Annotated in this window: 82 protein-coding genes and 1 tRNA gene (2 of these 83 only partly in view); 49 read left to right on the forward strand and 34 right to left on the reverse strand. The window is 62.6% G+C overall.

Annotation, left to right across the window (positions count from 1 at the left end):
* From SKP52_RS02230 to SKP52_RS02250, 5 genes are all read left to right on the forward strand, one after another.
* Positions 1 to 86 carry the 3' portion of a phytoene desaturase gene (locus SKP52_RS02230; RefSeq protein ID WP_039571255.1) on the forward strand. Its footprint begins 1,387 nt before the window's first position, so 86 of the gene's 1,473 nt are visible here — the last part of the coding sequence; its start codon lies off the left edge, out of view; it ends in the stop codon at positions 84 to 86.
* A 116-nt stretch (positions 87 to 202) separates the two neighbouring features.
* On the forward strand, positions 203 to 784 hold the full coding sequence (locus SKP52_RS02235; protein ID WP_039571258.1) for an LOG family protein: 582 nt from the start codon (positions 203 to 205) through the stop codon (positions 782 to 784).
* Positions 784 to 1,743 carry a phytoene/squalene synthase family protein gene (locus SKP52_RS02240; protein ID WP_081997173.1) on the forward strand — a complete coding sequence of 320 codons (960 nt, stop codon included), beginning with the start codon at positions 784 to 786 and terminating at the stop codon, positions 1,741 to 1,743. Before SKP52_RS02235 ends, SKP52_RS02240 begins: the two co-directional genes overlap by 1 nt.
* Positions 1,740 to 2,309, forward strand: a complete 570-nt coding sequence (gene pnuC, locus SKP52_RS02245) for a nicotinamide riboside transporter PnuC (RefSeq protein WP_039571261.1) — start codon at positions 1,740 to 1,742, stop codon at positions 2,307 to 2,309. Before SKP52_RS02240 ends, pnuC begins: the two co-directional genes overlap by 4 nt.
* On the forward strand, positions 2,306 to 2,824 hold the full coding sequence (locus SKP52_RS02250; RefSeq protein WP_039579448.1) for an AAA family ATPase: 519 nt from the start codon (positions 2,306 to 2,308) through the stop codon (positions 2,822 to 2,824). Before pnuC ends, SKP52_RS02250 begins: the two co-directional genes overlap by 4 nt.
* 62 nt (positions 2,825 to 2,886) lie before the next feature.
* Here the strand turns inward: SKP52_RS02250 and SKP52_RS25885 are convergent, their stop codons facing one another.
* Both SKP52_RS25885 and SKP52_RS02255 read right to left on the reverse strand, forming a co-directional pair.
* On the reverse strand, positions 2,887 to 3,225 hold the full coding sequence (locus SKP52_RS25885; protein ID WP_148308989.1) for a hypothetical protein: 339 nt from the start codon (positions 3,223 to 3,225) through the stop codon (positions 2,887 to 2,889).
* A 613-nt stretch (positions 3,226 to 3,838) separates the two neighbouring features.
* Positions 3,839 to 5,371: a class I adenylate-forming enzyme family protein gene (locus SKP52_RS02255; protein WP_039579450.1), complete on the reverse strand. Its 1,533-nt coding sequence runs from the start codon at positions 5,369 to 5,371 to the stop codon at positions 3,839 to 3,841.
* A gap of 77 nt (positions 5,372 to 5,448) precedes the next feature.
* On the opposite strand from SKP52_RS02255, the gene SKP52_RS24435 reads away from it, so the two are divergent.
* Genes SKP52_RS24435 through SKP52_RS02275 form a run of 4 tightly spaced genes read left to right on the forward strand, consistent with a single transcriptional unit; the run spans position 5,449 to position 9,218 of the window.
* On the forward strand, positions 5,449 to 6,249 hold the full coding sequence (locus SKP52_RS24435; RefSeq protein WP_228383796.1) for a response regulator transcription factor: 801 nt from the start codon (positions 5,449 to 5,451) through the stop codon (positions 6,247 to 6,249).
* A gap of 6 nt (positions 6,250 to 6,255) precedes the next feature.
* Positions 6,256 to 7,788 carry an acyl-CoA synthetase gene (locus tag SKP52_RS02265; protein ID WP_039571266.1) on the forward strand — a complete coding sequence of 511 codons (1,533 nt, stop codon included), beginning with the start codon at positions 6,256 to 6,258 and terminating at the stop codon, positions 7,786 to 7,788.
* Between the two features lie 4 nt (positions 7,789 to 7,792).
* Positions 7,793 to 8,401, forward strand: coding sequence for a 2-hydroxychromene-2-carboxylate isomerase (locus tag SKP52_RS02270; RefSeq protein ID WP_039571269.1), 609 nt, complete (start codon positions 7,793 to 7,795; stop codon positions 8,399 to 8,401).
* A 13-nt stretch (positions 8,402 to 8,414) separates the two neighbouring features.
* Positions 8,415 to 9,218 carry a crotonase/enoyl-CoA hydratase family protein gene (locus tag SKP52_RS02275; protein WP_039571272.1) on the forward strand — a complete coding sequence of 268 codons (804 nt, stop codon included), beginning with the start codon at positions 8,415 to 8,417 and terminating at the stop codon, positions 9,216 to 9,218.
* A gap of 106 nt (positions 9,219 to 9,324) precedes the next feature.
* On the opposite strand, the gene SKP52_RS02280 is transcribed toward SKP52_RS02275, so the two are convergent.
* Genes SKP52_RS02280 through SKP52_RS02305 form a run of 6 tightly spaced genes read right to left on the reverse strand, consistent with a single transcriptional unit; the run spans position 9,325 to position 13,111 of the window.
* A complete protein-coding gene (locus tag SKP52_RS02280; protein WP_039571275.1) occupies positions 9,325 to 10,014 on the reverse strand; it encodes an ATP12 family chaperone protein in 690 nt (229 codons plus the stop codon).
* A 7-nt stretch (positions 10,015 to 10,021) separates the two neighbouring features.
* Entirely contained in the window at positions 10,022 to 10,258 is a 237-nt protein-coding gene (locus tag SKP52_RS02285; RefSeq protein ID WP_039571276.1) for a hypothetical protein, read from the reverse strand.
* On the reverse strand, positions 10,255 to 10,875 hold the full coding sequence (locus SKP52_RS02290; protein WP_039571278.1) for an FMN-binding negative transcriptional regulator: 621 nt from the start codon (positions 10,873 to 10,875) through the stop codon (positions 10,255 to 10,257). The genes SKP52_RS02285 and SKP52_RS02290 overlap by 4 nt, the downstream gene beginning before the upstream one ends.
* Positions 10,875 to 12,107: an RluA family pseudouridine synthase gene (locus SKP52_RS02295; protein WP_039571280.1), complete on the reverse strand. Its 1,233-nt coding sequence runs from the start codon at positions 12,105 to 12,107 to the stop codon at positions 10,875 to 10,877. The genes SKP52_RS02290 and SKP52_RS02295 overlap by 1 nt, the downstream gene beginning before the upstream one ends.
* Positions 12,104 to 12,484 carry a fluoride efflux transporter CrcB gene (crcB, locus tag SKP52_RS02300; protein ID WP_039571282.1) on the reverse strand — a complete coding sequence of 127 codons (381 nt, stop codon included), beginning with the start codon at positions 12,482 to 12,484 and terminating at the stop codon, positions 12,104 to 12,106. The genes SKP52_RS02295 and crcB overlap by 4 nt, the downstream gene beginning before the upstream one ends.
* A gap of 48 nt (positions 12,485 to 12,532) precedes the next feature.
* Positions 12,533 to 13,111 carry a thermonuclease family protein gene (locus SKP52_RS02305; RefSeq protein ID WP_052207734.1) on the reverse strand — a complete coding sequence of 193 codons (579 nt, stop codon included), beginning with the start codon at positions 13,109 to 13,111 and terminating at the stop codon, positions 12,533 to 12,535.
* 231 nt (positions 13,112 to 13,342) lie between these two features.
* On the opposite strand from SKP52_RS02305, the gene SKP52_RS02310 reads away from it, so the two are divergent.
* From SKP52_RS02310 to SKP52_RS02325, 4 genes are all read left to right on the forward strand, one after another.
* Entirely contained in the window at positions 13,343 to 14,389 is a 1,047-nt protein-coding gene (locus tag SKP52_RS02310) for a MarR family winged helix-turn-helix transcriptional regulator (protein WP_039571285.1), read from the forward strand.
* Between the two features lie 39 nt (positions 14,390 to 14,428).
* A complete protein-coding gene (locus tag SKP52_RS02315) occupies positions 14,429 to 14,941 on the forward strand; it encodes a hypothetical protein (RefSeq protein WP_052207735.1) in 513 nt (170 codons plus the stop codon).
* 72 nt (positions 14,942 to 15,013) lie between these two features.
* On the forward strand, positions 15,014 to 15,985 hold the full coding sequence (locus SKP52_RS02320) for a magnesium and cobalt transport protein CorA (protein WP_039571287.1): 972 nt from the start codon (positions 15,014 to 15,016) through the stop codon (positions 15,983 to 15,985).
* Between the two features lie 71 nt (positions 15,986 to 16,056).
* Positions 16,057 to 16,132: transfer RNA gene (locus SKP52_RS02325), tRNA-Val, on the forward strand.
* Here SKP52_RS02325 and SKP52_RS25130 read toward each other — a convergent pair.
* The 19 genes from SKP52_RS25130 to SKP52_RS02425 all read right to left on the reverse strand — a co-directional run bounded on the left by SKP52_RS25130 (position 16,120) and on the right by SKP52_RS02425 (position 26,149).
* Positions 16,120 to 17,346 (reverse strand): tyrosine-type recombinase/integrase, encoded by a 1,227-nt coding sequence (locus SKP52_RS25130; protein WP_081997175.1) that lies wholly within the window; start codon positions 17,344 to 17,346, stop codon positions 16,120 to 16,122. The two genes, SKP52_RS02325 and SKP52_RS25130, sit on opposite strands and share 13 nt — an antisense overlap.
* 139 nt (positions 17,347 to 17,485) lie before the next feature.
* Positions 17,486 to 17,857 (reverse strand): hypothetical protein, encoded by a 372-nt coding sequence (locus tag SKP52_RS25890; protein ID WP_148308990.1) that lies wholly within the window; start codon positions 17,855 to 17,857, stop codon positions 17,486 to 17,488.
* A gap of 162 nt (positions 17,858 to 18,019) precedes the next feature.
* On the reverse strand, positions 18,020 to 18,376 hold the full coding sequence (locus SKP52_RS02345) for a hypothetical protein (RefSeq protein WP_039571297.1): 357 nt from the start codon (positions 18,374 to 18,376) through the stop codon (positions 18,020 to 18,022).
* The gene (locus tag SKP52_RS02350; RefSeq protein WP_039571300.1) at positions 18,369 to 18,866 is read right to left on the reverse strand and encodes a hypothetical protein; all 498 of its coding nucleotides are present in this window, start codon (positions 18,864 to 18,866) and stop codon (positions 18,369 to 18,371) included. The genes SKP52_RS02345 and SKP52_RS02350 overlap by 8 nt, the downstream gene beginning before the upstream one ends.
* On the reverse strand, positions 18,863 to 19,084 hold the full coding sequence (locus SKP52_RS02355; protein ID WP_039571303.1) for a hypothetical protein: 222 nt from the start codon (positions 19,082 to 19,084) through the stop codon (positions 18,863 to 18,865). The genes SKP52_RS02350 and SKP52_RS02355 overlap by 4 nt, the downstream gene beginning before the upstream one ends.
* Before the next feature lie 107 nt (positions 19,085 to 19,191).
* Entirely contained in the window at positions 19,192 to 19,602 is a 411-nt protein-coding gene (locus SKP52_RS02360; protein ID WP_039571306.1) for a DUF1367 family protein, read from the reverse strand.
* Positions 19,599 to 19,943, reverse strand: coding sequence for a DUF968 domain-containing protein (locus SKP52_RS02365; protein ID WP_039571308.1), 345 nt, complete (start codon positions 19,941 to 19,943; stop codon positions 19,599 to 19,601). Before SKP52_RS02365 ends, SKP52_RS02360 begins: the two co-directional genes overlap by 4 nt.
* Position 19,944: 1 nt before the next feature.
* Positions 19,945 to 20,868: a recombinase RecT gene (locus tag SKP52_RS27415; RefSeq protein WP_052207736.1), complete on the reverse strand. Its 924-nt coding sequence runs from the start codon at positions 20,866 to 20,868 to the stop codon at positions 19,945 to 19,947.
* A gap of 11 nt (positions 20,869 to 20,879) precedes the next feature.
* Positions 20,880 to 21,173, reverse strand: coding sequence for a hypothetical protein (locus SKP52_RS02375; RefSeq protein ID WP_039571311.1), 294 nt, complete (start codon positions 21,171 to 21,173; stop codon positions 20,880 to 20,882).
* A 7-nt stretch (positions 21,174 to 21,180) separates the two neighbouring features.
* A complete protein-coding gene (locus SKP52_RS02380; protein ID WP_039571314.1) occupies positions 21,181 to 21,540 on the reverse strand; it encodes a hypothetical protein in 360 nt (119 codons plus the stop codon).
* On the reverse strand, positions 21,537 to 22,370 hold the full coding sequence (locus tag SKP52_RS02385; RefSeq protein ID WP_148308991.1) for a hypothetical protein: 834 nt from the start codon (positions 22,368 to 22,370) through the stop codon (positions 21,537 to 21,539). The genes SKP52_RS02380 and SKP52_RS02385 overlap by 4 nt, the downstream gene beginning before the upstream one ends.
* Positions 22,371 to 22,383: 13 nt before the next feature.
* The gene (locus tag SKP52_RS02390; protein WP_039571321.1) at positions 22,384 to 22,773 is read right to left on the reverse strand and encodes a hypothetical protein; all 390 of its coding nucleotides are present in this window, start codon (positions 22,771 to 22,773) and stop codon (positions 22,384 to 22,386) included.
* On the reverse strand, positions 22,770 to 23,231 hold the full coding sequence (locus tag SKP52_RS02395; protein ID WP_039571325.1) for an HNH endonuclease: 462 nt from the start codon (positions 23,229 to 23,231) through the stop codon (positions 22,770 to 22,772). The genes SKP52_RS02390 and SKP52_RS02395 overlap by 4 nt, the downstream gene beginning before the upstream one ends.
* On the reverse strand, positions 23,228 to 23,422 hold the full coding sequence (locus SKP52_RS02400; RefSeq protein ID WP_039571326.1) for a hypothetical protein: 195 nt from the start codon (positions 23,420 to 23,422) through the stop codon (positions 23,228 to 23,230). The genes SKP52_RS02395 and SKP52_RS02400 overlap by 4 nt, the downstream gene beginning before the upstream one ends.
* Entirely contained in the window at positions 23,419 to 24,075 is a 657-nt protein-coding gene (locus SKP52_RS02405) for a hypothetical protein (protein ID WP_148308992.1), read from the reverse strand. The genes SKP52_RS02400 and SKP52_RS02405 overlap by 4 nt, the downstream gene beginning before the upstream one ends.
* Positions 24,072 to 24,263, reverse strand: a complete 192-nt coding sequence (locus tag SKP52_RS02410) for a hypothetical protein (RefSeq protein WP_039571330.1) — start codon at positions 24,261 to 24,263, stop codon at positions 24,072 to 24,074. The genes SKP52_RS02405 and SKP52_RS02410 overlap by 4 nt, the downstream gene beginning before the upstream one ends.
* The gene (locus SKP52_RS02415; protein WP_148308993.1) at positions 24,260 to 24,475 is read right to left on the reverse strand and encodes a hypothetical protein; all 216 of its coding nucleotides are present in this window, start codon (positions 24,473 to 24,475) and stop codon (positions 24,260 to 24,262) included. Before SKP52_RS02415 ends, SKP52_RS02410 begins: the two co-directional genes overlap by 4 nt.
* 94 nt (positions 24,476 to 24,569) lie before the next feature.
* A complete protein-coding gene (locus SKP52_RS27420) occupies positions 24,570 to 25,448 on the reverse strand; it encodes an energy transducer TonB (protein WP_081997176.1) in 879 nt (292 codons plus the stop codon).
* Entirely contained in the window at positions 25,427 to 26,149 is a 723-nt protein-coding gene (locus SKP52_RS02425) for a S24 family peptidase (RefSeq protein ID WP_039571334.1), read from the reverse strand. The genes SKP52_RS27420 and SKP52_RS02425 overlap by 22 nt, the downstream gene beginning before the upstream one ends.
* 48 nt (positions 26,150 to 26,197) lie before the next feature.
* Here SKP52_RS02425 and SKP52_RS02430 point away from each other — a divergent pair, with 48 nt between their 5' ends.
* From SKP52_RS02430 to SKP52_RS02460, 8 genes are all read left to right on the forward strand, one after another.
* Positions 26,198 to 26,416 (forward strand): hypothetical protein, encoded by a 219-nt coding sequence (locus SKP52_RS02430; protein ID WP_039571336.1) that lies wholly within the window; start codon positions 26,198 to 26,200, stop codon positions 26,414 to 26,416.
* Positions 26,413 to 26,703, forward strand: coding sequence for a hypothetical protein (locus tag SKP52_RS02435; RefSeq protein WP_039571338.1), 291 nt, complete (start codon positions 26,413 to 26,415; stop codon positions 26,701 to 26,703). The genes SKP52_RS02430 and SKP52_RS02435 overlap by 4 nt, the downstream gene beginning before the upstream one ends.
* The gene (locus SKP52_RS02440) at positions 26,696 to 27,178 is read left to right on the forward strand and encodes a hypothetical protein (protein ID WP_039571339.1); all 483 of its coding nucleotides are present in this window, start codon (positions 26,696 to 26,698) and stop codon (positions 27,176 to 27,178) included. Before SKP52_RS02435 ends, SKP52_RS02440 begins: the two co-directional genes overlap by 8 nt.
* The gene (locus SKP52_RS02445; RefSeq protein WP_039571347.1) at positions 27,175 to 28,566 is read left to right on the forward strand and encodes a DEAD/DEAH box helicase; all 1,392 of its coding nucleotides are present in this window, start codon (positions 27,175 to 27,177) and stop codon (positions 28,564 to 28,566) included. The genes SKP52_RS02440 and SKP52_RS02445 overlap by 4 nt, the downstream gene beginning before the upstream one ends.
* A complete protein-coding gene (locus tag SKP52_RS02450) occupies positions 28,563 to 29,516 on the forward strand; it encodes a DNA-methyltransferase (protein ID WP_039571349.1) in 954 nt (317 codons plus the stop codon). The genes SKP52_RS02445 and SKP52_RS02450 overlap by 4 nt, the downstream gene beginning before the upstream one ends.
* Positions 29,513 to 29,689, forward strand: coding sequence for a hypothetical protein (locus SKP52_RS26425; protein WP_160292349.1), 177 nt, complete (start codon positions 29,513 to 29,515; stop codon positions 29,687 to 29,689). The genes SKP52_RS02450 and SKP52_RS26425 overlap by 4 nt, the downstream gene beginning before the upstream one ends.
* Before the next feature lies 1 nt (position 29,690).
* Positions 29,691 to 29,954, forward strand: coding sequence for a DUF2312 domain-containing protein (locus SKP52_RS02455; RefSeq protein WP_039571351.1), 264 nt, complete (start codon positions 29,691 to 29,693; stop codon positions 29,952 to 29,954).
* Positions 29,955 to 30,165: 211 nt separating this feature from the next.
* On the forward strand, positions 30,166 to 30,507 hold the full coding sequence (locus SKP52_RS02460) for a hypothetical protein (RefSeq protein WP_052207739.1): 342 nt from the start codon (positions 30,166 to 30,168) through the stop codon (positions 30,505 to 30,507).
* 17 nt (positions 30,508 to 30,524) lie between these two features.
* Here SKP52_RS02460 and SKP52_RS26850 read toward each other — a convergent pair whose 3' ends face one another.
* Positions 30,525 to 30,731 (reverse strand): hypothetical protein, encoded by a 207-nt coding sequence (locus SKP52_RS26850; RefSeq protein WP_148308995.1) that lies wholly within the window; start codon positions 30,729 to 30,731, stop codon positions 30,525 to 30,527.
* Positions 30,732 to 30,973: 242 nt separating this feature from the next.
* On the opposite strand from SKP52_RS26850, the gene SKP52_RS25900 reads away from it, so the two are divergent.
* From SKP52_RS25900 to SKP52_RS02530, 14 genes are all read left to right on the forward strand, one after another.
* Positions 30,974 to 31,837, forward strand: a complete 864-nt coding sequence (locus tag SKP52_RS25900; RefSeq protein WP_148308996.1) for a hypothetical protein — start codon at positions 30,974 to 30,976, stop codon at positions 31,835 to 31,837.
* Complete coding sequence (locus SKP52_RS02475; RefSeq protein ID WP_039571361.1) at positions 31,824 to 32,156, forward strand: hypothetical protein; 333 nt, start codon at positions 31,824 to 31,826, stop codon at positions 32,154 to 32,156. Before SKP52_RS25900 ends, SKP52_RS02475 begins: the two co-directional genes overlap by 14 nt.
* Positions 32,143 to 32,313 carry a hypothetical protein gene (locus SKP52_RS26435; RefSeq protein ID WP_160292350.1) on the forward strand — a complete coding sequence of 57 codons (171 nt, stop codon included), beginning with the start codon at positions 32,143 to 32,145 and terminating at the stop codon, positions 32,311 to 32,313. Before SKP52_RS02475 ends, SKP52_RS26435 begins: the two co-directional genes overlap by 14 nt.
* Positions 32,310 to 32,612: a hypothetical protein gene (locus tag SKP52_RS02480; protein ID WP_039571364.1), complete on the forward strand. Its 303-nt coding sequence runs from the start codon at positions 32,310 to 32,312 to the stop codon at positions 32,610 to 32,612. Before SKP52_RS26435 ends, SKP52_RS02480 begins: the two co-directional genes overlap by 4 nt.
* Positions 32,605 to 32,853, forward strand: a complete 249-nt coding sequence (locus SKP52_RS02485) for a hypothetical protein (RefSeq protein ID WP_039571367.1) — start codon at positions 32,605 to 32,607, stop codon at positions 32,851 to 32,853. The genes SKP52_RS02480 and SKP52_RS02485 overlap by 8 nt, the downstream gene beginning before the upstream one ends.
* The gene (locus SKP52_RS02490) at positions 32,850 to 33,152 is read left to right on the forward strand and encodes a hypothetical protein (RefSeq protein ID WP_039571375.1); all 303 of its coding nucleotides are present in this window, start codon (positions 32,850 to 32,852) and stop codon (positions 33,150 to 33,152) included. The genes SKP52_RS02485 and SKP52_RS02490 overlap by 4 nt, the downstream gene beginning before the upstream one ends.
* The gene (locus SKP52_RS02495) at positions 33,149 to 33,520 is read left to right on the forward strand and encodes a DUF4031 domain-containing protein (RefSeq protein ID WP_039571378.1); all 372 of its coding nucleotides are present in this window, start codon (positions 33,149 to 33,151) and stop codon (positions 33,518 to 33,520) included. The genes SKP52_RS02490 and SKP52_RS02495 overlap by 4 nt, the downstream gene beginning before the upstream one ends.
* Positions 33,517 to 34,143: a putative metallopeptidase gene (locus SKP52_RS02500; RefSeq protein WP_052207742.1), complete on the forward strand. Its 627-nt coding sequence runs from the start codon at positions 33,517 to 33,519 to the stop codon at positions 34,141 to 34,143. Before SKP52_RS02495 ends, SKP52_RS02500 begins: the two co-directional genes overlap by 4 nt.
* Before the next feature lie 14 nt (positions 34,144 to 34,157).
* On the forward strand, positions 34,158 to 34,655 hold the full coding sequence (locus SKP52_RS02505; protein ID WP_039571381.1) for a DUF2280 domain-containing protein: 498 nt from the start codon (positions 34,158 to 34,160) through the stop codon (positions 34,653 to 34,655).
* Positions 34,621 to 36,132: a phage terminase large subunit gene (gene terL / locus SKP52_RS02510; RefSeq protein ID WP_228383797.1), complete on the forward strand. Its 1,512-nt coding sequence runs from the start codon at positions 34,621 to 34,623 to the stop codon at positions 36,130 to 36,132. Before SKP52_RS02505 ends, terL begins: the two co-directional genes overlap by 35 nt.
* 40 nt (positions 36,133 to 36,172) lie before the next feature.
* A complete protein-coding gene (locus SKP52_RS02515; protein ID WP_052207743.1) occupies positions 36,173 to 37,576 on the forward strand; it encodes an anti-CBASS protein Acb1 family protein in 1,404 nt (467 codons plus the stop codon).
* A 298-nt stretch (positions 37,577 to 37,874) separates the two neighbouring features.
* On the forward strand, positions 37,875 to 38,921 hold the full coding sequence (locus SKP52_RS02520) for a hypothetical protein (RefSeq protein WP_148308997.1): 1,047 nt from the start codon (positions 37,875 to 37,877) through the stop codon (positions 38,919 to 38,921).
* 2 nt (positions 38,922 to 38,923) lie between these two features.
* Positions 38,924 to 39,382 carry a hypothetical protein gene (locus tag SKP52_RS02525; RefSeq protein ID WP_039571386.1) on the forward strand — a complete coding sequence of 153 codons (459 nt, stop codon included), beginning with the start codon at positions 38,924 to 38,926 and terminating at the stop codon, positions 39,380 to 39,382.
* A gap of 13 nt (positions 39,383 to 39,395) precedes the next feature.
* Positions 39,396 to 40,457 carry a major capsid protein gene (locus tag SKP52_RS02530; protein ID WP_039571389.1) on the forward strand — a complete coding sequence of 354 codons (1,062 nt, stop codon included), beginning with the start codon at positions 39,396 to 39,398 and terminating at the stop codon, positions 40,455 to 40,457.
* Positions 40,458 to 40,505: 48 nt separating this feature from the next.
* Here SKP52_RS02530 and SKP52_RS26855 read toward each other — a convergent pair whose 3' ends face one another.
* The gene (locus SKP52_RS26855) at positions 40,506 to 40,703 is read right to left on the reverse strand and encodes a hypothetical protein (protein WP_052207744.1); all 198 of its coding nucleotides are present in this window, start codon (positions 40,701 to 40,703) and stop codon (positions 40,506 to 40,508) included.
* 529 nt (positions 40,704 to 41,232) lie between these two features.
* On the opposite strand from SKP52_RS26855, the gene SKP52_RS02540 reads away from it, so the two are divergent.
* The 7 genes from SKP52_RS02540 to SKP52_RS02570 all read left to right on the forward strand — a co-directional run bounded on the left by SKP52_RS02540 (position 41,233) and on the right by SKP52_RS02570 (position 44,534).
* On the forward strand, positions 41,233 to 41,556 hold the full coding sequence (locus SKP52_RS02540) for a hypothetical protein (RefSeq protein ID WP_148308998.1): 324 nt from the start codon (positions 41,233 to 41,235) through the stop codon (positions 41,554 to 41,556).
* Between the two features lie 73 nt (positions 41,557 to 41,629).
* The gene (locus SKP52_RS02545) at positions 41,630 to 41,809 is read left to right on the forward strand and encodes a hypothetical protein (protein WP_039571394.1); all 180 of its coding nucleotides are present in this window, start codon (positions 41,630 to 41,632) and stop codon (positions 41,807 to 41,809) included.
* Complete coding sequence (locus SKP52_RS02550; RefSeq protein ID WP_039571397.1) at positions 41,809 to 42,309, forward strand: DnaT-like ssDNA-binding protein; 501 nt, start codon at positions 41,809 to 41,811, stop codon at positions 42,307 to 42,309. The genes SKP52_RS02545 and SKP52_RS02550 overlap by 1 nt, the downstream gene beginning before the upstream one ends.
* On the forward strand, positions 42,309 to 42,701 hold the full coding sequence (locus SKP52_RS02555; RefSeq protein WP_039571400.1) for a hypothetical protein: 393 nt from the start codon (positions 42,309 to 42,311) through the stop codon (positions 42,699 to 42,701). Before SKP52_RS02550 ends, SKP52_RS02555 begins: the two co-directional genes overlap by 1 nt.
* A complete protein-coding gene (locus tag SKP52_RS02560) occupies positions 42,698 to 43,873 on the forward strand; it encodes a structural protein (protein ID WP_148308999.1) in 1,176 nt (391 codons plus the stop codon). Before SKP52_RS02555 ends, SKP52_RS02560 begins: the two co-directional genes overlap by 4 nt.
* A 64-nt stretch (positions 43,874 to 43,937) precedes the next feature.
* A complete protein-coding gene (locus tag SKP52_RS26445; RefSeq protein ID WP_228383798.1) occupies positions 43,938 to 44,102 on the forward strand; it encodes a hypothetical protein in 165 nt (54 codons plus the stop codon).
* Positions 44,103 to 44,534, forward strand: a complete 432-nt coding sequence (locus SKP52_RS02570) for a hypothetical protein (RefSeq protein WP_052207746.1) — start codon at positions 44,103 to 44,105, stop codon at positions 44,532 to 44,534.
* 63 nt (positions 44,535 to 44,597) lie between these two features.
* Here SKP52_RS02570 and SKP52_RS02575 read toward each other — a convergent pair whose 3' ends face one another.
* Both SKP52_RS02575 and SKP52_RS02580 read right to left on the reverse strand, forming a co-directional pair.
* Complete coding sequence (locus SKP52_RS02575; protein WP_148309000.1) at positions 44,598 to 45,653, reverse strand: hypothetical protein; 1,056 nt, start codon at positions 45,651 to 45,653, stop codon at positions 44,598 to 44,600.
* A complete protein-coding gene (locus tag SKP52_RS02580) occupies positions 45,646 to 46,155 on the reverse strand; it encodes a hypothetical protein (protein ID WP_039571410.1) in 510 nt (169 codons plus the stop codon). Before SKP52_RS02580 ends, SKP52_RS02575 begins: the two co-directional genes overlap by 8 nt.
* A 142-nt stretch (positions 46,156 to 46,297) precedes the next feature.
* Between SKP52_RS02580 and SKP52_RS26450 the strand changes: the two genes are divergently transcribed.
* Genes SKP52_RS26450 through SKP52_RS02590 form a run of 3 tightly spaced genes read left to right on the forward strand, consistent with a single transcriptional unit; the run spans position 46,298 to position 47,084 of the window.
* Positions 46,298 to 46,441, forward strand: a complete 144-nt coding sequence (locus SKP52_RS26450) for a ribbon-helix-helix domain-containing protein (RefSeq protein ID WP_160292353.1) — start codon at positions 46,298 to 46,300, stop codon at positions 46,439 to 46,441.
* Positions 46,441 to 46,656, forward strand: a complete 216-nt coding sequence (locus tag SKP52_RS02585) for a hypothetical protein (RefSeq protein WP_039571413.1) — start codon at positions 46,441 to 46,443, stop codon at positions 46,654 to 46,656. The genes SKP52_RS26450 and SKP52_RS02585 overlap by 1 nt, the downstream gene beginning before the upstream one ends.
* Positions 46,656 to 47,084 (forward strand): phage tail terminator-like protein, encoded by a 429-nt coding sequence (locus SKP52_RS02590; RefSeq protein WP_039571416.1) that lies wholly within the window; start codon positions 46,656 to 46,658, stop codon positions 47,082 to 47,084. The genes SKP52_RS02585 and SKP52_RS02590 overlap by 1 nt, the downstream gene beginning before the upstream one ends.
* A gap of 3 nt (positions 47,085 to 47,087) precedes the next feature.
* Here the strand turns inward: SKP52_RS02590 and SKP52_RS02595 are convergent, their stop codons facing one another.
* From SKP52_RS02595 to SKP52_RS02600, 3 genes are read right to left on the reverse strand one after another with little or no spacing between them, the layout of a single operon-like run.
* Positions 47,088 to 47,273 carry a hypothetical protein gene (locus tag SKP52_RS02595; protein WP_039571419.1) on the reverse strand — a complete coding sequence of 62 codons (186 nt, stop codon included), beginning with the start codon at positions 47,271 to 47,273 and terminating at the stop codon, positions 47,088 to 47,090.
* Entirely contained in the window at positions 47,273 to 47,407 is a 135-nt protein-coding gene (locus SKP52_RS27190; RefSeq protein ID WP_267128034.1) for a hypothetical protein, read from the reverse strand. Before SKP52_RS27190 ends, SKP52_RS02595 begins: the two co-directional genes overlap by 1 nt.
* On the reverse strand, positions 47,407 to 47,613 hold the full coding sequence (locus tag SKP52_RS02600; RefSeq protein ID WP_039571421.1) for a hypothetical protein: 207 nt from the start codon (positions 47,611 to 47,613) through the stop codon (positions 47,407 to 47,409). Before SKP52_RS02600 ends, SKP52_RS27190 begins: the two co-directional genes overlap by 1 nt.
* A 129-nt stretch (positions 47,614 to 47,742) precedes the next feature.
* Between SKP52_RS02600 and SKP52_RS26620 the strand changes: the two genes are divergently transcribed.
* The 4 genes from SKP52_RS26620 to SKP52_RS02615 form a co-directional block, all read left to right on the forward strand.
* Positions 47,743 to 47,880 (forward strand): ribbon-helix-helix domain-containing protein, encoded by a 138-nt coding sequence (locus SKP52_RS26620; RefSeq protein ID WP_162483405.1) that lies wholly within the window; start codon positions 47,743 to 47,745, stop codon positions 47,878 to 47,880.
* 193 nt (positions 47,881 to 48,073) lie between these two features.
* Positions 48,074 to 48,370 carry a hypothetical protein gene (locus SKP52_RS02605; protein WP_039571423.1) on the forward strand — a complete coding sequence of 99 codons (297 nt, stop codon included), beginning with the start codon at positions 48,074 to 48,076 and terminating at the stop codon, positions 48,368 to 48,370.
* The gene (locus SKP52_RS02610; protein ID WP_039571424.1) at positions 48,367 to 48,576 is read left to right on the forward strand and encodes a hypothetical protein; all 210 of its coding nucleotides are present in this window, start codon (positions 48,367 to 48,369) and stop codon (positions 48,574 to 48,576) included. Before SKP52_RS02605 ends, SKP52_RS02610 begins: the two co-directional genes overlap by 4 nt.
* Positions 48,577 to 48,676: 100 nt before the next feature.
* On the forward strand, positions 48,677 to 49,309 hold the 5' portion of the coding sequence (locus SKP52_RS02615) for a hypothetical protein (RefSeq protein WP_039571428.1). 93 nt of this gene lie beyond the right edge of the window; only the first 633 of its 726 coding nucleotides appear in the window; it begins with the start codon at positions 48,677 to 48,679; its stop codon lies beyond the right edge, outside the window.

Below are 49,309 nucleotides of genomic sequence, written 5' to 3' on the forward strand. Positions count from 1 at the left end.
TCGTAGGCGCCGGCACGCATCCCGGAGCCGGGATTCCCGGCGTTGTCGGCAGTGCGAAGGCGACCGCTGCGCTGATGCTTGAATGAAAACAACCGCTCGCCCTGAGCTTGTCGAAGGGGCGTTCTTCCTTCAAAGGCGAGGATAGAAGGACGGGGCTTCGACAAGCTCAGCCCGAACGGAATTTTGTGAAAGCCATCGAGTAATGAAACGCCTTGCCGTCTATTGCGGGTCCGCGACCCCCGACGATCCGATCTATATCGAAACCGCGCGCCATGTCGGGCGAACACTGGCGACACGCGGCATCGGCGTCGTCTATGGCGGCGGCCGGCTCGGCCTCATGGGCGCGGTCGCCGACAGCGCGCTGGAAGCGGGCGGCGAAGTCATCGGCATTATCCCCGAAGCGCTCGTCGGTGCCGAGGTCGCGCACCGCGGCTGCACGCAGCTCCACGTCGTCAGCGGCATGCACGAACGCAAGAAGATGTTCACCGACCTTTCCGACGGTTTCCTTACCATCCCCGGCGGCGTCGGAACGATGGACGAGCTGTGGGAAGCGATCAGCTGGGCGCAGCTTGGCTATCATAGCAAGCCTGTCGGGCTGCTCAACGCCGCGGGCTTTTACAACGATCTCATCGCCTTCAACCGCAACATGGTCGAGGTCGGCTTCATTCGCCCTGCGCACGCCGGGATCATGATCGTCGATGCGGGACTCGACGATCTGCTCGACAAGATGGCGGCCTATGTGCCGCACCAGACGATCTTTGCGATGAAGGCCGAAAATCTGTAATGACCGAAGAGGGGGCCTATGATGCACATGCCCTCCATGGTTTCGCGCACGACAGCATCGCGCGCGGATCGAAAAGCTTTGCGCTGGCCAGCCAATTGTTCGACCGCGAAACGCGCGAACGCGTCTGGCTGCTCTATGCCTGGTGCCGCGCCGCCGACGACCTGACCGACGGGCAGGATCATGGCGGCGCGATGAAGCAGGGCCATGACCCGGTCGCCGCCGTCGCGCATATCCGGGCGCAGACCGATAGGGCCTTCGCTGGCGAGCCGACCGGCGAGATGGCGTTCGACGCGCTCGGCTTCCTGCTTACGGAGGTCGCAATCCCGCGCTGGGTTCTCGACGATATTATCTCGGGCTTCGAACTAGACGCAAAGGACTGGCGCCCGCGCAGCGAAGCCGATCTGCTGCGCTACTCCTATCATGTCGCCGGCGCCGTCGGGGTTGCGATGGCGCTCGTGATGGGAATCGCCCCCGCCGATGAAACGACCCTCGACCGTGCTTCCGATCTCGGCATTGCGTTCCAACTCGCCAATATCGCGCGCGATGTGGCTGAGGATGCCGCCGCCGACCGCTGCTATCTGCCGGTCGAATGGATGGTCGAACTTGATATTCCGCCCGGCCAGCATATGCATCCCGCCTTTCGCGGACGTCTTTCGGTGATGGCCAGATGGCTGTCCGAAATGGCCGAGGAATATGAGGCATCTGCGCGCTGGGGGGCGCGCAAGCTGCCACCGCGCAGCCGCTGGGCGGTGCTCGCGGCGGCGGGCATTTATGGCGACATCGCGCGCGAAGTGCGGTCGCGGGGCGACCATGCGTGGGACCACCGCGCGGGCTCATCGCTTCTCGCCAAGCTCGGCTGGGTCGCGCGCGCGGGCTGGTCGGTGCTGCGTCGTCCGCTACAGCGGCGGATTAGTCGCGACGGGTTGTGGACCCGGCCGCGCCATGAGGCGGCGGCATGAGCTATCTCGAATGGGCCGCCGCGGCGTTCGTACTGGTCAATGTCGCGCTCGTCGCGCTGCGCAGCGTGTGGAACTATCCCTTCGCGCTCGTCGCAGTGACGCTCTACGCCTTCGTCTTCTTCGAAGCGAAGCTCTACAGCGACATGCTGCTCCAGGGCTTTTTCTTCGTGCTCAATCTTTACGGCTGGGCCGCCTGGATGCGCGCGCGGGACGACAGCGGCATACCCGTCGGCTGGATGACTGAGCGTGCGCGGCTCGGCTGGGCGCTCGCGACGATCGTTGCATGGATCGCGTGGAGCTTCGCGATGGACCGCTACACCGACGCGATCGCGCCGTGGGTCGACGGCGCGATCGCGATGCTCAGCATCACTGCGCAATGGCTGCTCGCGCGGCGCCGGGTCGAAAGCTGGTTCCTCTGGATCGCGGTCGACCTGATCGCGGTGCCGCTGTTCGCATGGCGCGGCCTTTATGCGACCAGCGCGGTCTATGTCGTGCTGCTCGGCCTGTCGATCGACGGCCTGCTCCAGTGGCGACGCGCGGCGGCGACCGGCAGGGTGGCGATATGACCCGCCATATCTGCCTCCACGGCGCCGAAAGCACGGGCAAGTCGACCCTCGCGCCGCGCCTTGCGCTCCAGCTCGGCGGGCTCGTCGTGCCCGAATATGGCCGCACCTATGCCGAGGCGAACGGCACCGACCTCGACGAGGTTGACCTGCTCGCGATTTTCGACGGGCATCGCGCCGCGACCTGCGAAGCACTCGCGCAGCGGCCCGAGTGGCTGGTGTCCGACACTGATCCGCTGATGACCCAGGCATGGGCGATCATGCTGCTCGGCCGCCGCCTGCCCGAGATCGATCAATGGGACGCGGTCGCCGACCTCTACCTCGTTCCTGCGATGGATTTGCCGTGGGAGGAGGATGGTACGCGCCTGTTCGGAAGCGAGCTGGCGCGGGTGCAATTCATGGAGGTCGCGATCGGCGAACTCGACCGGCGGAAGCTTAAATGGGCGTGGGTCGAAGGCGAAGGCGATGCGCGGTTGGCGAATGCGCTGGCGGCGATTGAGGCGGCGGGACTGGCCTGACAAGCCACGCGGCGCGTGAGAGTCCGCTTTGGCGTGGGAAGCGGACGGCCTGCATCCGGAAATCATTGTAGAATTACGGATCCCGCAAGCTCCGCGCGTCCATTCAGGCTTGTCGAGATACAGTGGACCGAATCGTTGGTTTCCGTACGCGGCAGCCAAGCGGTCGGTTGGGAAATTGCATCAAGCGCTGCGCTTTTTTTAAGAGCGGGGCTCTCGACGCCAAGTTGACCGAAGAATATCTCAACCAGTCCGCGCTGCACGAGGTCAGACAAAAACGCCAGTCGGCTGGCGAACGACCATCCGGGGTGTACATTATTAAGCCACCAGTCGACTTCCCATAGGCCATACCAGTCATCAGCCACATAATCCAGAAACGCTTGTTCATCCGCCGCGAGGCTCACTCCGACTTCTCCAACGACATGGTAATCACCCCCAGTAAATCAGTTATTTTCGCTTTTAGCGCCGCGCGAGTAAATCGCCAACGGCGGCAGTTGGTTGATTCCGGTTATGCCGATCCGAGCCATAGCGAGCGGCCGAGATGGGGTGGGAGCCGCCCTTGTCGTTTTCGGTTATTCCGAGCCGGGGCCGCGATCCGCTCAGCGCACGCGCCGGGCCATCATGTCAAAGTTCAGGAAAGTTCAGCCTATTGCAGTGCCCCATTTGTCGCGCTCGACAGACAGATGGCAGCCGGACCCTGGCCGAATCCGGCATCCGGGCAGCGACCGCTTTTGCCTGCAATTTGAAAGAGCTGAAATGAAGGCTGTCACAGCCGAATAATGTAGGAAAGCACTTTTTTAGAGGCGGATTGCGGCGTTGGGGTGGGTTCCAGACGGTCCCCTCTATTTCCGTTCGTGTCGAGCGAAGTCGAGACACCCATCGACCTTGCGCCACGACGGGGGCATCTCGACTTCGGCCAAAGGCCGAAGTTTATCCTGAGCGCCTGCAAGGCAGTCGAGGCTCGATGCGAACGGGGTAGGTAGGGCAGCCTCCGGTCGTTAAACGACAGCTCGGCCGCTACGCCGCATACGCCTCCCGCAACTCGCGCTTCAACACCTTGCCGATCGGGCTGCGCGGCAGCTCTTCCACCACCGTAATCGCACTCAACCGCTGCGTCTTGCCGACCTTGGCGTTGCAGTCGGCGCGCACGCTTTCCGCATTGGCGCCCGATTTCAGCACGACGAACGCCACCGGCGTCTCGCCCCATTCCTCGCTCGGCATACCCACCACCGCCGCCTCGACGACGCGGTCGTCGGCGATCAAAATCGCCTCCAGATCGCTCGGGAAGATATTGAACCCGCCCGAAATGATCATGTCCTTGGCGCGGTCCATCAGCGTCAGGAAACCGTCCTCGTCGATCCGTCCGATATCGCCGTGGCGATAGAAGAGATTTCCCTCACCGTCATACCAGTGCATCGCCTTGGTCGCGTCGGGGCGGTTGTTATATCCCGTCATCATTGCGGGACTGCGGCCGACGACTTCGCCGACCGACCCCTGCGGCAATTCGTTGCCATCCTCGTCGATCACCTTCGCGATATGCCCCGGCGCGGGCCTGCCGACCGTGTGGAGCTTGTCGGGGAATTGATGCGCCTCGAGGATGAAGGCGGCGCCGCCCTCGGTCATGCCGTAAATCTCGATCAGCCCACCGGGCCAGCGTTGCAGCACATCGGCCTTCAGCGCCGCAGGGAAGGGCGCCGAGGTGCAATATTTGACGACGAAACTCGACAGGTCGAAGTCCCCGAAATCGTCGAGCGCCATGATCCGGCGATACTGCACCGGGACCAACATCGTGTTCGTCGCGCGCTCGCGCGCCGCGAGTTCCAGGAAACCGCGCGCGTCGAACTTCTTCATCAGCACGACCTGCCCGCCCGAGCCTACGGTGGGCATGAAGCTAGCCATCGTGGTGTTCGAATAGAGCGGGGTCGACAGGATCGTCACCGCATGGGGCCCATAAGCGGGCGCGCCGCGAATGATGTGCTGCCAGCGCATCGCATGGCTGTGGACGATGCCCTTCGGCGTGCCCGTGGTGCCCGACGAATAGATGATGTTGAAGCCGTCTTCGGGCAAAATCTCGACCGGCCTTGGCTTCGCGCCCGCCAGAGACAACCAGGCATCGAGCGGCGTTCCGGCATCGCTGCCGTCCATCGCGATCAGGTCGCTCGCGGTGATGACATGGCCTTCGAGGCTGGCCTTCGCCGCATTGTCGAGGAACAGATGGCGCGCCCCGGTGTCGGCGATCATCGCCGCCATCTGCTCGCCCGTCGCGCTGTTGGTGACGAGACCCGCAACCCCCCCGGCGCGCAGCGTGCCGAGGATCACCGCCATTTGCTCGACGCTGTTGAGGCCCGCGATCGCGGTGCGGTCGCCTTTCGCAAATCCGTCCTGCTGTAGCCGCGCCGCGATTCGGTCGGTCAATTGATCCAGTTCGGACCAGCTCAGCCGCCGCTGTGCATCGGCAGCCGCTACGGCATCGGGACGCTCCGCAGCATGGGCACGGACAAGGTCGGGCAGGGTGGCGAACTCGCCGTCAAGCATTTCGATACTGGTCATGACCATGGGTTAGCACAGCCGAAAGACGGTGCAATGGCGCGGGCGACAAGATGTTACGTCGACGATGGGGAGTGGGGATGGCATCATCGGACAGTGCCGGGAAATGCGACAGGAAGTTGCTCGTCGCCATTTACCACCCCGTGCCCGCGCGGGCCGATGTGCTGGCTGCGGCGGTTGAGGCGGCGGGTATGGGAGTGCGATTCCTGCCGCCGCATGTGAACGGTCTTCGCCCCTGGATGGACAGCTGTTTCGACCTGCTGATCGTCAACCCGTTCCTCGATTGGCAGGAGCCTTTCGAAATCGTCCGGCTGGCGCGATCGGCCGTCGGCCGCCGACCGTTGCTTGCGCTGTCGGACCGCGATTCGCTCGATGACCGGATGGTGGCGCTCGGTGCAGGCGCCGACGATGCGGTTGGCTGGACCGGAAACCTCCCCGAAGTGGTCGCGCGGATAGGCAGCCTGCTGCGCCGCAGCCGGATCGCCGCCGGGCAACTTGATGAGGGCGAGCTGCGGATCGACCTGATCGACCGGCGCGTCGAGCGCGCGGGTCAGGTCATCCGCATGCCGCTCCGCGAATTCGACCTGCTCGCTAATCTCGCGCGCGTGCCCGACCGGCCGCTGTCGCGCGACGCGCTGCTCCGCGCGGTGTGGCGGCTTGATTTCGATCCCGGCACCAATCGGGTCGAGGTCCATATGTCGCGGTTGCGCGCCAAGGTCGATCGCGGGTTCGACTGGCCGATGCTGCACACGGTGAAGGGCGTGGGCTACACGCTGCGCTCGCGGCGGGACGATGCTGTCGCCGCGCCCGCCCTGCTTGACCAAAAGTTTCAGGTTGCTACTCATCTTCGACATAAAGAAAGCAATGATTCCCGGAGATGATGCCCGATGCACCCCTCAGTCCACGCGCGTAACAATCCCGACAAAGCCGCGATCATCGTCGCCGAAACCGGCGAGGCGATCAGCTATGGCGAACTCGACGCCGCCTCGAACCGCGCGGCGCAGCTGTTCCGCTCGCACGGGCTGGGGCATGAGGATGTCGTTGCCTTCATGCTCGACAACACGCCGCATTATTATGGGCTGACCTGGGGCGCACAGCGCGCGGGGTTGCGTTATGTCTGCATTTCGTCGCGGCTGACGCGGGACGAAACCGACTATATTCTCGAAAATTCGGGCGCGCAGATCCTTGTCGTTTCGGCAAGCCTTGCCGGTGCCGCGCAACAACTGACCACCGGCATCAAGCGTTTCGCGATGGGCGGGACGATCGCCGGCTATGACTCATGGGAAGATGCGGTCGCCGCGATGCCCGCGACGCCGGTGGCCGACGAGCGCGCCGGGGTCGACATGCTTTATTCGTCGGGCACCACCGGGCGGCCGAAGGGCGTGCGCGTGCCGTTGCCCGAGGATCCCGCGATCGACGCGATGAACAGCCTGGTTATGCTCGCCTCGGCGGTGTTCCAGATCAATTCGGACAGCATCTATTTGTCGCCTGCGCCGCTTTATCATGCTGCGCCCTTGCGCTGGTCGATGACGATCCACCGCCTTGGCGGCACCGTCGTCTTGATGAAGAAATTCGACCCCGAAGCGGCGCTTTCGTACATCGAAACATATCGCGTTAACGCCAGCCAGTGGGTGCCGACGCATTTCGTGCGTATGCTCAAGCTGCCCGACGAGGTTCGCGCTCGTTACGATACCTCGTCGTTGAAGGTCGCGATCCACGCCGCCGCGCCGTGCCCGGTGCCGGTCAAGCAGGCGATGATCGACTGGTGGGGCCCGGTCTTGTTCGAATATTATGCCGGCTCCGAAGGCAATGGTATGACATTCATCTCCAGCGCCGACTGGCTGACGCACAGGGGCAGCGTCGGCCGCCCGATCCTTGGCGCCGTGCATATCATGGCCGAAGACAATGAAACCGAACTCGGCGCGGACGAAGAAGGTGCGGTTTTCTTCGAGAGCGAGAATGTCTTCGAATATCATGGCGATAACGAAAAAACGGCGTCGAGCCGCAATTCGAAGGGCTGGTCGACCCTCGGCGATGTGGGCAAAGTCGACGAGGATGGCTTCCTCTACCTCACCGACCGCAAGAGCTTCATGATCATCTCGGGCGGGGTGAACATCTACCCGCAGGAAATCGAGAACCACCTCGTCACGCACCCCAAGGTCGCCGACGTCGCGGTGGTCGGCGGACCGCACGATGAAATGGGCGAGGAGGTGATCGCCGTCGTCCAGCCCGCCGACATGGCCGAGGCCGGCGACGCGCTGCGCGACGAGCTGATTGCCTATGCGCGCGAAAAATTGTCGGGGGTGAAGATCCCGCGCCGCATCGACTTCCTCGAAGCCCTGCCGCGCCATGACACCGGCAAGCTCTACAAGCGCCTGCTTCGTGACCAATATTGGGAAAAGGCGAAGGCGGAGGCCTGATCCGATGACCGCAAGTGTCGAATTTTTCTTCGACCTCTCCTCACCGTGGACCTGCCTAGCGTTCCACAATCTTCCGGGCGTGCTCGAACGCACGGGCGCGACGGCTGTGTATCGGCCGATCCTTGTCGGCGGCGTGTTCAACGCGGTCAACCCGGCGGTTTATGGGGCGCGCGAGCAGGCCGACAACCGGCGGCTTCAGCATAGCTGGAAGGTGCTGAAGGACTGGGCGAGCCTCGCGGGCGTGCCGATGAATTTCCCGTCGCAGTGGCACCCCGCCAAGAGCATCACCGCGATGCGTTTCTGCTGCGCACTTGAGGACGATCAGGCGACGCTGGTCAATTTCGCGCGCGGTGCATTTGCCAGCTATTTTGATCGGCAGGAGAATCTCGACGACCCCGCCGTGCTCGCGGCGGTTGCGGATGCCGAGGGACTCGACGGCGCCACGCTGGCCGCCGCGGCCGGCAGCGATCCGGTGAAGGCGCGGCTGCGCACGAATACCGATGAAGTCATCGCGCGCGGCGGCTATGGTTCGCCGACGATTTTCGTCGATCACGACGACATGTATTTCGGCAACGACCAGCTTCCGCTCGTCGAGGCCGCCTTGAAACGCTGAAGAGGATTCGCCCGTGAAAGACCGTATTTCGATCACCATGCTCGACGGCGGGATCGCCGATGTTCGGCTGATCCGTAGCGACAAGATGAACGCGCTCGATCCCGCGATGTGGGAAGCGCTCGCTGAAGCGATCGATCAATTGAAGGCGACCGCTGGCCTCCGCGTCGTCGTGCTGTCGGGCGAAGGCCGCGCCTTCTGCGCCGGACTCGACCTTTCCAGCCTCAGCAATGATCGCGATCCGGGGGCGAGCAGCGCGGGGGGCAGCCTGTCCGACCGCACGCGGGGCATCGCCAACAACGCCCAATATGCCGCGTGGGGCTGGCGCGAACTGCCGGTGCCGGTGATCGCTGCAGTGCACGGCGTCGCCTTTGGTGCGGGTAGCCAGATCATGGCGGCCGCCGATATCCGCATCGTCCACCCCGACACGCGCATCGCGATCATGGAAATGCGCTGGGGTCTTGTTCCCGACGTCGCGGGCATGGCGCTGTGGCGCACGCAGGTCGCCGACGATGTGCTGCGCGAGATGATCTATACCAACCGCGAATTTAACGGATCGGAAGCCAAGCTGCTCGGCTTTGCGACGCATGTCTCCGATGACCCGCTGGAAAAGGCGATGGAACTGGCGGCGGTGATTGCCGACAAGAATCCGCACGCGATCCGCGGTGCCAAGCGGCTGTGCAACATGCTCGCAGATGCGAGCGACGCGGAAATCTTGCAGGGCGAGAGTGACGAGCAGGTCAAGGTGATCCGTACCCCGAACCAGATGGAAGCGGTGATGGCGGGGATGCAGAAGCGGAAGCCGAATTTCGTCGACTAAGCCGACTTGTAATTCCGTTCGTGTTGAGCGAAGTCGAGAAACTCATCGGGATTGCGCAATATCGGGGAGACATCTCGACTTCGCGCGATGCGAACGGGTTTGGGGTTCAAAGCAGGCGCAAGAACCGCGCCGCATTGTCCCAGTCGCGCTTGTGCGCGGCGCGCGTCTTTTGCGCTTCGCTGTCGGCGCCCCAGCGGCGTTCCTGATAGAGGTCGTCGAGGCTGACGGCCTCCCACAACGCGTCGGCATCGACCGCGTTTTCGAGCAGGGCGAGGCCCGCGACGAGCGATCCGCCGATCGTCACCAGCGGAGTCAGCGCCGTGATTCGCCAAGCGTCCTGCGCCAGCACGACGGCCTGCAGCGTCGCAACGGTCGCTTGGGGCTGGTCGACCGGCAATACCCCCTGCGTCAGGATAAATTCGATGCCGTAGCTTGTCTCGGCCCAGGCAAGCAGCGGGTTCCACGTCGCCGCCTGCTCGGCCTGCAACGCCGCATCGCGCGCGTCGCGATAGCAGAAGAGGTCGCTCTGCGCATAAGCGGCGACCGGCGCGGCGAAAGCGGCGGGGTTGGGTGTTGCCAAATCGATCGCGGCATTCGTCAGTCCGGTCATCGCCATGGCTGCGGGATCGATCGTCTCGCCCACATCGCTCCATTCGGCGGCGATCGCTTCGGCGAGTGTGGTGCTGGCGACGGCGAGCAGAGCGCGCTGCGGCGTGCGCACCGGTCGGCCATCGAGCGCGATGGCCCAGCCGCCATCCTCTGCGACGACGGCAACCTCTTTCCAGAACCGCTTCACAGGTCGGTCACAGGTCTTTGGGCGAGCGCCAGCGGCGGGCGAGGAGCAACGGCATGACCGCGAAATCGAACGCGCCGACCAGAACGATCGCGGCGCCGATCCAGCGGTCGGTCGGCTGGCCCGCCAGGTTGAAACCGCCGCTGATCAGGATGAAGCCGATCATAGCGAATGCGACGCCCATCAGCCGCATGATCGAGAGGGCAAAGAAACGTTTCTTGGCGAGCGCGTCGTCAGCTTGGGTCATGCGCCCGCCTTATCGCCGCCAAGGTGACGCATCAACTGCGCAAGCGCGCCATGGCCGGTCGCCTCGACCCCTTCAATCACGCGCGCGCGTTCCTCGGCGGACTTGTTCTGCGACAGCTTGATCGTCGGGCGCCACGCGGCGATCCGCATTTCGAAGCCGACGATGGCGCCGGTCATCTTGCTGAACAGTGCCGGGTTCATCTTGTCGCGCGTCCATGGCGGGTTGGCGCCGACGCGCGCCTCGTGCTGGTCGGACAATGTATCGAGCTGTGCGACCAATTCCGCTGCTTCGAGTTTGCGCACTACGCCTTCCATCTCGATCGCGACATAATTCCACGTCGGCACTTGATCGGCGTCGGCATACCAGCTCGCGCTGACATAGGCGTCGGGCCCCTGCACGACGGCGAGCGCATTCGCGCCCCGCAGGTGGCGGGTGAGCGCGTTGCCGCGCGCCAAGTGGAATTGCAGCGTCGTCCGGTCGTCGCTCAGGACCACGGGCGCGTGCGCGACGCGCGGCCCGTCGGGGGTGCTGGCAAAGATCGCGGCAAAGCCGATCTCGCGCACGAGCAATTCGGCAAGGTCGTCCTGCCGCGGGCGGAAGGCGGAGTTCGGGTGCATCAGCTCGCTTTTGGCGGGCGCGCCGGATGCTTCTTGGCGCTCGGTTTTTTGCCTGCGGGTTTCCCGGGCGCCGGCTTGCCGGGCTTGCCCGGTTTCGCTTTCGCCTTGGGTTTCGGCTTTCCGACGAAATCGGTCGGCTTGCTCTCGGCGGTGCGGCCGCGCCGTTCGCCGCGCCGCGCCTTGCGGATCTGCTTGCTATGCGCCTTCGCCTGCGCCTTCAGCGCCGATTTGGGCGGCGGGCCTTTTTCGGACGGGTCGATCCCGACCTCGCCGAGTAGCAGGTCGAAGCCGAGCGCGTCGAGGCTCGCGGCGAAATGGTCGGGCACCTCGGCGCTTATATCGATCGTGCCGCCGTCGGGATGGTCGATGCGCAGGCGGCGGCTGTGCAGGTGCATCTTGCGGCTGATCGTTCCGGTCAGGAAGGCGCCCTTGCCGCCATATTTGCCATCGCCGACGATCGGATGGCCGATTGCCGCCATATGGACGCGCAATTGGTGCGTGCGCCCCGTCAGCGGTTGCAGCTCGACCCATGCCGCGCTGTTCCCCGCGCGCTCGATGACGCGATAACGCGTTTTCGACGCGAGGCCGCTATCGTGGACGTGCATCTTCTCGCCACCCGATCCGGGCTGCTTGGCGAGCGGCAGGTCGATCTCGCCCTGCTGGATATCGGGAACGCCGACGATGATCGCCCAATAGGTCTTCTTCGCGCTGCGGTTCGAAAAGCTCTTGGCGAAATAGGCCGCGGCCTTCGGCGTCCGCGCGATCAGCAGCGCGCCGGACGTATCCTTGTCGAGTCGGTGGACGAGCTTGGGCCGCGTCGGGCCATCGAATTTCAGCGCGTCGAGCAGGCCGTCGACATGGCTCTCGGTCTTGGTACCGCCCTGCGTCGCAAGCCCCGGCAACTTGTTGAGCACGATCGCGCTGGCGTCGCGGTGGATCATCATGCCGGTCGCGAGTTCGACATCGGCGTTGGTCAGCGGACGGCCCTTGCGCGCGGGGCGCGCCACGGTTTCGACCGGCGGCGACGGCATCACGAGTTTCTGCCCGGTCGCGATCCGGTCCGACACGTCGGCTTTCTTGCCGTCGAGCGTCAGTTGGCCCGAGCGCGCCCAGCGCGCGAGCAGCGCGTGCGGCGTTCCCTCGCGGTGGCGCTTGAACCAGCGGTCGAGGCGGATGCCGTCATCCTCCTCGGTGATGATCGCGCCGTCGAGATTGGGCTTGGCGTCGCTCATGCCGGGAGCTGCCGCATGACGAAGAGGCCGAGGCCGCAGGCGGCAATCGCGCCGATCACCGACGCGAGGACATAAGCGGCTGCCTGAGCATTTTGACCGCGTTCGAAAAGCATCCAGAATTCCATGCTGAAAGAGGAAAATGTCGTGAAGCCCCCGAGGACGCCCACGCCGATGAAGAGGCGGGTAGTTTCGCCGCCGTCACTACCGCGAGCGAGCATGCCGATAAGCAGCCCCATTAGAAGGCCACCGGCGATATTGATCGACAGGGTCCACCAGGGGAAGCCGGGGCCGAGCCGCGCGAGCATCGCCTGGCCAACCAGATGGCGGGCGCCGGCGCCGATCGCGCCGCCGATCATGACGGGAAACAGACTGTTCATGACGCTCGCCCTAGCCGGAAATGCCGGCGAGGCATAGCGGATGCAGCTTCATGCATCGGGCGGCGTCAGCGCGGTGGACGGGCGCTCGTGCATCGCGCGCCAGTTTTCGGGGCGGACGAAGTCGCCCTGCCAGATGCCGCGCCGCTTCGCCTGCGCCTCGGCTTCCTCGACCATATACGTATCGCCCGTTGCGATCGCCCAGCCGAGTCGCGCCATTTCGGCGCCGAGGTCGATGCCGCCCGGAAAGGGGGCGGTGCGGCATACGGCGAGCGTGCGATCGTAACGATCCTTTGCCGCGACCTCGCAATGAAGCGGCCCGCGGCCCGCCAGTTTTTCGAGCGCGGCGCGCGCTTCGCGCCCGCACGGCCAACGGGTGGTGCCGCGCGTGCAATCTTGCCGATATTCGATGGCGTCGATTCCGGTCAGGCGGATCGTCAGCAGGGCATCGTCCTGCCGCACTGTCAGGCTGTCGCCGTCGATGACATGGACCAGCGGCACGGAAAGCGCGGGCGTCGGCAACCACGCCCAAGCGACAAAGGCGAGCCCGGCGAGCAGCAGCAGCGCCAGCAGCGGCCGGAAACGTCGCCGCCAGCGCAGCCGTGCAAGCGAAGAGGAGCCCGTACCCATCGCGCCTCGACTGGCCCGCCGCCGCCAGCTTGGCAATCGTAAATAATGATTGACGGAGAGAACAAACCATGTCCAAATTGGACCTATTCCCTCCCGGCCGACACGCGGCAACTCATGCGGAAACCGAGCTTGAGTCCGAATTGGCGGCAAATGGGAGTGAACAAAAGGTGAATATCGCCGAAATGACGGCATGGTTACGCCAGGGTGGAGCGATGGAACGGGGTAGGCATCATGATGGACCATGAAACATCGATCGGGCGCGACACGTCGGCCTTTTTGCTGAATGGCTTTGGGACCGATCTCGCGTCGCCGCCACGCACAATAGGCGGGCCGATCCGCGCCAACGTCGCATCGCCCTTGCTGTTCGTCGGCTCGCTGGCCGATGCGCCGGATACGGCATCGCTTCCCGACGTGCGGCTCGCTATGACGCGTCCCCCGTCGCGCGCGGCGGGGGCGATCCGGCAAACCCACACGCTCGATATCGTCTGGCTGGCGGCGGTGGACACGATCGAAAGCGAAATGCTGGGCGACATCTGCGCCGCCGTGGGCGAGCGGAGCTGCAATCTTGTTTGCGAAACCTCGCTGGCGGCGCTCGATCGCGTGGTCGCGACGATCCCGGCGTCGCTTCCCGTACAATTCCTTGTCGATGCCGATCCGACCGATCGGCTCGTCGCCCTGGCAGCGGCGCGGCGCACGCGGCACGCGGTGCTCCATGATATCGCGCGCGACGATGCGATGGAGCGGATCGACCGGCTACAGGAAGAAGTGGCGCGCATTTCGCGCCTGCTCGGCGACCTCGCGGGGCAAAGGGGCGGGCTTCCCGGTACCCCGACCGGCTTTGCATCGCGCGCCGAGGATCCGACCGAACATACGGGACAGGTACGCGCACCGTCGCGCGACTTTGCCACTATCCCGCGCAGCTTCATTCCTGAAGAACGGATGCTCGACCGGCAGCGCGCCAAGGCGGTGCGCCGGATGTTGCGCCAGCGGCGAATGCGCGAGCAATATTTTCCTGCCGACCTGTTCGCCGATCCGGCATGGGACATGCTGCTCGACCTTTATGCTGCGCGGCTCGAGCGTCAGCCGGTTTCGGTGTCGAGCCTGTGCATCGCCGCCGCTGTACCCGCGACGACGGCGCTTCGCTGGATCAAGACGATGACCGACGCCGGCCTGTTCCTGCGCGAGGACGACCCGCACGATGGCCGCCGCATCTTCATCGCTTTGGCCGAAGGCGCGTGCGACGCGCTCGGCCGTTATTTCGAGGCGCTGGACGAATAGACGTGGCGGGCATCGATCGGGGCGCGTAGGTTTCGATCCATGAAGGACGTCGAAGAAGTGGTCGTGAACGACCGGATGCAACGGGGCTATCGCTACGGACGGACTGCCCCAATGGGGAAAGCGTTCGATCCCGATTTCGAACCCGAACTCACGCCCGCCGAAATGCTGGAGCTCGGTGTGTTCTGCGGCAAATATATGACCGACTGCACCGACGAATTTCCGGCGAGCTGGTTCGAGAACGCGAAACTTTCGCCCGAACGTCCCGACTGTTCGCTCAACTATTTCGGTATCAGGGCGAGCGTTCCCCTGCATGTCTGGGTTCAGAAAGGATGGATCCATCCCGACGATCCGCGCGGCTGGTTCCAATGGTATTGCCGCTATTATTCGGGACGGCGGATGCCGGACGAGGACCGCCGCCAGATCGCGCGCTGGCGCGCGTTCCGGCGCCACGCCGCGCAGATCCGCAAGCATTGCGAACCGGGCGATCCTTTTTGCCGGCCGAAACAGCGGCAGGCATTGCTGCAATGGGCGTATGACAGCCGCGATATTTAAGCTGCGTCTTCGCCATTTCCCTTGCCGTCGCGGGGCATTATGGCGAACCCCCGATCGAAGGAGTTTGCGCCAATGCCGATTATGGCCGCGCGTCACTATAATAACGGCCAGCTTGTCCGCGAACTCGGGCCGGACGAGATCATTCCCGAAAATTGCGACACCGGCGACTTCTTCTGGCTCGGCCTCTATGAACCGACCCCCGGCGAGCTGGAGGGTATCGCCAAGCGCTTCGGCCTCCATCTGCTCGCGGTCGAGGATGCGCTGAAGGCGAACCAACTTCCGAAGGTCGAGGTCTATGGCGACCAGCTCTTCATCATCGCGCGCACCGCCAATCTGGATGGCGACACGATCGAGCCCGGCGAAACCGCGATCTTCGCGGGGCCGCATTTCCTCGTCACCGTCCGCCACGGTTCGGCGCGCACGCATACGGCGGTGCGCCAGCGGCTGGAGAGCTTGCCGATCAAGCTCGCGCACGGTCCCGACTATGCGCTCTATGCCATTCTCGATTTCATCATCGACGGTTATTTCCCAGTCATCGATGCCATCGAGGACCGGCTGCTGATCGTCGAGGAAAGCGTCATGGACACCCCGCTCGACGCCGAGGAAATCCGCCATCTCTACCGCCAGCGGCACGAGATCATCCGCTTTCAGCGGCTCGTTGGCTTGATGAAGGACGTCGCCAACCGCCTTGCGACCGACGATGATCTGCCCAATATCGATGCAGCGGTCCGGCCGTTTTTCCGCGACATCTGGGACCATGTGTCGCGCGCCGAATTCCGCCTCGCCAGCCTTCGCGACATTGCGGCGTCGGTGCTCGACACCAACTCGCTGCTCGAACAGCAGCGTCAGGGTGTGATCACGCGCCAGCTCGCCGCCTGGGCGGCAATCCTCGCGGTGCCCACCGCGATTGCCGGCATCTATGGCATGAATTTCAAGTTCATGCCCGAACTCGACTGGGGCTTTGGGTATCCCTTCGCGCTCGCTCTTATCTTTGGCGGTTCGGGGCTGGTCTTCTGGCGCTTCAAGCATATCGGCTGGCTCTGAGCGACGCGTCTCGCTTGCCAGCGGCGGCGGCTTGTGGCAGGGGCGCACCTCCCATTGATGGCGACATCTGGGGGCGATTAGCTCAGTTGGTAGAGCATCTCGTTTACACCGAGAGGGTCGGCGGTTCGAGCCCGTCATCGCCCACCATCACGAAACACGCGAGTGTCCTTGCGTATCACAGTCATCTTGTCAATAATTATTCCGCCCTCGCTGCGAGGGATGGACAGCGTATGGACAGCGCCGAACGCATTTGCCTCGCGCTGAACCCGCAGCCAGATGGCCGAGAGAGCCTTCGCTGCGGCCTTCATGTGCTCGGGGCGCATGTGGACATATTTCTTCGTCGTGCGGTTCACCGGGCCAGCGTGGCCAAGCAGAGCCGATAGCTGGCGGTCGGGAACGTCGCTGTTCGTGTAAAGCTCTGTCGCGATGGTGTGCCGGATCGTTTTCGACACCACGTCATCGGACAGCCCCATCGTGCGTCGCATCGTGCGCCATGCGCGCTTGCGGCTGTCCACAGGGCCGGTTCCAGTCCAGCGGGTGAGGATCAGGCGCAGTGGGCGGATTGCCGGGATGATAGGATTCACCTTCGCGGTTTCGGGCGTACCGATCGCGTGAAGGTCAATGTTCCTGCCGTCGAATTGGTCGATGTTGAATTTAGCCAGCGTGACCGGACGCGCCGCGGTTCCGATCAGCAAGGCGACATAGCGCCCCATGTCGTCGAAGTGGCGGGCATACCAGGCGATCATTCCCAGCTCTTGCCATGTCAGCACGCGGTCGCGCGGCTTGGATCTGTGGCGCTTCGGAACTGCCGGCACCTTGGGAGCCAGAAAGCGGCGGTTCGTCTCGGCATGGTTCAGCGCGGCCCGCACGTCGTCGAGATTGCGTGACACGCTCTCGCCCTTCACGCCGGGGCTGGTGTGGCGATAATCCTTGCCGCCCCACGGCACGTCATAGCTGTGCGGCCCCATGCGCCACTCGCGGAAGCGGACAAACACGGCGGGGGTCAGGTCGGCAACGGCGGCGCTCATGCCCGCCTCGTCTTGAAACAGGAAGCCCATGAAGGCGCGCAAGCTGCTGGCGATCTGCTGCGGCGCGACAGCCTTGCTGCCATGCTCTTTCCAATAGGTGAGCAGGGTAGGGATGACGAGCGCGTCCTCGACGCTCTGCGGGCGCTTGGCAGCCTGTTCGTTGACGAAGGCAAGGAGGACCGACTTAGCCTCATCTATGCCGCGCTGGCGAGTGCTGCGATAGCTGACCTGTCGAGTGCCGGTCGCGATCTGCCAGATGTCGGGGGACTTGCCGTCCCGGCGCTTGTCGAGCCAGTAGCCGCCGTATTCGAAAGGCGATCCCTCGCGTGGCATTTCATTTCCTCAAGTTCTCTGGTGGTCAGCAAATCTAGCAGCCCGTAATCTACAAGCTCAAGCACCTGCTCGCGCGATAGGGTGGCGCCGGTATCGTTGCGATAGGCGCGCCGAAGCTTCGACAGGATGCGCTCGGCTGTCACTTCTCTCCTCCATAAAGGGAGAGGGCTTTGCGGGCGCGATGATAGTCGCTGGCCTTGATCTCAGCGAGAATGCCGGGTGAGCCGCCGCAGTAAAGGCCGTCTCGCCGCTGATCGGTATCGTCCAGATGCTTTGCCATTGCCGCGAACGGCCGCAACGCCTCTACCAGTTCAGCATGGTTGTTGGTGCGGTCAGATTCGGTCATCGCTGCATATTCGAGCGCGCCCAGCCGAGCGGCCTGCCAGATGATGGCATGGCGTGTAGGGGCTTTGGGCGATCCGTCTTTGTTACTGCCGGTCGAGCAACGCTGAGCGACAGCCTCAGCGACAAGTTCAGCGTCGGCTTGCTGTTTTGCTGTTACCTTACCCACGTCCACCTCCCCAGATACGGTTGAAAAGAGAGGGTTTCGGCTGGATCATCGGCAGGATGGGGCCGTCACGACGCTCGCGCTGCCAGCTTGTGGCTGTACGGGGCTGCCAGTTGTTCTGGCCTTGGGTGAGGAAGCCGGTGCGAGGGGCGGTCATGTTCAAAATCATCCCGGCATGTCGGCTTCCTCGAAGTCGCGGCGGGCGCAATAAGTCGCGCAGGGCTCGCACATCTGGTCGCCGTCGTATTTCGTGGTAGCGGGCTGGCCGCACTGGCATCGGGCGTTCAAATAGGCTTCCAAACGGTTCGGGCTAAGCGCCTGATCCAGCGCATCGGCTTCGGGCAGCGCGATCTCTGGCGGATTTTTCCCGGCAACCCACCCACCGCGCGCCGCACTGGCGATAGCGATGGCTTCGACGCGCTCGTACCGCCCCGCCTTCTCGATTACGGTCGTGTAGCCGCAGCGGTTAGGCGACCACCATGCGCGATGCTCGTTCGACCAAATGAGATATGGCTTATCCATTCTTCTTCCCCGCCTTCCTATCTCTCGAACGCTTGAGGTAATCGCGCCACTTTTGGGCGTCGTGCTTCATCGCGTTCAATTCGGCAGCGCCAAGCAAGTCGCCGTCGTCATTTGTGAAGCCCGCGGCGACAAGCACGTTGGCGCCAGTGCGGCCTACGTCGGTGGCATATTCTTCGGAGCCGTCGCCCATCTCGTAGTCATCAACGCCGAGCCATTCTGCCAGCCGGTCATAGGCATAGCCGATGCCCGCATCATAGACGCAGAGCAGTGGGCTATCACCGTCAGGCGGATCGCCGATGTGAGAGGACCATTCGGTAACGTCCAGCGCTGCGAGGTCGGTGGCGGCGCGCTGGAACTTGTCCTGCGCGTCGTTGCGTTCGTTTCGTAGGCTGTCGTTCAGACGAGTGTAGCGGAGGATTTCGGCGTTCTTGATCCGCTCATGCTCGCTCACCCGCATTAAGCCGAGAGCTTTGAGGGCGAGGGCGATCATGCTGCGTCTGCCTTCTTCGACGGCTCGAGAATTTGCTGGCACGTTTTGTTGTCGTAAATGCCAAGCTTCCACGATTCCGTGCATAGATAGAGCGTGTTGCTCTTGCGGACTTCGGACGTGATAGCCTTACCCGCCGCGGCGATTGTCATGCTCAGCCCCAGCAGCAGCCCAGCGATAAGCCAGAGAGCGGGTGGCGAACTTGGCGTTGGGGTGTTCATCGTTCTAATCCTTTCCCACCGATCCAGAGGGGGCTTGCGAGGTGGATCGGTGGATGCTGTGCGCCTCGCGCGCGGTGAAACTGTCCGTCAGGGCGACGGGGTGAAAGTCATGCTGGTTCCTGCAAAAGCATCTCGGGATCAGCCCCAAGCGCCTCGGTCAGAAGCCTGATTGTTTCGCGGTAAAGTTGCTCGAAATCCTCACGCGGCATCGACGCGACGGCCATCGAGTGCGGCACCTTCACTATCTCGCCGGTGAACTCGTTGATGTGCTCGTCGTAGCGGTGAAGGCTGATCAGGATGTCCCGGCGCAGATGCTCGGTCGAAGTCCAGCGCCCGGTTGCCTCGACGACGTTGTTGAGAATCGCGAAAAATTTCCGGTGCTGAGACATATTCCTCGGCGACCACACCTCAACGATCAGCGTCGCGCCATCTTTCACGGCCGCCAGCAATTCGCGTGCGTCTTTGGTGACGGGAGCGAGTGCCAGGCCGACGCGGCGGAAGAGCGCGTGACCCTTCATGGTAGAATTCCCATTTCCATGCTCTCGTATTCCAGGCGCTTGGCTTCCTTGAGCAAGTCGATGCCGTGCTCGCGATAGAAGCCCTGATGGCTCAGCTTTTCGACGCACTTGTCGCCGTAATCGTGCTGGTGAAATTCCACTGCCAGAGGGACGACGATCCGGTGCGACCGCGAGATGCGGCCCATGCGATCGGCATAGCCGGTGACGTGATGGATGGTCGCCGGTCCGCCACTGATGAGGCAACCAAGCGCGCGCACGCGATCCCAGTGGCGACGCTCGGCCGCCGTCGGTTCCGCGCCCGCCTTGGGCTTCATGCGTTTATGATTGACCGGCGCACCCACGTCAGTTGCCCTTGAGCTGCTCGAGGCGAGTGTTCAGCGCCGCTTCGATCCGCCCGTTCTCACCGTCGGGCAGCGCCTCCATATGGCCGCGCCAGTCCTTTTCGACCGCCTTGGCGTCAATGACAGTGCCGGCGGCGGCAATGCGCTCGATCAAATCCGTGACGGTTGCGGCATAGGGCGCGGGCTCTGATTCATCGGTGCCGTCGTGCTGGTCGCCGTGCTGCTCGTCGCTGCGGCCCTCCTTGTGATCGATGATCTCGCCGGTGACGGGATCGCTACCGGCCATCTCGGCACGCGTCGGCGGCGTGATGTTGCGCGCCTCGACGGGCTCGCCGACCATCTGGATTTCGGCCTCGTCGTCGACATAGATGCCAGAGAAGCCGAAGGCGTAGCGCGCCCCCTGGATCAGCGCGCGGTGACGCAGCATGCGATTGGGCGACTTGTTCCACGGATCGGTGTTCCGCTTGCACTCGTCCATATATTCGGTGACCTTGATCGGCCGCGCGCGGTCGCTGCGGTAGATCGTGCTTTCGATCGCGTAGACCTTGCCGCTCTCGTCAACGATGTCCTCGAATTCGATCCCGTCGAACTTCGGATGCTCGTTCATGATCCGAACCCAACCGTCGATCGAGACGAGGGGGACGATGCCGCCGCCTTTGGCCGCGAAGGCATAAATTTCCTTGGTCAGCGGGTTCAGCTTGTATTCGTTGGCCACAATGACCAGCGCGACGAATTCAGCGTCAGAGCAACCCTTGAAAACGGTCGCCTTGAGCGTGTTCTGCAGGTTGCCTTCGGAGACGCCAAGGCGCGAAGCCATTAACGCGAGCGCGCTGGGCGTGCGGCGCTTGGCCGCTTCTATGTTGGCGACGTTCTGCTCGATCTGTTCATCGGCGCGAGCGACGGCGCGGCTGCGGGCGGTGTTCATATTCAGTCCTTTCAGAAGGGCAATTTGTTGGCGAAAAGCGCGTCGACTTCGGCGTCATCGCCGAGCAAGTCGGGCTGATCAGCGGGCGGTGGGGCAAACTTTTCGATGATCGGCTTTGCTTCGAAGTCGGCGGGTTCGGGCACTCCGAAAATGGCGACGTGGACTTTCTTCTTGCCCTCACCGTTGCGACCGGCGACGAGGACGATATCGCCCACCGCCAACGGTTCCGCGCCGTCATAGGCGTAGGTGTAAGCGCGGGTGTCGCCGGGGCGGAATGTGCAGGCGATGAATTGGCGGGCCATCATCTTCTCCTTAAAATGGAATTTCGTCGCCGCGTCGGGCGGCATGTTCTTCTTCTCGATACTCAGCCAGCACCTGTTCGATCGTCTGGATCGCGATTTGAGTTTCGGCCAAGCGCGGGATGCGGACAGCGTCGACAAGGCGCTCGAACTCGGCAAAGGTGAGGACGACTGCCGTCTCTTCGCCCATCCTGCGAATGCTCGCCTGATTGACGCTGGTCAGAAAGTTGCGGACCTCGCCGATCTTGCGTTCAAGATCGAGGTGCTCACCGGCGCCTTCGTCGATCGATGCGGGGCGAGCGGCTGCAAAGCCCTTGAACCACCACAAGGCATCAGCGAGCGCCTCGCGCGCGGCTTCGATGTCGCGGATCATCGGATTGTCGTCCCGGTTTCGGGGAAGATTTCGCAACCCTTGAGTTCGCGCGTGCCTCCGCGCACCTGCGCCGCAATCACCTTGTCGATCGCCTCGACGACCTTGGCGTGTTTCAAGATGCTGTCGGGAAGCTGGCGGACGCTGACGATGCGGTGCTTATAGGTGGTCGTGCGGACAACCTTGGCGCCGTAGTCGCCGCGAACGACGGGTGCTGCCGTCTCAACGATGGGCTCGGGCGCAACCTCTACGACTTCAGGCTCGACTTCGACGACTGTCGCTTCGCGGGCTTCGGCGGCCGCGCGCGCGTCCTCGATCGCCTGCAGCCGAGCGCGCTCCTTCGCGGCCTCCGCATCGGCAATGGCCTGCAGCCGCTGACGCTCGGCGTCGGCAACCCGCTGGGCTTCAATCTGGCGCTGGCGTTCTTTCTCGCGCTCGGCGTCGTCGAAAGTCCTGATCCGCGCGCGCGCCGTCGCCTCTGCGGATTGCAGCGGTTCGACGATCGCATCGGCCCGCCCCTTGAGCGCGCGCTGCGCATTGAGCAGCGGACGGTTGAGGATTTCGCGCTGTGCTTCCACGGCCTTACCGGCGGCGACCATCTGCTTGACCAAATCGGCGTAACTGCCAGCCATATCCGCGTCGGTGATAACCGTCGGCGCGCGACCGGCGCTGGCGAGCAAATCGCCGATCCGCTTCGTGATGCCTTCGACTTCCAGCGCCTCGGCAAGATCAATGGTGATCTGCTCTTCAAGGGGCGGATTGTTCGCGCCGATGACCGCGCGCGGGTTCGCTTCCATTTCGGGCTGCGGTTTCAGTCGCTGTACGATTGCCATGTCGGGTCTCCTGTCAAAACGGGGGTGGGGCGGTCATCGGGTCGATGCGCCGGGTTGGGTTTGCGATCGGGTGATCGGGTGAATTCTCGCGAGCCCATGCTTGGCGCTGCGCTAGGAACAGATATTCGCGCTCATCGATCGGATCGGCCGCGCACACGGGCCACACGCGCTCAAGATCTATGGGCTCGCCGTTCGCCAGCGCCTGCCAGCGCCAGCCGCGATCCATTTCCTCGCCGGTGACCGGATCGAGAGGGGGGCCGTGCCATACGCGGATGCCGACCAGCACGCCGCCGCTGCGCAGCTTCATGCGATAAAAGCCCTCAACCGGGATATCGGTGTTGAAGCCTTCGAACACGCGCGCCGACGCGGCACCGGCGGCATAAGGGCGAGCCGAGCGCGTCATTGACCAGCTTCCCACTGGTCGCGCATGGCGATCTTTTCAGGTGCCGACAGATGCCCGGCGCGACGGTTGCATTCGCCGTGCGCGAGAAAAAGGTTGCTGACATGGTTCGGCCCGCCGTGCGCGATGGCAACGAGATGCTCGACTGTAATGTCATCGCCGAGCGGAGCGCGGCAGAAGAAACAGGAAGCGCCGTCGCGGATCAGGAGGGCATTGACCGTGGCGGCGTCGCGGCGGCGGCCAACAACTGCCACGGGCGCCAGCGAGCCCTTGCGATCTGCAATGTGCGCCTTGGCTTGCAGCGCCTCAGCATTCCAAGTTTCGCGGCCGCGCTTGTTGCGATAGATGATCCCGACGCCATGCGAAGTGCGGAAACGAACGATCTCATAAGGGTTCGTGGGCGCGAGCATTTCGCCGCCTGCCGCGACCAGCGCAGCGCGGAATTTTGCGAAATCAGTCATGCGTGCACCGCCACGACGGTCAGCAGAACGCCGAGAAAGAAGGCAAGCGGAACGACAAGCCCGACATGGCTGCCGACGATCGACTGTTCGGCTTGCAAATCTTCCGCCGGCGCAATCTGCAATTCGCGCAGAGCGTCAGAATGGGTTTCTCGATTGAACGCTTCCAGAGCGTGGGCGTGAATGTCGATCATGCCGCACCTCGCATGTGATCGGTGACGTTCTGATAGATGCTGCGAAAGCGCTGGACCGAGTATTCAGGAACCCACGGTTCGATCGTAAAATCGAAGGGCTCATAACCGCCAGTGCATGACCATTGATCAGTTCCGGCTTGCGGCATAAGATCGCGCTTCTCGGTCGCGAGCATGCGGATATCGTATTGCTTCACAATATCTTTGTGCTCGTGACCCACGCCAAACCACTCGTCGATTGCGTCGCCGCTGCGTTTGATCAGCGCCTTTGTTTCGGACGGCAGAAGCTGTTTGGCCGGACCGGCGATGTCGGGCCACGGCACTTCGTCGCTTTCGTGCATCAGTCCTTCGTAAACCGCGTCAATCGGTTGCCCGTCGCGCCACATTTGCTCGGCAAGCAAAACGACGTGCTGACAAACATTGTAGAGGCAGCGCGGCCCGATCTGGTTAGGCTGACCCACGAGGCGGCGGCGCGTCTGCCCACGGAAGCGTGCATTGCTCGCCAAACCCCAAGCATAGTCCTCGATCGTCAGCCCGCTTGCGTCGGGGGATTCGAAATCGAAGTACATGCCATCGCCCATGAGAATGGTAGGCCCAACGATCCGCCGAGTATGTTGCTCGGTTGCCGCAGCGTTTTTGATTGCGAGATCAGTCATGCCGTCACCACCGCACCGACCGAAAAGTCGCGCGTCTCAAAGCCCTCGCCATACTTGGCAGCCATCAGGGCTTCCCAAGCATCCTGCGTCGCATCGCGGATCAGCGGGACGTCGACGCGGATAGCGCGGGCCTCGACAGGCTGGAGCGATTCCAGAATGCGGATGAACTGGCTGAAACCGCCGGTCACAGTCCGGTCGCCTGCAAGCGGGCCAGCTCGGCGCGATAGTTATCGGCCTGCTGGCGGTTGAAAGCCGCGTCGGGATGGTTCGGACGGTCGGCCAAGAGACCGTGACGGATGATCTGCATCCGCACTTCTTCGGCGCGGAACCGGTTCGCGGCGGTAATCGCCGCGCGGTTCGCCTCGTAGGCCTTGGTCAATTCAGGATCGTGGCGGGCCACTGTCGTCTCCATGCAGCCGGGGTGGCTGATGGAGTTGGATTAGTTGGATATGTCCGACACGTCAATAGCTAAATTGGATTTTTCCAACCGCGCGCTATTTTGCCTCCGCAGGGGGCGCGGAATCGTAGACTGGGACCCTCCACCGAATCCTATTTCGATAGAAGCGAGAACCTTGGGTGTCGGGGGCCGTGTTAAAGCGCGACCGGCGCAACACTAGGCTGCACGTCGCAGCATCAAGGTCAGCGTGGCCGCTCGACGAGATAATCTCGCAGTCAGTCGGGGCGCCGAGTCGGTCCACAGTCACTTTGAACTGAGCGTCCCCCTCGCGTCGCTCGCGCATGGCCGCTGCGGGGTAGTCGTCATTGGTCGCCCATCTGCCAGCGTTCCCGATCGGAATGGCGGCCTCTGGCTCGAAGAACGGATCGGCGGGAACAATGTCGCGCTTTCTTTGGAGAGCGTCGGCGGCGGCCTGCTCTCGCGCTTTCTCGCGCCGAACGGTCGCCATGCAGGGCTTCATTCTTTCGATCGCGGCCCGGCTTCCGATTAGTTTTACAGCCAGAACCGTCGTAGGATTCCCCCCATCCCGCAATATGATCAGACTGGAAGCCGCGCCAAAGGCCACGGCTAAATCGCGGCCGGCAGAAAATCTAAATCCGCGGCCCTCACTGTCCGAGAACCCTGTCGCTTTAACCGAATATAGATCGCGGTCAAAAGCAACCGTAAGGGGGTATATTTCACCCTCTTTGATCGACCAATTGCTATTCTGAAGGCCTAGCGCAACGGCGCCATCTGCCATCTCGACCAGCGTTGCCCTGGTGCCACCGTCGTCATCCCACTGCGCGGAAATAGCGCACGCGCCATCTCCTCGAATCACTTCCCAAGAGGCCTGCGCCGGGGTCGATATCCCGAGCGCGGTCACAAGCGCTACAATCCCCCGCCTCATGCCCCCTCCTATAAGTCCCGCATCAGCCATATCGCGCGTCCGTGAATCCTCATCTCTTCAGCGTCCACGTCATAATCTGGAACGGCGGGATTGTCTGACATTATTAGAATGCGCCCTTGTCCCATCGCGCGAAGCCGCTTGATGCCATGCGCGCCAAGGTGGTCGATCCAGTAAATGCCGTGGACTCGAGACAGCATCTTTTCTGATGTGTCGATGAGGATGCGATCGTTCGTGCGCAGCGTCGGCTCCATGCTGTCGCCCACGCCTTTGACTGCGCGCAACATGTGCAGCGGCGTCCGCGTCACCGCTCGCAATAGGCCGATGTCAAACTTGACCGGCTCTTCCTCGACGAACTCCTCGATGAGCGTTCCCGGCCCCATGGAAAGGGAAAGGTCGAGTGAAATTATCTCCACCACGTCGTCATGCAGATGGATGCTTCGCGTAGGAAGCGTGACCGACCGCGCCGATTCGGGGCTCTCGTCGTATAAGTCGGCCTCGTTTTTCTGCACCACGCGCAGCAGTTTGCGGAGACTGTCCGATCGCGGGCTTATATCCTGCTTTTTGAGGTTCGTGAAAAAGCCGCGGTTCATCCCGGCTTTCAACGCCCAATCGGTTTCAGCTAGGTCACTCGGCTTCAGGCGCATGAGCGCATCGTAAAGCGCCGCGCCGCGCAAATCTGTGTGGTCCGCCATGTCGGATATTTCCCACGGCGGCGATAAATCCAAAAGCATGATGTTTCCTACTTGCTTGGTTGGACATATCCGACTACGTAGGATTTCATGAAACATGCATTGATCAGCGACGCGGAGATGCTCGAACGTATCGAAGCGTTTTGCAAGCAGCACAATCTCGGCACCGCCGCATTCGGCCGCGCCGCGATCGGTGACCCCAGTTTGGTCGGCAACTTGCGCAAAGAGCGGTCTTTGACGCTCCGAACTGCGAACAAGATTGCCGGGTTCATGTCGGAGTATCGCGCCGAGCAAAGCGCCGCGGCATGATCGTTCGCCACCACATTCCCCCCGCGCTCTCTGGGTCGCACCAGAGCGTGACCCCCGCCGGACATTCCCCCTTTCCGTCCGGCGGGGGCATTTATTCTGACGACGGCGTCGGGCGTCATTGCCCGATCGCGTCCGAGCCCGACGACAAATTCGATCACGATCTCCCCGACCAGCCGTGCGCGGTCATCATCGGGCTCCAGCTCGCTGCTCACCCCGGCTTCGGCACGATCGATATCCCGATGATTTTCATTCCTGTCATCCATGACCTGGAGATAGCCAGTGCCTGACAATACGTCCGCGACCTTTGTGCCCCTCGTCTCCCGCGAACAGGCGTGGAACAAATTCGCAGCCGCCATCCGCCTCTATGCAGGCCGCGGGCGCCGCTACAGCTTCAAGCAGCTGGCCAATGGGGCGGGTGTCAAAGACCGCGTCATCGAATGCGCGCTGCATGATCCGAGCAACGTCGATTTCCGCCCGATGCCGTTTGAAGCGCAGATGTCGATCGCTCGCTTCCTCGGCGCTGAATTCACGAACGAGTGGTTCCATCTGGCAGGGCAGGGGGCGTTCGACCTTCCCGACGAGGACGCGCCGACGCCTGGCGAACTTGCCGCCGACATAGCGACCGAAGGCGCGGAAGTCGTTCGGATGGCGGCGGACGGTGTGTTCTGCGGCGAGGATCGTAAGCGACTTCGCGCGATCGGCAGCGAGAAGATCGAGCGCGGGCAGATGCTGGTCGGGCTGACCGAACGGCGGGCGGCGTGAAGGACTATTCTGCATTCCTTGCCGCAAAGGCGATCGACGATCCGTCAACCGGCCTAACCGAGTGGGCCGACCTTCCCGCCTGCCTGTTCCCGCATCAAAGCGATATCGTCGCATGGGCGCTTCGCCGCGGTCGCGCTGCGCTGTTTGCTGGCACCGGCCTCGGCAAGTCGCTGATGGAATTGGCATGGGCGCAGGCTATCCACGATGCAACTGGTAAGGATATCTTGCACCTTGCCCCGCTCGCCGTCTCAAATCAGATGGCGCGCGAGGCGGATAAATTCGGCATCGGCGCCCGCGTCGTGGCCAAGCAGTCCGATTGCGAACCCGGCACGAACATCACGAATTATCAGAAGCTGGATCACTTCGACCTGTCGCGGTTCGGTGGCGTCATCCTTGACGAAAGCAGCATCCTCAAATCGACCGACGGCAAATATCGCACGGCGCTGATTGAATCCTGCCAGTCGATCCCGTTCCGTCTCGCCGCTACTGCTACCCCGGCGCCGAACGACTTCATGGAATTGGGCAATCACGCCGAGTTCCTTGGCGTCATGTCCTACACCGACATGCTCGCAACGTTCTTCGTCCATGATGGCGGATCGACGCAAAACTGGCGCCTAAAGGGCCACGCTGAAAACGAGTTCTGGCGCTGGATGGCTTCGTGGGCCGTCATGCTCCGCAAGCCTTCTGACCTCGGCTATGCCAACGATGGCTATGACCTGCCGCCGCTGGTCTATCATCAGCACACGGTATCGGTTGAATATGCGCCGTCGATGGAAACCGGGATGCTGTTTCCGATCCAGGCGGCAACCTTATCGGAGCGCATCGCCGCGCGCCGGGATAGCGTCGTCGATCGCGTGGCGCAGGCTGTCGCGGTCACGCCGACCGATCGCCCCTTCGTATGGTGGTGCAACCTCAACAGCGAAAGCGAGGCGCTGGCGAAAGCTATTCCCGATGCTGTCGAGATCCGCGGTTCCGATGACGACAAGGCCAAAGAGCGCAAGCTGATCGATTTCAGCGAAGGCCGCATCCGCGTTCTGGTCACGAAGCCGTCGATCTGTGGCTTCGGCATGAACTGGCAGCATTGTGCCGACACCGGATTTGTCGGGCTCAATGACAGCTTCGAACAATTCTATCAGGCCATCCGCCGCTTCTGGCGGTTCGGGCAAACGAACCCGGTCAACTGCCACATCATCGCGGCCGAGACGGAGGGCGCCACCGTCGCCAACATTCGCCGCAAGGAAGCCGATGCCGACCGCATGGCCGCTGCGATGGTCATGCACATGGCTGACCTATCGAGCGCCGCCGTGCGCGGATCGACGCGCGACCGTCCTGATTACGATCCACAAGTCCCTGTTCAACTTCCCGCATTTTTGGAGATCGCAGCATGACGATCAAGGCCGTCGAACAGGTCGTTACGGATCAATACGCAATCTATCAGGGCGACTCGTGCGAGATCATCCGCGCCATCCCCGGTGACAGCATTCATTTCGGCATCCACTCGCCGCCGTTCGAGGGGCTTTACAAATTCAGCAACTTCGACCGCGATATATCGAACAACGATGGCCCGCAGTTTTGGGAGCATTACAGCTTTCTTATTCAGGAATTGCTCCGGGTCACCATGCCAGGGCGTCTCCACAGCGTGCATTGCATGCAATTGCCTATGTCGAAGATCCGCCACGGCAATATCGGCATGCGCGACTTCCGCGGCGAGATCATCCGCGCCTATGAGGACGCCGGGTGGATTTTCCATAGCGAGGTTTGCATCTGGAAAGACCCCGTCGTCGCGCAGCAGCGGACGAAGTCAATCCGGCTGCTCCACAAGCAGATCGTCAAGGATAGCTGCATCAGCGGGCAGGGGCTCGCCGATTATGTCGTCACCTTTCGCAAGCCAGGCGAGAACCCCGAGCCGGTGAGCGGATGCTTTGACGAATGGCATGGCGAAGGCGATGGGCCGGACCCGTCCAAGTTCACGACGCCGACCGACGGCCGCAACTGGTATTCGATCGAGGTCTGGCAGCGCTACGCCTCGCCGGTCTGGACCGACATAAATCAGACCCGCACGCTGCAATATCGGGGCGGCCGCGATGAAAAGGACGAGCAGCACATAAGCCCGCTGCAACTCGACGTGATCGAGCGGTGCATCGACCTATGGAGCAACCCCGGCGATACCGTGCTGACGCCGTTCCTCGGTATCGGCAGCGAGGTTTATTGCGCCGTCGAAATGGGCCGCAAGGGCGTCGGCATCGAATTAAAGCCGTCCTATTTCGCGCAGGCCCGCCGCAACATCGAAGGATTGAAGGCGAAGGCTGGCAGCCTGTTCGACGCGGTGGCGGCATGATCCGCTGGCCATTCACCCGCCGCCGCCCCGCGCCCACCACCTGCGCCGAAGCCGGACGCACTGGCGCTCTTATCAAAGCCGACCGCGAGCGCGCTGCCGTTCGCGCCAAGGCCCGCGCCATGTGCGCCCGCATGGGCAAGCCCGTCCCCGACATTCTGAACCAAGGAGCCTGACATGGCCGAAGCCACCGACGACAAACTGCGCCTTCTGATCGAGCGTATCGAGCGCCTGAAAGAGGAGCAAAAAGGCATCGGCGAAGATATCCGCGATACCTTCAACGAGGGCAAGTCGCAGGGCTACGACACCAAGATGATGCGCAAGGCTATCAAGCTGCGCAGCATGTCGCCGCAGGACCGAGCGGAAGCCGACGCCATCTTGCAGGCCTATTGCTGCGCGCTGGGCATCCAGATCGAATTGCCGCTCGGCGTGGCGGCCTGATCATGGCCGCCCGCCACTCAACCCCAACGCCAAAACCGTGGAGCGCCGACGAAACCGATCGGCTCGCGGACCTGATCGCGGATGGCTTCTCATTCGGCGGCGCGTCCAGAACTCTCGGCTGCACCCGCAATAGTTGTGTGAGCCGCTTCCGCCTCATCTCTCAGCAATATGGGTGGCAGGCCGCATGATGACTTTGCCCTGGCCACACCCAATGACATTCCCGAACGCCAAGCGGCGCCTGCACTGGTCGAAATACCAGCCGCATTGCAACCGCGCGCGCGGAGAGGCCCGACTGGTCACGCGCGGATGGATGAACGCGAACCCGGCTCAGCGGCCCGACGCGAATGCACCCCTTTCGCTGCGCGTCACCTTCCAACCGCCGAACCGGATTCGCCGCGACGATGACGGAATGATCGGCGCGTTCAAGCATCTCAGAGATGGGATCGCCGACGCGCTCGGCATGGATGATCGCCTGTTCCGGCCCGAATATCACTTCGCCGAGCCTCTGAAGCCCGGTGCGGTGATCGTCGAAATTATCGGAGGCGCAGCATGACGACTTGCCGGACATGCTCAATCCCGCTTGGGCGCGGGAACAAGACGGGTTACTGCCGCCGACACGTCGCCGCGTATAACCTGGCGCAGCCGCACATCAAAGAACGCCAGCGCGCCGGCATCCGCCGCAAGCACGCGACCGATCCTGTCTTTCTCGATGGCCTGCGCCGCCGCGCGCGTGCCCTCGGCGACGATCCGGTCATCAACGCCAAGCGGACGCAGCATTTCAAGGAAGGTCGCTTCTGGGAGCTGGGCAGCATCGCCTCGCGCGCGCCTGACGTGCGAGCGAGGGCTGGGAAGGCGAGCAGCGCCACAAAGCTGGCATGGTGCCCGCCGCATTTGCGTGCCGACTATTTGCACCTTGTCCGCGCCAAGCGGTTCCCGGCGGCCGAGGCGCGAACGCTGATCGAAGATCAGAATGAGGTCGAGATGCGCCGGTGGCGCTTAAGCATAGGAGCGGCCGCTGCGTGAGTGGGTTTGCCGTCCTCTACCGCGAAGCGACTGACCACCCGCTGTTTGCGGGAGATAGCTCGCGCTTTGGCGCGTGGGCCTGGCTCGTCCTGAAGGCATGCTGGAAGCCGACAAAATTCAACGTGTCCGGATCGACGATGACGATCCAGCGCGGGCAGCTTTGCGTGTCCCGGTCGCAGCTCGCAACCGCATGGGGATGGTCGCAAAGCGCCGTCGAGCGGTTTTTGACCCGGTTGCAAACCGAACAGATGATCGGACGGGCTACCGGACAGGGGCGCTCGATCATAACCATATGTAATTACGAGAAATATCAGGATATCGCCGAGGACACCGGACAGGAAACCGGACAACCATCCGGACAGCGATCGGACAGCGATCGGACAACTAAAGAACAAGGGAACCATATAACCATAGAGGAAGAAGCTAAAGCTTCTCCCTCTACCGCGCGTGCCGCGCGCCGGAAAAAGGCTGAGCCTTTCGTTCGTCCCGATTGGATACCGGCAGAGCCGTGGACTGGTTACGTCGCAATGCGGGTCAAGATCCGAAAACCGATGACCGATGAGGCGAAATACCTCGCCGTCGGCAAGCTGGCGAAGCTTGCCAAGGACGGCCACCCTCCCGGCGACGTCCTGAACCAGTCGATTTTCAATAGTTACCAAGGACTCTTCGAAATCAAGGATCAGGGAAATGGCCAGTCAGCCCAGCCTTTCAGGAAACCAACAACCCTCGACGCCATGCAACGAGCCCTCGAGCTTACTGGCGGCACGGAGGGATGCGACGCCCCTCGATCGCCAAGCGGCAATTGGGGAGCTAACTCGCTGCCTGACCCTGTGCGCGCCATCGGGCATGTCGGGCGATGAGCGGGCGCTGTGGCTCTCGGCGGCATGGGCGGAAGTCCGCGACATTCCCGCGCGGCCGTTTGTCGATGCCTGCACCACCGCCCGCCGCATCGTCGAGCACCCCGCCAAGCTGGTCCCGACCATCGTCCGCGAAAGCCAGGAAGTCGCTGACATCTTCCGCCGCCGCCTCGCCCGCGAGGAAGCCGCATGGGCCAACCGCAGCGCACCGCGGCTCGCGCGCCCCGACGATCGCCGCCGGCCTGACGAAAGCGCCGAGGTCGGTTCGATGATGTCGGAGCTTATCGAGAAACTGAAAGGGCAAGCCGATGACCTTCCGTGACAACCCCGGCGCCCGCCCTGTCGAGCCCGATACCGAGATACGCGTCCGCTACCGCAACGGCGAGGTCACCGAATTCCGCCCAGCAAAGTGGTGGAGCAACTGGCGGCGCAGCGATGACGCGTTTGCGATCGATCAATGGGAGGAAAAGGCAGCATGAAAACCTATGACGCCCAAGAGATCATCGAACTGATCGCGTCGCGCGCCACCGCGTTCGGTCAACAGGCCGGTGTCGGCGCGATGGAAACCGCTGGCGGGATCATCGGCTACCTCGCCGAGAACCCGCGCGACCTTGAACCTTTCATCAACGGCGGCATCTTCGAACTGCCCGCCGATTGGTTCCAGCGGCACAGCCTGACATGGCACGACAGCAAGGGGATAGTCCGCAATCCCGCCGACGTGCGCCGCGCGAAACAGGTTCGCGACCTGCTCAAGCCGGGAGCGCCGGCCAATGGCTGATCTCACCGTCTCCGCCCACGCCGTGCTTCGCTACAGACAACGCGTCCGCAACGTCGATGACGCAGAAGCCGAACGCGCCCTGACGACCCGCGCCTTCCACTGCGCCGCTCATCTCGGACGCTGCTCGGTCATCCTGCCGTCCGGCCACCGCGCCATCGTCCAAGATCATACCGTCGTCACCGTCCTCCCGCTCGGCGGCCATGCCTTCCACGGGGAATATTTCGAAAAGGGACCGAAATGAACGCGCCTGCAATTCTTGACCGCGCCGCTTCCGTGCTCACGGCGACGCTGCGCCACCACGGCGTGGAGATGCACCCGGACGATATTCGCGGATTGGCGACGGACGCATTTGCGCTCGCGCCGATCAACTGGCGCTTCGACCTCTCGCGGATGCCTATTGACCGCTTCGACGGCCGCGAGATGCTTCTTTATGCGGGCTATGTCGTCCTCTGCTCATGGTGCGACGGCTGGCGCGATCCCGTTGGCCGCCCTGTTCAGAACGCTACCCATTGGGCTGATGTTGAGGGGCCGGGGGCGTGAGCGTTTATGTCGACGACGTGCGCCATGGGTTCGGCAATATGGTCATGTGCCACCTGTGGGCCGATACGCTTGATGAGCTGCTCGCCATGGTCGACAAGATCGGCGTGCAGCGGAAATGGATTCAGGGCCACCCGACGCTCAGCTTCGGCAAGCACCGCAAAGCGTCATGGGTCCACTTCGACATCGCGCTGAGCAAGAAGGCGATGGCCATAAAGGCGGGCGCCATCCTGACCGATCGGTTCGGCCCGGTCGAACATACATCGCGGCTCGATATCGCATCGGGCGAACCGGCTCTCGTCGAGCGGGGAAACCGGATGCTGGCGATGGTCGCAAATTGCCGTGCGATGAGGGAGGCGGCGAGCGCATGACCCGCCCCTATCCGCCCCGCAACATGATCGACGTCGTTGAGTATATGGCCTTCTACCGCTTCGAACCGAGCGAGGAATTGCACGACTGGATAATGGACACCTTCATCAAAGGCGACGGCCCACTGATCAACGAAGAGCATCAACACCTCGCCGACGCGCATATCGGTGTCCTCTGGACCAACTGCGACAACAGCCGGAACATGCGGAGCGTGATTGGCCAGGCTGAATTGATGCCGCCTATGGCGATGGGCAAATGGCAGCGCGCCCGCGCCGTCCAGCAAATCGAGGAATGGTTCGACGGGATGCCCGACTTCCTGCTGACCTTCTCGGCGCCGGCTGCGGAGGGAATGAACGATGCCACCTTCTGCGCTCTGATAGAGCATGAGCTTTATCATTGCGGTCAGGCCCGAGACGAGTTCGGGATGCCGAAGTTCAAGAAGGATGGGATGCCATCGTTCGCGATCCGCGGGCACGACGTGGAAGAGTTCGTCGGCGTCGTCCGGCGATATGGTGCCGAGGCTGCTGGCGTTCAGCCGATGATTGACGCCGCCAATGCGAAGCCGCTGATCGATGGCGCTGACATCGACGGCATCTGTGGCACTTGCCTTCGGGCGGCAGCATGACGGAAGCATGACCAATGGCCGCTAAGAAACCATCGCTGCCCGATGACGTGAAGAGGTTCATTATCAATGGCTTGGCCGCTTTCGACACGCCGAGCCAAGTTTCGGCGGCTGTCATGGAGGAATTCGGCCTCGATGTTGCGCGCCAAGTTGTGGAGGCGCATGACCCCACGAAATTCGCTGGCCGCAACCTTGCGCCGAAATGGCGGGAGATGTTCGAGGCGTCGCGCACTGGCTTCATCGAAGAGGCGACGCTTGTTCCGATCGCTCATCGCGGCGTTCGTCTGCGCGCGCTGCAGCGCATGGCCCAGCGCGCCGAAGCAAAAGGCAATCTCCCGCTCGCGGCCCAGCTTCACAAGCAGGCGGCCGAGGAAGTCGGCAATGCCTATACTAACCGCCGCGAACTGACTGGCAAGAACGGCGGGCCGATTCAAACCGAGGACCGCACCACCGCATCATTGATAGAGGAGGCGAAACGCCTTGGTATTGACCCCGCCACGCTCGGCCTCTCCTGATGATCAGGCCGCCCGTGTCTCGCTGCTGGCGGCGGTCGTTGCGAAGAGGAAACGCGAAGCACTTGCCCCCGGCGGCAAGCTGCTCGACTTCACGCGCTGGTTTTTCCCCGAGCGCGAGGGGATGGAGTTCATCGAAGGTCCGCATCACCGCGTCATAGGTGAGACGCTGGATCGGGTGCTGACCGGCGAGATAACGCGCCTCATCGTCACTATCCCGCCCGGCTATACCAAGACCGAGGCGGCCGTCGTCAACTTCATCGCCAAGGGCTTCCATATCAACCCGCGCGCGCGGTTCATCCACGCGACATTCTCGGATGATCTTGCCCGCGAGAACAGCGACAAGGTGCTGCAGCTCGTCGGGCTCGACGGATATCAACAGGTTCGTGCCGTGTCCGTCCGCGTGGACAGCAAGGCCAAGGATCGGTGGAAGACGACCGAGGGCGGGGGAATGCTCGCCAAGGCGTCTGGCGGCCCGATCACCGGCTTCCGCGCTGGCTATATGGATCGCACCATGTTCACGGGCGCGCTCGTCATCGACGACCCTTTGAAGCCGGACGACGCCTTCTCGCCGACCAAACGGAAAACCGTGAACCAGCGCGCGACCAATACCTTCCGCTCCCGCCTGGCGCATGACGACGTGCCGATCATCGTCATCATGCAGCGGCTGCATTCCGACGACTTCGCGGGCCACCTGCTGACCGGCGCCACCGGCGAGAAATGGCACCACCTGAATCTGCCCGTCGTCATCAACAACGCCGAGGAATACCCTGTCGAGTGGACACACGGCATCCCGATCCAGCACGGTTTGCCTGATGGCCCGCTATGGGAGGACAAGCATAGCGCCGAGGAGATCGAAGTCCTCAAGGCCGACGCCTACACCTTCGCCAGCCAGTATATGCAGCGGCCCGTGTCGATCGAAGGCGCGCTGTTCGATATGGAGGGCTTCAAATGGTGGAATGAGCTTCCGCGCATCGAATATTACAGCATCTATGCCGATACCGCGCAGAAGACGGGCGAGCGCAATGACTTCTCGGTTCTACAGCTCTGGGGCAAGGCCGAAACCGGGATCTACCTCGTCGATCAGCTTCGCGGGAAGTGGGAGGCGCCGCAGCTTGAACAGATGTCGATCGCCTTCTGGGAAAAGCACAAGGGCAAGCACATCCGCGGCTTCAATGTCGAGGATAAGGCTTCCGGCACCGGCTTGATCCAGTCACTGCGCAAGAAAGGCATCCCCGTCGTCGGCATCCCGCGCGACCGCGACAAATATACCCGCGGCCTCGATGCGGCGCCATGGGTGGCGACTGGCATGGTGAACCTGCCCGCCAATGAGGAATATACCGTCGCTCTCCGCGCCGAATTGCAGATGTTCGACGGGCTCGGCACCGGATGGGACGACCAGGTTGATCCGTTGATGGATGCGATCGCGGACATGCTCGCCGAGACGCACGCTCAACAGGGCTGGATCATGACACGGTAATATTATTGCGCGGTCCCGCAACATCGCGTAACTATGTGCCATGGCGTCGCACAATTCTCTCTTGGCAAACGCATCGGGATTTGTGCGCGACCGGCTCGCGCGCGCGTTCCCGTGGGCCTATGGCTTCAACACCAAGCACGACTATGCGAAGGACTATGGCTGGCCCGAAGAGCTTGGGTTCGACCAGTTCTACCGCCTCTATTCACGCTCTGGTTTGGCGGCTGCCGCAATCGACAAGACGATCGGCAAGACATGGGCGACAATGCCCGCGCTGTGGGAATCGGAAGCCCCCGCTGATACGCCCGCCGAAAAGGCCATTCGCAAGCACTTCACCAAGCGCAAGATTTGGCGCTCGCTCATGGACGCCGATCGCCGGTCGATGGTGGGCGAGTATGCCGGGGCTATCATCTTGCTCCGCGATGGCAAGCCACTCGACCAGCCCGTCGCAAGGGTGCGCCCAGGCATCGAGAACGTCGTCGGCATCATTCCCGCATGGCAGGGCCAGCTCACCCCGATCGAATGGGATAACGTCCAGACCAGCGAGACCTATGGCGACCCGCTCTATTACCAGTTCGACGAGCAGGCCGTCGGTAATCCGCAGAACACGGCAAAGAGCCAGATCCGCATCCATCGCGACCGCGTGCTCATCTGGTCGGACGACGGCACGCTGAATTGCAAGTCCGCGCTTGAACCTGGTTACAACGACGTGGCCGATGCGGAAAAGATCAAGGGCGCCGGCGGGGAAGGTTTCTGGAAGTCGTCGCGCGGGGCCCCGATCATTGAGGCACCCAAAGGGGTCAGCCCGAGCGACGTTCAGCGCGGCATGGGCACTACGACGCCGAAAGAGACGATCGACAAGCTGAACGAACAGGTCGGCGAATTCCAGTCCGGCCACGACAATATGCTGATGCTCGGCGGTTTCACGGTGAGCCCGCTGACGATCACCTTGCCGCAGCCCAAGGAATTTTGGGAGCCGTGTGTTCAGTCGTTCGCCGCTTCGATGGGCATCCCGTTCAAGGAATTGATCGGCAACGTCACCGGCGAGCGCGCCAGCACCGAAGATGCGAAGGGGTGGGCGGAAACGTGCATGTCCCGCCGTGAAAACCGCGTCATGCCGATCCTTCAGGACTTCATCGACCGCCTCGTTGCGTGGGGCGTGCTCGATGCAAAGGACTGGGTGATAGGTTGGACTTCTTTGTTGGAAGCCAGCCCCGACGACAAGCTCGATCGCGCTTCGAAGATGTCGCAGATCAACCAGCAGGCGGGAACTGAACTCGTCTTCCTGCCCGACGAGATCCGCGAAGAGGCTGGTTACAAGGTCGCCGACGAGGTTGAGGGTTTTGCCGAGTATCTGGCTGAGAAAGAGGCGCGCGCGGCTGAGATAGCCGAGGATGGGCCGAGTGAGACGGTGCCGGATGATGAGGCTGGCGAGGTGGCTGAATGATTTCGTCTAAGCCTAGGGCTCGCGTCAAACAGGGGGCGAGCGGCGCCGTCGCCCACTTCATCCGTGACGATGGATGGAACCAGTTAGTTCGTTGGAGCGACTTTCCGTCCCTCGTCGCAGCATGGGCGTTCGTGCAGGATTTCGCCGCTGGCGGTCACCCCGAATACCCCATCCTTAACCCAAGGGATTTCTCATGACCAAACAAGTCCGCGTCAACGTCCGCCACGCAATCGACAACAGCGCCATTCGCCGCGAGCGCCGCGATGGCCGCGACTATATCGTCGTCCCGAGCGCGACCATGCCCGACGGCATCGTCATGAATCGCGTCCGCTATTCGGCAGACGAGATCGCAAAGGCGTTCGGCAGCCTCGAAAACACGCCCGCTCCGCTCGGCCATCCGACGATAGAGGGCGCCTTCGTGTCGGCCAAGGATCCAGAGGGACTGGTGCGCGGCTTCATCGGCGCCTGGAACAAGAACGTGCGCCGCGAGAATGGCCGCGTGTTCGTCGACAAGGTCATCGACGTCGCATTCGCCAATCAGCTCGACGGCGGCAAGACCGTGCTGTCCGCGATCGAAAAGGGTGAGCCGATCCATTCTTCGACCGGCCTCTACTGCATGCTGACTGCGGTGCAGAACGATGACGACGCCGATTGGGACGCCTCCGACATCGTTTTCGACCATGATGCGATCCTCGTCGGCGAGGACGGCGCGGCCACCCCGGCGCAGGGCGTGGGCCTCATGGTCAACGCCGCCAAAGCCGAGGACGGCGGCAAAATCGACGTCATCAACTGCACGCTTTCCGAAGACATCGACCGCGATATCGGATGGTCCATTGAAAGTATGTTGCGTGGTGTTGAACGAAAGAAACAAATTTCATTGATTGAACGTATCAAAACGTTTATCACCGACCTAGTTCAGGGCGACCCGACGTCCGAGACCATCGAGGGCGCTGCCCTGAACACGGAGCACGAAGACATGGATAAGGCGCAGTTTGATGCTCTTCTGGCAAAGGTCGATGCGCTCGCAAGCGCATCGACCCTTACCGAAGACAAGGTCAAGGAAATCGTCGGGAACGCGCTCAAGCCCGTCACCGATACGCTCGAGGCGCAGGCCAAGGCCGATAAGGACAAGGCCGAGGCCGAGCATGCTGCTCTCGTCAATCAGGTCGTCGAGGCGGAACTGCTGACCGAGGAACTGGCCAAGGCTTCGCCCGCGCCGGTGCTCAATGCGCTGCTCGCCAAGGCGAAGGACGCGAACCCGCTTCCGGCCCATCGCATCAATTCGGCATTCAAGCCGGCAACCAACGGTGAGCGCAAGCCGCTCGCCCTGAAGGCGGAGGGCTGATCATGGCACGCTTCAACAAGATCTTCCTCGGCCCCACCGACAAGAACTTTCCGCAGGTTCGCGAAGCCATTGCGGCCGTCGCGCTCAAGCCGGGTCGTCTCGTCGTGATGTCGTCGGGTGAATTCGCTCTCGCCGGTGCAACGACCGTCGGTCAGGTGCTGCTCGTTCAGGATAACTACCTGACCCAGAAGGACGTCGACACCGATTGGGCCGCTGACGATCGCGCCGTTGCCATCGAGATGGACGATCAGTGCCTTTATGCCGCGCGTATCGCGAACGGCGTGAACATCGCAGCGATCGGCACCGCCCTGACCCCGGCGGCAAACGGCACGCTCGGCATCGCCAGCACGGGCGATCTCGTCTGCGCCTACTCGGCGGAGATCTACAACAACAACTCGGGCAGCGAACAGCTTCTCATGATCCGACCGGCTGGCAGCCAGTCGTATCTCTCGGCCGCGTAAGGGGGCATAGAAAATGCGTTATTTCGACGAAGCACTGATCGCAGCCCACCCCCGCCAGCATGGCGTGTGGAACGCCGAAGTTTGGGGCGCCCGCGACTTCTTCCAGGACTCGGAAGCGGCTCTTGCGCCCTATGAAATCGCCAACGCCGCCGCGGTGCTGCCGCGCGACGCATGGCTCGACCTCGACGGCATCACCCGCCGCGTCATGCGCGCCGACGAAGGTCAGGCATGGATGGCGGACTTGATGCCGCTGGCCAAGCCGGTAAACATCGGCAAGCTGGTTCACCTGAACCGCGTCTCGTCCGACGCGGGCCGGGTCGTTCGCAGCATGTCGGGTCAGGTTCCGACGACGCTCGACAAGGTCACCTATGACTATCGCGGCACGCCGGTTCCGATCTTCTCGTCGGGCTATGGCCGCGAATGGCGCGAATGGAACACGCTGCAGAGCGAGAACTTCGACGCGCTGTCGGACGATCAGGAAGCGATCACCGCCAAGATCAAGCGCGACAATGCGCTCTATGCTCTCGACGGCGACGCCTCGATCGTGGTCGAAGGCTATACCGCCTACGGCATCCGCACCTCGCCCTATTCGAAGGCCATCAACCTTGGAACAGCAGGCGGCGGCGCCAACATCGACCTGTCGGCATCGGGCACCACGTCGGACGCGATCGAAGCGTTCTTCAATGGCCCGTTAGGCGCCATGCTCGATGCCAACTTCATCGCGGCGCCGGTCAATCTCTACATCTCGCCGGAAATCGCGCGCAATTGGGATCGCCCCTATTCGCTCGCCGGCGGGTTCAAGGGCGGTTCGCTGCGCGACCAGATCCTCGGCAATCGCCGTATCGCCAAGATCGAGGTTTCGTTCGAACTGTCGGGTAACGCGTTTTTCGGGTTCGTGCCGCGGGCAGAGTATATCCGCCCGCTGGTTGCGATGGCTACCTCGACCGTCGCGATGCCCCGCCAGCATCCGCGTTCGAATTATTCGTTCGAGGTCTGGAATGCCATGGGCATTGAAATCCGAGCAGACATCAATGGGCGCAGCGGCGTATTCTACAGCACGGATATCGATACGTAATCGAGCCTGGGCTGACCATATAGAGGGCGGGGTAACTCCCGCCCTTTTTCATTCCAGCCATGCCCAAACTATGCCGCGCTCGATAGCCCGCACGTGATCGGCATTTACACCAAAACGGGCGGCAATATCTTTCTTCCTCATCGTTCCAATCAGAGAGCGGATTTCGCGCACATCGCCCTCGGATAGCTTCGATTGAGCGTTGGCGCCGCCCCGCGCGCGCGTTCCGTCCTCCACGCTGTCTGCCATGTTCTCCACCTGTGCGCCCCATCTTAGGTGCTTGGGGCTTACGCAGCCATTGTGCCCATTCGCGCACGAGTGAAGTGCAAACGGTTGATCATCCGGGGCAGGGCCATGCGCCTCGATGCACATGGCCCTTGATGCGTGGGTTGTGACGCCCTGATAAACTATCGTGCCATAGCCGTTCGGAAAGCGAGCAAATGGCCAAAGGAGGCAGTCGGCCGTGTCATAGGACAGGTGTTGCCTTAGCCATGCCAGCGGTTCCCCGGTTGCGGCTCTAGGCCCACGCGGGCCGCCGGTAGGATCTCCATATTTGAGTTGCCGCTGGTAATGCGCATTGCACCACGAGCGGGTTTTCACACTCTTGCCGCAGCCATCAATTGAGCATAATTCCGATTTAGCCATAGCGTGATCCTCGTACGATCCGTTGCGGTTAGGGCGGGTCGAGTGCTTCCAACACTCCCCGCCCGATCATCATATCAGACGAAAATAGCAAGGCAACTTTGCTGCCCGATTTTCTCTTTATCGCGCAACATTATTGCGCTATGAAGAAAGAAAGGAGCGCGCTGGCATGAAAATTCGCATCAAAGGTCTCAACGGCAGCGATAAGCATTCGGGCATCTTCGGCGGCAACGGTGAAATCCCCGTCGGCACCGAAATCGAAGTCGCCAAGGCTCCCGCCGGTTGGGCTGGTCGCTACGACGTGATCAGCGATAGCCCGAAGGAAGGAGCTGTCGCGCTGACCAACAAGAACAAGGCCGAGCTTCTGGAAATCGCAGCCGCCGAAGGCGTCACCGTCGAAGACGGCGCCACGAACGACGACATCAAGGCAGCGATCGAGCTGGCCCGCGAAGCCAAGTAACCAACCCCGCTTCTCCTGGGGCAAAGGGCGGGCCGGTGAATAACCGCCCGCCCTTTTTCGTAAGGACTGACCCATGGCAACCCTCGCACCGATGACCCTTCATATCAGCGCCAAGACGCGCATGGCTTCGTTCGTGCTTCGCGCTTTCCTGCCGTTGGCATGGCTCGGGCTGATTTCTTCCGATCGCGCGGCCTCCTTTGTGATGCGCTTCGTGCGGCTGGATGCGCGGCTTGAAGGATGGGGCGGCGACTGATGGCGGCATATGGAACCGACGACGGCTTCACCGGCTGGCTCGCCGAGCAGGGATATACCTTGCCCGACGATGCGCCTGCACCTGCTGTCCTTCGCGCACGGGGTAGTGCCTATGTTGACGGATATGAACGATATTGGACCGGCCAGCGCACGGGCGGCGTGATGCAGGAAGAAGGCTGGCCACGCACGGGCGCCACGATCAATTGCACCGGCGCCATTCCTGATGACGTGATTCCGCCTGCTGTCATCACCGCATCCTATCGCGCGGCATGGCTTGAGGCTGAGACGCCGGGTATCCTCATCGGATCTGCACCGTCGGCGGGCAATCGCATCAAGCGGCAGCGTGTCGAAGGCGCTGTGGAGCGAGAATTCTTCGACGACGGCAAGACTGAGGTCGGCGGCGGCCCCGCATTCATCGACAGCCAGATTGACGGGATGCTCTCGGCCTTCATCTGCGACACGTCGGGCGCCGCGTTTATGTGGGCGTTGGGTGGCTGCTGATGGCCGACTTCTACGACGAGATGGCCCAAATGGCCCGCGAGATGCTCGCACCGACCAGCGAGGGCGGGCTAGGGCAGGGCACGATCGAACTCGTCCGCTACACGCCCGGTGCGCCCGGCCCTAATCCGTGGGACCCGCCCACGCCACCGACGCGCGTCGTCACTCCGCTGGACGGGGCAGCATCTGGCGTAGGCAAGGAACTGATAGGCGCCCCCGTTGAAACAGGCGGGCAGATCGTCGCCACCGATCGCCAGGTCATCGTCGCACCGTGGGGCGGGGCTTATGAGCCGGGCGACGTGCTCGAATTGGACGGCGCTCCCGTGACCGTTCTCAAGATCAGTAATATCCCGGCGGTCGGCACTGTCTGTGCCGTGAAATTCGTGGTGCGGTGATGGACAAAGACCTCGCCGCTCTCATCGACAAGCTCGATCCGCGTTTGCGAGACGCATTTCGCGCGGCAATCGAAGCCCTGCGCCGCGGTATCAACTTTCTCGCGCTGGAAACTGCCCTGCGAGCTGGCGACATCGACGCGGCGATCGACGCGCTTAACATCGAGCGCGCGGCGTTCTCGGGCTATGTGCTCGAAAAGCAGGCGGGCTTTGCCGAGGCGGGCGCCTTCGCATCCGAGGAACTCACGAAGAGCAGGCGCGCTGCGCCAAAGCGCGACACGACCAAGTTCCCGTCCATCACCTCGCCGATCATTCCGCCGCCCGCCGACCCGCCCAGCCCGCCGACGCTGGTCGCGCCCGGTGGCGGTGACATACAATTCAGGTTCGACATGACGAACCCGCGCGCCGAAAACAGGATCCGCACCGAGGCCGCGCTGCGCGTCGAAGGCTACACCGTCGAGCAGATCGAAACCGCCCGCCGCGTCATCGCAGACGGCTTCCAGAAGGGGCAAGGCCCGCAGACGATCGCCACCGATATCGCCGGGCGCATCAACCCGATCAGCGGGCGGCGCGAGGGCGGCATCATTGGCCTGTCCGATCCGCAGGTCGGCTATGTCGAGAGCATGCGCGCGCGCCTTCAATCTGGCGATCCCGACGAGATGATGAAGGTGCTCGGCAGCTTCGACAAGGAAGGGAAATGGAAACCGGGAACCGGACTGACGCGCCGTGACCGTCGTTACGATCCCGAAATCAAGCGCGCTATCGCGGCCATCGCCAAGGGCAAGCCCAACCCGCTGACGGCCGACCGCATCGACGAGATGACGGCGAAATATTCTGATCGGCTGCTTGCGCGGCGTGCAGAGGACATTGCGCGCACCGAAACGGCGTCCGGTGTCGAGATGGCGCGGGCCGAAGCGACGAGGCAGGCGCTCGATAAGGCGGGATTGCCAAGCGAGGCCCTCACCAAGGGCTGGATCCACCAGGGCGGCACCGAGAACGCCCGCGACCAGCATCTGGCGATGAACGGCAAGGAAATCGTCGGTATCGACACGAACTTTTTGCTCCCCGACGGAACGTTGATGCTGTTCCCGCACGATCCCGCCGGCGGGGCGAAGCACAATGCAAATTGTCGTTGCCGCGGCGAGCAGCGAATTGATTGGGCCTACGGGCTGTAAAAGGAGAGAGACGATGGCGTGCGTCAATTGCAACAAGATCCGTGCGGCAATCCTGCATGGGAAAATGGCCGAAGCTGCTGGCCTGACGGTCGATGCGCTACGCGAAAAGCTGGGGCTCAAGGCCGATCCGGTCGAGGTGAAGCAGGAATTCTCGATCGTTGGCGCAATCTCGCCCGAAACTGTGGCAGAGATCGTCGAAACCGGCAAAGCGGCGTCCAAGGGCAAGTAAATGGCAACCGGCTGGTCTGGCACGAATCCGTCCGCATGGGCGGGCAACACGGGTGAGCGCCTGACCGCGCTGCTGCGCAATAGCGTGCAGGAACTGGCCAAGGTGGCATCAACGACGATCCCGAACGGCGGGCGCGTGCCGGTGGTTACCGGCAATCTGGCGCGCTCGGTCGTTGTCGACACGAAAGAGCCGAAGGTGATCGAAGGGCTGGCGACGGGCGACTATTCGCTCGGCATCGCGAACATCAAGCCCGGCGATACGATTTGGATCGGCTGGCAAGCGAAATATTCGAAACGCGTCAATTATGGCTTCGTCGGTGCGGATTCCCTTGGCCGGGTGTTTAATCAAAGCGGCGCAGGTTTCGCCGAAGCAACGGCCGCCAAATGGCCGAGCATCTTGCAGGCGGAAGCGAGTAAGCTAGCAGGGCGATAGTTAGGGGCCAGCGGTCTTCACCGGGTAGTCAGGGCAACCTTGGCCGACCCCTATCTCTGGATTTCAGGAGGCGGGCGCAATTCCACTGGGTTCCGGCCTCGCAAGGGCCCGCCTCCAAGCCTTCCACAATTCGCGCAGAAGGCGTTTCTCGACATATCGTTTCGCTCGATTGTGGGCATGCATCGGCGTCACCGGCTTGCCCGGCTCGACCTCGCGCGCGATCTCATAGGCTTTGCGCTCAAGATAGAGAGCGCCCCAGTCGTTGATCGCGTTCGCGCCCGTGGGCTTGCCATCGTCATCCTTGGGATTGCGGACGCCTTGCCGCACGGCGACTTGATCGCCGATGTTCCACATAAGCGCGCGGCGGCGGGCGACGTAGCCATGTTCAATCGCAGCATCGCCGGTCACGCGCCGCTGGCGCCCGCCATTGATGACCGCCATGCCCATGCGCTTCCACAGCGCCGACACGGATTTGAACTCGCCGGGGCCAGTGCCGCATTCGCCGACGATGGCTGCGAGGAAGCGGGGCGACAGGCCGGGCACGGTGTCCGCCCATGCGGCGACCGGCAGTTTCTTGCCCAGCTTGGTCAGCAGCTTTTCGTGCTCTTTGATCGCGACAGTGAGTGGCGCCATCGCCGCCCCATACGGCATAAGCCAGAGCGCGACTTGTTCGGTCGGGGCCTTGTAAAGCTTCATCCCCTCCGTCTTGTCGCCACCGCAGACCGTGCGGCATGTCGCGATGGCCTGCAATTCGATACGCTGCCGTGCGCGGCGCAAGTCCTCATAGCGGCGGTAGATGGATACTATCTCACCGATCAGGGAATCCGGAGCTGGGGTGCCAAAGCATGGCTGGCCCTGATCGGTGAGTTCGGAACCGACTGCGGCGCCCCTGTCATGGGAAGCGTTGACGAAATGGCCGCAGTCGGAAGGGGTTCGGTCGGCGAATTTAATTTGGGCTTCGTCCCCTAAGTGGCCGACCGAATGGGGTTCCGCAGGCGCGATCAAGCTGGCTGTCGCATAGAGATTGGCCTGCGGAATATCTTGCCGGGGCGGGGGTGAACTGGCTGTCGCCTTTAGGGTGGCCCCGGCATCCTCTCGCGAGGAGTCTTGTTTAAGCATCGGCTTCACTCCGAAGAGCGGCGAGCGTCTTTTCGTTCAGAACCTTGCCGATGATACCGCCGCCCTTGGCGTCTGCGGCATCGGCAACCTTGCGCTGCCAGCGTGCTTCGCCTGCATTGTGGTCGGCGATAGCTTGATAGGATGCGGCGCTCTCCCGAACCTCGTCCGGCGTGGCGTTCTTCATCAACTTGCCGCCATAGAGGGGCATATCCATCCAACGGCCCATTTCGGCCTCCATCCCGGCGGCGAGGGCTTTGGCGAACCCCGTCCCGGTCGCGGTGCCGAGGATGCGCTTGCGCTGGTTAGCGAGCAGGCTGTGAACCTTCGCGTGCGCCCATGCCTTTGCCCAATCGCGCAAATGGCTCTGTACGATTTCCGGCTCAGCTAGGATGCGATCGGTCAGCATCTCGACCGCCGCCTGCGGATCGCCGCCCGCGTCGTCCAGTGCGATGCGCTCAAGAGGGACGGTTTCGATTTTGGCTTTTTCGGCAATCGCTAGCATGGTCGTTCCTGACTTGCGTTTATAAAGTGTGCCGTTTATATAAACGGGGCCGTTTACGAACGCAAGAGAAAAAGGTGCCGTTTAGTTGCCAGCCGCAAATGGCCTCGTTACTCAGCGCGCCATGGGACGCCCGCCTTTGCATATGATTCGCATACCAATCCGGGTTGCGCCTGAGGCGGTGGAAGCGATCGACGAAAAGGTCGGAACCTATGGCCGGGCCAAGTTCATCCGCGAGGCTATTGACGAGAAGCTAGACCGCGAAAAGCCGGTGAAGGGGCCGAAATAATGCGCGCGCTATCCTATATCGCCGTCGCGATGCTCGCCGGGGCCGTCGGCGTCCATCTCGGAACTCGCCCGATGGTTCGGTATTATCGCTATCGCCTTACAGGTGCGATCACGTCCGATCAGATAGAGGCAGCGCTGCGCCTTGGCCGGGACTCGGTCCTCGCCGATATTACGCGAAATCTCGGCAACATGGGGAATGCCGGGGGAGGCCGATAATGCCATCGATCCAGACGACGGATTGGCTTGCGCTCAAGGGCCGCGCTGACACGCTGGTCACTTCGCCGGTTATGCTGCGCTTCGAGCCCGGCGCCATCGTCACACCGCCAGCGGACGCGTCCGGTCCCGCGCCCTATATCCTGCTGTCGGACGTGGTGAACGAGCCCGTGCGCGCGGGCATAGACCCGCGCCTGCATATCCGTTCGGGCACGTTCATGCTCGCCATCCAATGGCCCATCGCGCGCGCTGTCACTCATACCCAGCTCAAGGAAATCGCCGGTCAGGTCGCCGCGCACTTCCCCGCTGATCAGTGCATGTCGTTCGGGCCGTCGCGGCTCAAGGTGACGCAGGATTCGGAGGCGTTGCAGGCCTATGTGGACGGCGCCTGTCGCGTGGCGGTGGTTCGGGTGTTCTGGTCGTCGATGTAGAAGCTATCCGGCGCTGTCAGTGATTTCCTCGTGCAATTCATTGCAGAGCATCTCGGCTCGCCGAAGGAGAGAAATGATCTCGGTCGCGCGAGTATCGCTGGCCGCTTCCGCGCGCTCGGCGATCTCGTCTATATCGATGGCCCATTCCAGCGCCCATTCGGCGAACTGCAAGTCGCGGTCGGTGGACATTATTCCCAACTCCTTTTGGTGGCGCGATAGGCGGCAGCGCAAAAGCGCTCCGCGTCGCGCTGCGTCTTGAAGGTCAGGTGAACGTCCGCAACCCACACCCGATACTTTCCTGGCCCGACCTTGGTCCAGCTCATCACTTGTTCTCCCTGACAACGACGTTGAGGACCGTGGAGCCGTCGGTGAGCGTCTGCTTCACAAGAGCAAGGTCGCGCACATCGACATAGATGGCTTCGAGGTCGCCTTCCCCGCCCTCAAAGGCGCCGCGCACCATCTCTTGCACTGCGTCGCGAAGCTCGGCGAGATTGCTGGGCATCCATCGTTCGAGAGTTTCGTTTGCCATTTTGCTTGCCTTTCCTAAACAATACCGTTTATATAAACAGCATCGTTTATAGGGTCAAGAGAAAAAGGTATCGTTTTCTTGCGCGCAGATCGGACTCCCGCTAATCCTCGCCCAATGGGCAGGCCACCGATGAATATGAAGCCGACGCCGGTGCGGCTGTCGAAGGACGCGCTTGAGCGAATTGATGCGCTTGTCGGCAACTATGGCCGCGCTGGTTTCATCCGCGAGGCGGTAGAGCGCGAGCTTGAACGGAGGGAGGCGAAATGAGCAAGGCAACCCCTTGGAATGATGCCTATCGACACGAAGCCCGAGAAATTGCGGCCCTTACGCTTGAAATGGACGGCTTTAGATGGACAGCCGAACAGGTTCGAAGGGCTCGCCAGCCAAATCGACAGGAGGTGCGCGTGGCAATGCTTGCGCTGATGGTTGCTCGCGGCGAGTATCAACTGAGGCGACCTCTGTGACCCCGATCGAACGCGCCGCCAACGCCGTCCTCTATGATCTTGGCAAGCAGATGCGCGAGAGCGGGGAAACGGATTTCATCGAAGTGGCCAAGGTGGACGCGGCAAGCCTCGTCAGGACGATGCTGCAAGTGATCCGCGAGCCGTTTCAATCGTTCGACGATCCAGTTGCGATCGCGGGCGGCGAAGTGCTGGGCGCCGGGAAAGATCGGCCTCTCCATTGGTCGAATTACGCCGAAGCGAAACTGGTGTGGCAAGCCATGATCGACGCCGCGTTGAGCGAGGGCGCGCAATGACGCGCGAACCCGGCTATTACTGGATCAGGGAAAGGGAAACAAACCGCCCACCGTCGCCCGCCGAATGGGACGGCACGTACTGGTATTTCATGGGCTCGACCTACATGATCCGCGATGACGATATGGAAGAAGACTGCGGCACCGAAGAGCCGCAGCCGCTCATGTCGCGTTATGAAATCGGCGAGCGCATCACGCCCGCGAACTAAAATCATGCCACCGCGCAACATTCTTGCGCGCACTGGCCTTCTGTTGTAACGTTCCGTCTTATCGGAGCGGCCCGGCTATGGGCAACAGGAGCGTCGGAACATGGCATTGCAGGCTGTCAACGGATCGAAGATCTACATCGGAACCCGCGTCGCGCCGAAAGGCACCGTAACGCTGGCTGATTTCACGGCGCAGGAAACCGAGTGGGACGAGATCGGCGGTTGGACGCAGTCGGGTTCGCTCGGCGACACCCAGAACCTGATCACCCAGCCGTTCATCGGTGAGGGACGCGAACGCCAGATCAAGGGCACCCGCATCGGAGGATCGATGGAAAACACATTCGCGCCCGATTCCAACGACCCCGGCCAAATCAAGTTCAAGGCGGCGATCGAAAGCTGCTCGCCCTATGCGTTCAAGGTCGAATGGGGCGCCGGCTGCGCTTCCGAGGGCGAAGTCACGATCAGCGTCGCGACGCCAGGCGTCATCACATGGCCCGACGGGCACGGCTTGGAAGCGGGCTCGCCGGTCATGTTTACCCCGGAAGGCGGCAACATGCCGACCGGGCTCACCGCGGACACCGTCTATTATGTCGTTGAGGCTGGCCTGACCCCCACCACCTTCAGCGTATCGGCGACCCCCGGCGGCGGCGCTATCGCCACGACGCTTGCGGCCACCGCAACTTCGATCACCGCGACCGCGCAGCCCGCTGGGCAGACGGATCTGTTCTTCGGCCTT

This window comes from Sphingopyxis fribergensis (genome assembly GCF_000803645.1).
Classification (GTDB): Bacteria; Pseudomonadota; Alphaproteobacteria; order Sphingomonadales; family Sphingomonadaceae; genus Sphingopyxis; species Sphingopyxis fribergensis.

Excerpts from the sequence above, each read along its gene's own strand:
- SKP52_RS02235 (WP_039571258.1), top strand. The coding sequence starts at position 203 with ATGAAACGCCTTGCCGTCTATTGCGGGTCCGCGACCCCCGACGATCCG.
- SKP52_RS02240 (WP_081997173.1), top strand. The coding sequence starts at position 784 with ATGACCGAAGAGGGGGCCTATGATGCACATGCCCTCCATGGTTTCGCG.
- pnuC (WP_039571261.1), top strand. The coding sequence starts at position 1,740 with ATGAGCTATCTCGAATGGGCCGCCGCGGCGTTCGTACTGGTCAATGTC.
- SKP52_RS02250 (WP_039579448.1), top strand. The coding sequence starts at position 2,306 with ATGACCCGCCATATCTGCCTCCACGGCGCCGAAAGCACGGGCAAGTCG.
- SKP52_RS02255 (WP_039579450.1), bottom strand. The coding sequence starts at position 5,371 with ATGACCAGTATCGAAATGCTTGACGGCGAGTTCGCCACCCTGCCCGAC.
- SKP52_RS24435 (WP_228383796.1), top strand. The coding sequence starts at position 5,449 with ATGGCATCATCGGACAGTGCCGGGAAATGCGACAGGAAGTTGCTCGTC.
- SKP52_RS02265 (WP_039571266.1), top strand. The coding sequence starts at position 6,256 with ATGCACCCCTCAGTCCACGCGCGTAACAATCCCGACAAAGCCGCGATC.
- SKP52_RS02270 (WP_039571269.1), top strand. The coding sequence starts at position 7,793 with ATGACCGCAAGTGTCGAATTTTTCTTCGACCTCTCCTCACCGTGGACC.
- SKP52_RS02285 (WP_039571276.1), bottom strand. The coding sequence starts at position 10,258 with ATGACCCAAGCTGACGACGCGCTCGCCAAGAAACGTTTCTTTGCCCTC.
- SKP52_RS02290 (WP_039571278.1), bottom strand. The coding sequence starts at position 10,875 with ATGCACCCGAACTCCGCCTTCCGCCCGCGGCAGGACGACCTTGCCGAA.
- SKP52_RS02295 (WP_039571280.1), bottom strand. The coding sequence starts at position 12,107 with ATGAGCGACGCCAAGCCCAATCTCGACGGCGCGATCATCACCGAGGAG.
- crcB (WP_039571282.1), bottom strand. The coding sequence starts at position 12,484 with ATGAACAGTCTGTTTCCCGTCATGATCGGCGGCGCGATCGGCGCCGGC.
- SKP52_RS02305 (WP_052207734.1), bottom strand. The coding sequence starts at position 13,111 with ATGGGTACGGGCTCCTCTTCGCTTGCACGGCTGCGCTGGCGGCGACGT.
- SKP52_RS02310 (WP_039571285.1), top strand. The coding sequence starts at position 13,343 with ATGATGGACCATGAAACATCGATCGGGCGCGACACGTCGGCCTTTTTG.
- SKP52_RS02315 (WP_052207735.1), top strand. The coding sequence starts at position 14,429 with ATGAAGGACGTCGAAGAAGTGGTCGTGAACGACCGGATGCAACGGGGC.
- SKP52_RS02320 (WP_039571287.1), top strand. The coding sequence starts at position 15,014 with ATGCCGATTATGGCCGCGCGTCACTATAATAACGGCCAGCTTGTCCGC.
- SKP52_RS25130 (WP_081997175.1), bottom strand. The coding sequence starts at position 17,346 with ATGCCACGCGAGGGATCGCCTTTCGAATACGGCGGCTACTGGCTCGAC.
- SKP52_RS02345 (WP_039571297.1), bottom strand. The coding sequence starts at position 18,376 with ATGGATAAGCCATATCTCATTTGGTCGAACGAGCATCGCGCATGGTGG.
- SKP52_RS02350 (WP_039571300.1), bottom strand. The coding sequence starts at position 18,866 with ATGATCGCCCTCGCCCTCAAAGCTCTCGGCTTAATGCGGGTGAGCGAG.
- SKP52_RS02355 (WP_039571303.1), bottom strand. The coding sequence starts at position 19,084 with ATGAACACCCCAACGCCAAGTTCGCCACCCGCTCTCTGGCTTATCGCT.
- SKP52_RS02360 (WP_039571306.1), bottom strand. The coding sequence starts at position 19,602 with ATGAAGGGTCACGCGCTCTTCCGCCGCGTCGGCCTGGCACTCGCTCCC.
- SKP52_RS27415 (WP_052207736.1), bottom strand. The coding sequence starts at position 20,868 with ATGAACACCGCCCGCAGCCGCGCCGTCGCTCGCGCCGATGAACAGATC.
- SKP52_RS02375 (WP_039571311.1), bottom strand. The coding sequence starts at position 21,173 with ATGATGGCCCGCCAATTCATCGCCTGCACATTCCGCCCCGGCGACACC.
- SKP52_RS02380 (WP_039571314.1), bottom strand. The coding sequence starts at position 21,540 with ATGATCCGCGACATCGAAGCCGCGCGCGAGGCGCTCGCTGATGCCTTG.
- SKP52_RS02385 (WP_148308991.1), bottom strand. The coding sequence starts at position 22,370 with ATGGCAATCGTACAGCGACTGAAACCGCAGCCCGAAATGGAAGCGAAC.
- SKP52_RS02390 (WP_039571321.1), bottom strand. The coding sequence starts at position 22,773 with ATGACGCGCTCGGCTCGCCCTTATGCCGCCGGTGCCGCGTCGGCGCGC.
- SKP52_RS02395 (WP_039571325.1), bottom strand. The coding sequence starts at position 23,231 with ATGACTGATTTCGCAAAATTCCGCGCTGCGCTGGTCGCGGCAGGCGGC.
- SKP52_RS02400 (WP_039571326.1), bottom strand. The coding sequence starts at position 23,422 with ATGATCGACATTCACGCCCACGCTCTGGAAGCGTTCAATCGAGAAACC.
- SKP52_RS02405 (WP_148308992.1), bottom strand. The coding sequence starts at position 24,075 with ATGACTGATCTCGCAATCAAAAACGCTGCGGCAACCGAGCAACATACT.
- SKP52_RS27420 (WP_081997176.1), bottom strand. The coding sequence starts at position 25,448 with ATGGCTGATGCGGGACTTATAGGAGGGGGCATGAGGCGGGGGATTGTA.
- SKP52_RS02425 (WP_039571334.1), bottom strand. The coding sequence starts at position 26,149 with ATGCTTTTGGATTTATCGCCGCCGTGGGAAATATCCGACATGGCGGAC.
- SKP52_RS02430 (WP_039571336.1), top strand. The coding sequence starts at position 26,198 with ATGAAACATGCATTGATCAGCGACGCGGAGATGCTCGAACGTATCGAA.
- SKP52_RS02435 (WP_039571338.1), top strand. The coding sequence starts at position 26,413 with ATGATCGTTCGCCACCACATTCCCCCCGCGCTCTCTGGGTCGCACCAG.
- SKP52_RS02450 (WP_039571349.1), top strand. The coding sequence starts at position 28,563 with ATGACGATCAAGGCCGTCGAACAGGTCGTTACGGATCAATACGCAATC.
- SKP52_RS26425 (WP_160292349.1), top strand. The coding sequence starts at position 29,513 with ATGATCCGCTGGCCATTCACCCGCCGCCGCCCCGCGCCCACCACCTGC.
- SKP52_RS02455 (WP_039571351.1), top strand. The coding sequence starts at position 29,691 with ATGGCCGAAGCCACCGACGACAAACTGCGCCTTCTGATCGAGCGTATC.
- SKP52_RS02460 (WP_052207739.1), top strand. The coding sequence starts at position 30,166 with ATGACATTCCCGAACGCCAAGCGGCGCCTGCACTGGTCGAAATACCAG.
- SKP52_RS26850 (WP_148308995.1), bottom strand. The coding sequence starts at position 30,731 with ATGCTGCGTCCGCTTGGCGTTGATGACCGGATCGTCGCCGAGGGCACG.
- SKP52_RS02475 (WP_039571361.1), top strand. The coding sequence starts at position 31,824 with ATGTCGGGCGATGAGCGGGCGCTGTGGCTCTCGGCGGCATGGGCGGAA.
- SKP52_RS26435 (WP_160292350.1), top strand. The coding sequence starts at position 32,143 with ATGACCTTCCGTGACAACCCCGGCGCCCGCCCTGTCGAGCCCGATACC.
- SKP52_RS02480 (WP_039571364.1), top strand. The coding sequence starts at position 32,310 with ATGAAAACCTATGACGCCCAAGAGATCATCGAACTGATCGCGTCGCGC.
- SKP52_RS02485 (WP_039571367.1), top strand. The coding sequence starts at position 32,605 with ATGGCTGATCTCACCGTCTCCGCCCACGCCGTGCTTCGCTACAGACAA.
- SKP52_RS02490 (WP_039571375.1), top strand. The coding sequence starts at position 32,850 with ATGAACGCGCCTGCAATTCTTGACCGCGCCGCTTCCGTGCTCACGGCG.
- SKP52_RS02500 (WP_052207742.1), top strand. The coding sequence starts at position 33,517 with ATGACCCGCCCCTATCCGCCCCGCAACATGATCGACGTCGTTGAGTAT.
- SKP52_RS02505 (WP_039571381.1), top strand. The coding sequence starts at position 34,158 with ATGGCCGCTAAGAAACCATCGCTGCCCGATGACGTGAAGAGGTTCATT.
- SKP52_RS02515 (WP_052207743.1), top strand. The coding sequence starts at position 36,173 with ATGGCGTCGCACAATTCTCTCTTGGCAAACGCATCGGGATTTGTGCGC.
- SKP52_RS02520 (WP_148308997.1), top strand. The coding sequence starts at position 37,875 with ATGCCCGACGGCATCGTCATGAATCGCGTCCGCTATTCGGCAGACGAG.
- SKP52_RS02525 (WP_039571386.1), top strand. The coding sequence starts at position 38,924 with ATGGCACGCTTCAACAAGATCTTCCTCGGCCCCACCGACAAGAACTTT.
- SKP52_RS02530 (WP_039571389.1), top strand. The coding sequence starts at position 39,396 with ATGCGTTATTTCGACGAAGCACTGATCGCAGCCCACCCCCGCCAGCAT.
- SKP52_RS26855 (WP_052207744.1), bottom strand. The coding sequence starts at position 40,703 with ATGGCAGACAGCGTGGAGGACGGAACGCGCGCGCGGGGCGGCGCCAAC.
- SKP52_RS02545 (WP_039571394.1), top strand. The coding sequence starts at position 41,630 with ATGGCAACCCTCGCACCGATGACCCTTCATATCAGCGCCAAGACGCGC.
- SKP52_RS02550 (WP_039571397.1), top strand. The coding sequence starts at position 41,809 with ATGGCGGCATATGGAACCGACGACGGCTTCACCGGCTGGCTCGCCGAG.
- SKP52_RS02555 (WP_039571400.1), top strand. The coding sequence starts at position 42,309 with ATGGCCGACTTCTACGACGAGATGGCCCAAATGGCCCGCGAGATGCTC.
- SKP52_RS26445 (WP_228383798.1), top strand. The coding sequence starts at position 43,938 with ATGGCCGAAGCTGCTGGCCTGACGGTCGATGCGCTACGCGAAAAGCTG.
- SKP52_RS02570 (WP_052207746.1), top strand. The coding sequence starts at position 44,103 with ATGGCAACCGGCTGGTCTGGCACGAATCCGTCCGCATGGGCGGGCAAC.
- SKP52_RS02575 (WP_148309000.1), bottom strand. The coding sequence starts at position 45,653 with ATGCTTAAACAAGACTCCTCGCGAGAGGATGCCGGGGCCACCCTAAAG.
- SKP52_RS02580 (WP_039571410.1), bottom strand. The coding sequence starts at position 46,155 with ATGCTAGCGATTGCCGAAAAAGCCAAAATCGAAACCGTCCCTCTTGAG.
- SKP52_RS26450 (WP_160292353.1), top strand. The coding sequence starts at position 46,298 with ATGATTCGCATACCAATCCGGGTTGCGCCTGAGGCGGTGGAAGCGATC.
- SKP52_RS02585 (WP_039571413.1), top strand. The coding sequence starts at position 46,441 with ATGCGCGCGCTATCCTATATCGCCGTCGCGATGCTCGCCGGGGCCGTC.
- SKP52_RS02590 (WP_039571416.1), top strand. The coding sequence starts at position 46,656 with ATGCCATCGATCCAGACGACGGATTGGCTTGCGCTCAAGGGCCGCGCT.
- SKP52_RS02595 (WP_039571419.1), bottom strand. The coding sequence starts at position 47,273 with ATGTCCACCGACCGCGACTTGCAGTTCGCCGAATGGGCGCTGGAATGG.
- SKP52_RS27190 (WP_267128034.1), bottom strand. The coding sequence starts at position 47,407 with ATGAGCTGGACCAAGGTCGGGCCAGGAAAGTATCGGGTGTGGGTTGCG.
- SKP52_RS02600 (WP_039571421.1), bottom strand. The coding sequence starts at position 47,613 with ATGGCAAACGAAACTCTCGAACGATGGATGCCCAGCAATCTCGCCGAG.
- SKP52_RS26620 (WP_162483405.1), top strand. The coding sequence starts at position 47,743 with ATGAATATGAAGCCGACGCCGGTGCGGCTGTCGAAGGACGCGCTTGAG.
- SKP52_RS02610 (WP_039571424.1), top strand. The coding sequence starts at position 48,367 with ATGACGCGCGAACCCGGCTATTACTGGATCAGGGAAAGGGAAACAAAC.